Source organism: Microbacterium sp. NPDC077391, assembly GCF_040686955.1.
Taxonomy (GTDB): Bacteria; Actinomycetota; Actinomycetes; order Actinomycetales; family Microbacteriaceae; genus Microbacterium; species Microbacterium commune.
Map to the genome: position 1 here is coordinate 1081693 of NZ_JBFBMI010000001.1, position 55658 is coordinate 1137350.

Sequence of the window (55658 nt, forward strand, 5' to 3'; positions counted from 1 at the left end):
GCGTCCGTGGCCGGCTTCATCTCCCGTTCCACCTACTCCGCGTGCAAGTCGTGGCTGATCGGGTTCAGCCGGTGGGCGAACGACGAGTACGGGCGCGACGGCGTCAGCGTGACGGCGCTGTGCCCCGGATTCACGCACACGAGCTTCCATGAGCGGATGGGACTGACCCCGGGGCAGGAGGGCGTGCCCGCCATCATGTGGCTCGATGCGCCGCGCGTCGTGCGCGCCGGACTGCGGGATGCCGCGCTCGGACGACCCGTGTCGATCCCGTCGCTGCGGTACAAGCTCATCGTCGCGCTCGCGCGCCTGCTGCCCAGCCGGCTGACCTCGGGCGTCGCGCGTCGAGGCCGCGTCTGACGCGCGGTCCCGATGCCAGGCACTGAAACGCTACGCTGAGAGGATGACGCACGCGGATAATCCCTTCGGACAGGTGCTCGTCGCGCTGGTCACCCCGATGACCGCCGACGGAGAGGTCGACTGGCCCGCCACCGAGAAGCACATGGACCGCGTCATCAGCGACGGTGCCGACGGCATCGTCGTCACCGGCACGACCGGTGAGACCTCCACCCTCACCGACGACGAGAAGATCCGTCTCGTCGAGGTGGGCAAGGACGTCTCGGCCGGACGCGCGAAGATCATCACCGGCGGCGGATCCAACGAGACCGCGCACGCCATCGAGCTGTACAAGGCCAGCGAGAAGGCCGGCGCCGACGGCATCATGATCGTCACCCCGTACTACAACAAGCCGACGCAGGCGGGCATCCTGACCCACTTCCGGCTCGTGGCCGACGCCACCGACCTCCCGGTCATCCTCTACGACATCCCCGGTCGCACCGGCGTGCCCATCAAGTACGAGACCATCCTGCGCCTCGCCAAGCACCCCAACATCCTCGCGGTGAAAGACGCCAAGGGCGACTTCAGCGAGGTCAGCCGCGTGCTGAACCAGACCGACCTGATGTACTTCTCCGGCGACGACTCGAACGTGCTCCCGCACCTGTCGATCGGGGCAACCGGCATGATCGGGGTCACCGCCAACATCACCTCCGCGCCGTACCGCACGATCGTCGACGCGGTGAACCGCGGCGACCTCGCCACCGCGACCGCCGAGCACAAGCGGCTCGAGCCGCTGGTGCGGGCCGCGATGACGCACGTGCCGGGCACGGTCTCGGCCAAGTACATCCTGCACGGGCTCGGCCGCATCAACAGCCCGCGCGTGCGTCTGCCCCTCGTCGGACCGGAGGAGTGGGAGGCGGCTCTCATCGAGGACGAGCTCGCCCTCGTCACGGACGTCGCCGGCGCGGACTTCTCGAACTTCCGTCCCGACCGCAACGCGGCCGCGGGCGGCGCACTGCCCAAGGTGCACGGCACCACACGATGAGCGCGGTTTCGCGCTGACGACGACATGACCGGGCCTCGTCTGCCCGCCTGAGGAGACCGAATGTCCTTCCCCCTCGCCGAACCCGAGCCGCTCGCCCCCGGAACGCTGCGGGTCACCCCGCTGGGCGGTCTGGGCGAGGTCGGGCGCAACATGACCACGTTCGAGTACGAGGGCAAGATCCTCATCGTCGACTGCGGTGTGCTCTTCCCCGAGGAGCACCAGCCCGGCGTCGATCTGATCCTGCCCGACTTCGAGCCGATCAAGCACCGGCTCGACGATGTGGTCGGCGTGGTGCTCACGCACGGCCACGAAGACCACATCGGCGCGGTGCCGTACCTGCTGCGCCTGAAGCAGGACATCCCGCTGATCGGGTCGGGGCTCACGCTGGCGCTCGTCGAGGCGAAGCTCAAGGAGCACCGGATCAAGCCCTTCACCCTCACCGTCAAGGAGGGTCAGGAGGAGAAGGTCGGACCGTTCGACCTCGAGTTTATCGCGGTCAACCACTCGATCCCGGATGCCCTGGCTGTCGCCATCCGCACCCCGGCCGGACTGGCCCTCGCCACCGGCGACTTCAAGATGGACCAGCTGCCCCTCGACGGGCGGATCACCGACCTGCGCGCCTTCGCGCGTCTGGGCGAGGAGGGCGTCGACCTGTTCCTCGTCGACTCCACCAACGCCGACGTGCCCGGCTTCACGCCCACCGAGCGGTCGATCGGACCTGTGCTCGAGCAGGTCATCGGCAAGGCACGACGTCGGGTCATCGTCGCCAGCTTCTCCAGCCACGTGCACCGCGTGCAGCAGGTCATCGACGCCGCGCACGCCCACGGGCGTCGCGTGGCGTTCCTCGGCCGCAGCATGGTGCGCAACATGACCATCGCCGAGCAGCTGGGCTATCTCAAGGTGCCCGCGAACGTGCTGATCGACTACAAGAAGGCCCGCGATCTGCCCGACGACAAGATCGTGTACATGTCGACCGGGTCGCAGGGCGAGCCCATGGCGGTGCTGAGCCGCATGGCCAACCTCGACCACGCGATCGAGCCGGGCGACGGCGACACCGTCATCCTCGCCTCGAGCCTCATCCCCGGCAACGAGAACGCGGTGTACCGCGTGATCGACGGGCTCACGAAGCTCGGCGCCGACGTGGTGCACAAGGCCAACGCCAAGGTGCACGTCTCCGGCCATGCCGCCGCCGGCGAGCTGATCTACTGCTACAACATCCTGAAGCCGAAGAACGTGCTCCCGGTGCACGGCGAGTACCGTCACCTCATCGCCAACGCCAAGCTGGCCCAGGCCACCGGTGTGCCTGAGGAGCGCACGATCGTCGGAGGCAACGGCACCATCATCGACCTGCGCGACGGTGAGGCTCGGGTCGCCGGTCAGCTCGACATCGGGTTCGTGTACGTCGACGGGTCGACCGTGGGAGGCATCACCGACGCCGACCTCAAGGACCGCCGCATCCTCGGCGAAGAGGGTTTCGTCTCGATCATCGTCGTCGTGGACTCCTCGACCGGGCGCATCGTGTCCGGCCCCGAGATCCACGCGCGCGGCGTCGCCGAGGACGACCGGGTCTTCGACGACATCACGCCGAAGATCGTCGCCGCGCTCGAAGAGGCCGCCCGCAACGGGGTGCGCGACAACCACGCGCTTTCGCAGATCATCCGCCGTACGATCGGACGCTGGGTGAACCAAAAGCTGCGCCGTCGCCCGATGATCGTGCCGCTCGTGATCGAGGCCTGATACCGCGCAAAGCCGCGTCACTGCGGGCGGTTGTCCGCGGTCGGCCGTACCGTGGAACACATGGCCAGGAGCACCACCAAGTCCGAGCGCGCGTCCGAGAGCGCGAGCTCGTCTCGCCCGAAGCGGCAGACGCCCGCTCGATCGAGCGCGAAAGCCGCTCCGGCCCCGAAGAAGTACATCGACGAGGCCGAGCGGCCGCCACTCGGCGTGCGCATGTGGCTCGGGCTCGCGCACGGCGTCGGTGGACTGTTCCGCGCCTTCGGCCCGGAGAATCTCGAGAAGGACCAGCGACGCGACGGCTTCCCGCTGCTGCTCGTGCTGTTCGCGATCGTCGGCGGTGTCGTCGAGTGGTTCTTCATCGGCAACGTCGTCGCGCAGAACATCAGCGCATTCACCTGGGGTCTGCTGGTCGGCCGGGTGGCGTTCGTGCTTCCCGTGCTGCTGCTGCTCCTCGCGGGGTGGCTGTTCCGGCATCCCTCGTCGGTGCACGACAACGGGCGGATCGGGATCGGGTTCGGACTCTTCGTGCTCTCGCTCGCCGGCATCCTGCACGTCGCCTCGGGCGTCGTCGGCGCGACCGGCACGATCGTCCGGCCGCAGCCGCGCGACGGGATGCCGGAGCTCAGCGCCGCCGGGGGCCTCTTCGGATGGATGCTCGGCGAGCCGCTCGCCTTCCTGACCCCGGTCGTCGCGTACATCGTCCTCGCGATGCTGACGGCGCTCAGCATCCTGATCCTGACCAAGACGCCCCCGAACCGCATCGGCGAGCGACTGGGCGACCTGTACGCGTGGATGTTCGGCGCGGAGCGTCCGCTTCGCCCGACCGCTGAAGAGGCGGCCGCAGCCGACGACGACGCCGCCGAGAAGGACGATGCGCTCCCGTGGTGGCGACGCAACAAGAGCGGGCGAGAGGAGACACCGGACGACGACGTCGACTCCCAGGCCATCACGGCGCTCTTCGATGAGCCGGCGCAGAAGACGGCGTACGACCAGGCGGTCATCGTCGACGACGAGCCGACCGTGCACGCCGGAGCGGATGCGGCGACCGAGGTGCTCTCCGACGTCAGCGCCCTCACCGGGCTGCTCGGCGAGCAGAACACCACCGCACTGCTCGACGACTCGGGCTCCACGGGAGAGCTGCCCGGCCTGGACGGCTTCGGAACGGAGGGCCCGGGGGAGAAGGGGATCCACGCGCCGGCTGCGCCCTACGTGCTCCCCTCGACCGCCGTCCTGAAGTCCGGACCGCCGCCGGTGGTGCGCTCGGATGCCACCGACCGCACGATCGAGCAGATCACCAGCGTTCTCGAGCAGTTCAAGGTCGATGCGAAGGTCACCGGGTTCTCGCGCGGCCCGACGGTCACGCAGTACGAGGTCGAGGTCGGCCACGGCGTCAAGGTCGAGAAGATCCTGCAGCTGAGCAACAACTTCGCCTACGCGGTCGCATCGAACGACGTGCGGATCCTGTCGCCCATCCCGGGCAAGAGCGCGATCGGCATCGAGATCCCCAACGTCGACAAGGAGACCGTCGCGCTCGGCGACGTGCTGCGCTCGACCGCGGCGCAGAAGAGCACGCACCCCCTGACGATCGGCGTCGGCAAGGACGTGGGCGGCAACATCGTCGTGGCGAACCTGGCCAAGATGCCGCATCTCCTCGTCGCAGGATCGACCGGGTCGGGAAAGTCCAGCTTCGTCAACTCGATGATCACCAGCCTGCTCATGCGCGCCAGGCCCGCGGATGTGCGCATGGTGCTGATCGACCCCAAGCGCGTCGAGCTGACCAACTACGCGGGCGTCCCGCACCTGATCACCCCCATCATCACGAACCCGAAGAAGGCCGCCGAGGCGCTGCAGTGGGTCGTGAAGGAGATGGACATGCGCTACGACGACCTGGCGTCGTTCGGCTACCGTCACATCGACGACTTCAACAAGGCCGTCCGCGCGGGCGAGGTGCAAGTGCCGCCGGGCAGCGAGCGCGTGCTCAAGCCGTACCCGTACCTGCTGGTCGTCGTCGACGAGCTCGCCGATCTGATGATGGTCGCCCCTCGAGACGTCGAGGACTCGATCGTGCGCATCACTCAGCTGGCGCGAGCATCGGGCATCCACCTCGTGCTCGCCACGCAGCGCCCCAGCGTCGACGTGGTCACGGGTCTGATCAAGGCGAACGTGCCCTCACGTCTGGCGTTCGCCGTGACGAGCGTCACCGACAGCCGCGTCATCCTCGACGCTCCCGGCGCCGACAAGCTGATCGGTCAGGGTGACGCCCTGTTCTCGCCGATGGGGTCGTCGAAGCCCTTCCGGCTACAGGGCGCGTGGGTGGACGAGGCCGAGATCTCCGCGGTCGTCAAGCACGTCACGCAGCAGGCCAGGCCGGAGTACCGTCCCGACGTGCAGGAGTCGGCGGAGGCACGCAAGAAGGAGGTCGACGAGGACATCGGCGACGATCTCGAGCTGCTGCTCGCCGCGGCCGAGCTGATCGTGTCGTCGCAGTTCGGGTCGACCTCGATGCTGCAGCGCAAGCTGCGCGTCGGCTTCGCCAAGGCCGGTCGACTCATGGATCTGCTCGAGTCGCGCGAGATCGTCGGGCCCTCCGAGGGCTCGAAGGCCCGCGACGTGCTGGTGACCTCCGAGCAGCTGCCCGGCGTGCTCGCGAAGCTGCGCGGAGAGGATGCACCGGCGCCGGCCGCGCCTGCCACCGCGTCTGCGAGCGCATCCGCCGGCGGCGATCCGTACGGGCGGGACCCGGTGGCCGAGCAGTTCGAAGGCCTGCCCGTGGTCGAGAGCGATCACGACGGCGACGAAGACGCCTGGGGACTGACGGGACGCGACTGATGACCATTCCACGGCAGCTTCCCAACGCGATCACGATCGCCCGCATCCCCCTCGCGGTCGTCTTCTTCATCCTCCTGCTGCTGGCCGGCACGTTCGGCGCCGACGACATCGTGCTTCGCTGGGTGGCTGCCGGCCTGTTCGTGCTCGCCATCTCGACCGACTGGATCGACGGCTACCTCGCACGCAGATACGACATCGTGAGCGATTTCGGGAAGCTGTGGGATCCGATCGCGGACAAGCTGCTCACCGGCGCCGGCTTCATCGGACTCGCCATCCTCGGCGAGGTCCCGTGGTGGATCATCATCGTCATCCTCGTGCGGGAATGGGCGATCACCATCCACCGCTTCACTCTCGTGCACGAGCACGTGGTCGCGGCGGCCTGGATGGGCAAGATCAAGACCGTCGTGCAGGGCGTCGCGCTGAGCTGGGCGCTGCTTCCGCTGCACGGTCTCGTCGGTCAGGCCGCCTGGGTGGTCGTCACGCAGGTGCTGATGATCCTGGCGCTCGTGCTCACCGTCGCGAGCGGGATCGACTATCTCGTCGCGCAGGTGCGCGGCCGCCGGAGGAGCGGATGACCCAGGCTGAGCTGCTGGTCGCCGCTCTTCGTCAGCGGGGCTGGACGCTGGGCGTGGCGGAGTCGCTCACCGGAGGTGCGGTCTGCTCTCAGGTCGTATCCGTTCCCGGTGCCTCGGCGACCCTGCTGGGCGGGGTCGTCGCGTACGCGATACCGGTCAAGCACACCCTGCTCGGGGTCGACGCCGCGCTGCTCGCCGAGCACGGGGCCGTCCATCCCGACGTGGCCGCGCAGATGGCCCAAGGCGTGCGGCGCGCCGTGGCCGTCGACGGGCGCTCGGCCGATGTCGGCATCGGGACGACGGGGATCGCCGGTCCCGACTCGCCCGATGGTCAGCCGGTCGGCACGGTGCACATCGGGATCGCCACACCGGACGGCGTCCGCAGCATCCCGTACCGGTTCGAGGGAACGCGGGCTGAGATCCGCGAGCGGGCGACGGTCGCGGCACTGGCGGAAGCGCTGGTGGCGGTGCGGGAATAGCCCCGCGGCGGGCGAGGTTCTCCTCTACGTGACACGTCGCGTACTCACAACTCAAGCACAGCGAGAAACAGTAGATTCAACGACACCCGATCGGGTTAGACTGGCCGTCCCCTCGGAGCAGACTCCAGGTGACGCAAAGGAGAGGAGGTTCCGATGATCCTCGTCAGACAGGAAATCGGCGATGTGCTGCGGGACTTCCGCCTGCAGAAGGGGCGCACCCTGCGCCAGGTCGCGAGCAAGGCCTCCGTGGCCCTCGGCTACCTGAGCGAGGTCGAGCGCGGTCAGAAGGAGGCGTCGAGCGAGATCCTCGCCTCGGTCGCCGAAGCGCTGGATGTGCCCATCTCGACGATCATGCGCGAAGTGGGCGACCGCATCTCCGTTCTCGAGGGCCTCAGCCCCTTCCCGGATGTGGTTCCGGACGACCTCGTCGCCGAGGTCGAGCCCGAGCTGTCGCTGCACTGACGCCCCGGCGCACCCTCCCCATGCGACGCAGCGAGTTCCTCCGCGCGGTCGACGACGAGTTCGGCGGCCGCGCGGACTCGCTCGTGCACGACCTCATCCTCGGCTCGCTCGGGCGGACAGCACGTGAGGCACTGGATGCCGGTGTGCCGCCGCGCGACATCTGGGTCGCGCTGTGCGACGAGGCGGACGTACCACCCACGCGTCGGTACGGTGTGGGACGGCTCGAGCCGCGCGAGCGCTGAAACGAAACTCGGACAGCTCATCCCGGCGTGTCGTCGAAGATGTGTTCGACGGCCGCGTAATGTTCTGCACAAGTGGTCCTGAGGTCATCTTCTCCACATCAGACGCTGTCGCCGACCGAATGTCGGTGGCCGCTCCTACGGTGAAGGATGTGGCACTGAGCCATGCGCCTTGTCGCAGAGTCACTCCATCCGGAACGGCCGCGACAGCCTACAGGCGGCAGAACTTCGAGATACAGAGGAGCACGTCATGCCATCCACCGACGACCGCGAGAAGGCCCTGGACTCCGCACTCGCGCACATCGAGCGTCAGTTCGGCAAGGGATCGATCATGCGACTGGGCAGCGACGAGCGCGCCCCCGTCGAGGTCATCCAGACCGGGTCGATCGCCCTCGACGTCGCCCTCGGCATCGGAGGTCTGCCCCGCGGACGCATCATCGAGATCTACGGACCCGAGTCGTCCGGTAAGACCACGCTGACGCTGCACGCGATCGCCAACGCCCAGCGTGCGGGGGGCATCGCCGCGTTCATCGACGCCGAGCACGCGCTCGACCCCGAGTACGCACGCAAGCTCGGCGTCGACATCGACCAGCTGCTCGTCTCGCAGCCTGACACGGGTGAGCAGGCGCTCGAGATCGCCGACATGCTGATCCGCTCCGGCGCGATCGACCTCGTCGTCATCGACTCCGTCGCCGCCCTCGTCCCCGAGGCGGAGATCAAGGGTGAGATGGGCGACTCGCACGTCGGTCTGCAGGCCCGACTCATGTCGCAGGCGCTGCGAAAGCTGACCGGTGGCCTGAACCAGACCAAGACCACCGCGATCTTCATCAACCAGCTGCGCGAGAAGATCGGCGTGTTCTTCGGCTCGCCCGAGACCACGGCCGGTGGTAAGGCGCTGAAGTTCTACGCCTCTGTCCGCCTCGACATCCGTCGCATCGAGACGCTGAAGGACGGCACCGAGGCGGTCGGAAACCGCACCCGCGTCAAGGTCGTCAAGAACAAGATGGCCCCGCCCTTCAAGCAGGCGGAGTTCGACATCCTCTACGGCATCGGCATCTCGCGAGAGGGCAGCCTCATCGACTTCGGCGTCGAGCACGGCATCGTCAAGAAGTCCGGCTCGTGGTACACCTACGACGGCGACCAGCTCGGTCAGGGCAAGGAGAACGCGCGCAACTTCCTGATCAAGAACGACGACATCGCCATGGCGATCGAGACGCAGATCAAGCAGAAGCTCGGCGTCGGCGTCAAGGCGGAGGCCACCGTCGACGAGCTCGCCGAGCGCCGCCCGGCGTGATGTCCTCGAACGACAGGATCGCTCCTGTCATCCCGCTGTTCGGCGGCACGCGGGGTGCCGGTCCCTCCACGGGCTCCGTGGAGGCCGCACCCCTGCAGCCAGAACCACGGGTCGACGATCCGAGTGATCAGCACGACGTGTCTGCGCCGAGCGAACCGGATGCCGATGAGATCCGTCAGCGCGCGGAGGCGGCGCTGGTGCGCCGACTGCGAGCCAAGCAGCTGTCGGTCTCGGAGGCGCGGTCGGTGCTGCGGGACAACGGCCTCGATCGGAACGCGGTCGAAGACGTCGTCGACGAGTTCCTGCGCAGGAGCTATCTCGACGATCACACGCTCGCGTCGCTGCTGGTGATCTCCGGATCGGAGCGCAAGGGGCAGGGGCGCATCGCCCTGGCTCGTTCGCTGGCGCAGCGCGGCATCGCGCGAGACATCATCGACGACGCACTCGCAGAGCTGCCCGACGACGATGCCGAGCGGGCACTGGACTTCGCCCGCAGCAAGGCATCCGGCATGAGCCGCCTCGACTACGACACGGCGCTGCGCCGACTGCACGGGCAGCTCGCCCGTCGCGGCTACGGCGGCTCGGTCGCGATGGACGCCGCCCGCACGGCCCTGGGCGAGGTCGGCGTGCGGCGCGCCTCGAGCAGGCCGTCCGCAGCGCACCCCTCGGGCGTGCGGTTCGTCGACTCCGAGTGAGCATCCACTCCACGAGCCGCTCGGCCATCTGGCCGGGCGGCTCGTAGAATGGACTCACCATGTCTTCTCTCTCTTCCGAACCGACGATCATCGCGCCCTCCGACGCGGCGATCACCGCCGACGGGCGCCGTCGCTCCTACGAGGTGCGCACCTTCGGCTGCCAGATGAACGTGCACGACTCCGAGCGGCTGTCGGGTTCGCTCGAGAGTGCCGGATACGCGCGGGCGGATGCCGGCGACGAGGCCGACATCGTCATCATCAACACCTGCGCCGTCCGCGACAACGCCGCCGGCAAGCTGTACGGCACCCTCGGCCACCTGAAGTCCCGAAAGGACAAGCACGAGGGGATGCAGATCGCCGTCGGCGGGTGCCTCGCGCAGATGGACCAGCAGGCCGTGCTCGACAAGGCGCCCTGGGTCGATGTCGTCTTCGGCACCCACAACATGGGATCGCTCCCCGGCCTGCTTGAGCGCGCACGTCACAACGGCGAGGCAGAGCTCGAGATCCTCGAGTCGCTGGAGGTCTTCCCCTCGACCCTGCCGACCAAACGGGACTCAGCGCACAGCGGGTGGGTCTCGATCTCGGTCGGCTGCAACAACACCTGCACGTTCTGCATCGTTCCGAGCCTGCGGGGCAAGGAGAAGGATCGCCGTCCTGGCGACATCCTGAGCGAGATCCGTCTGCTCGTCGAAGACGGGGCCATCGAGGTCACGCTGCTCGGTCAGAACGTCAACTCGTACGGTGTCGAGTTCGGCGACCGCCAGGCGTTCAGCAAGCTGCTGCGTGCGGCGGGCGAGATCGAGGGCCTCGAGCGCATCCGCTTCACCAGCCCGCACCCGGCCGCGTTCACCGACGACGTCATCGACGCCATGGCCGAGACACCCAACGTGATGCCCCAGCTGCACATGCCGCTGCAGTCGGGCAGCGACAGCATCCTCAAGGCGATGCGCCGCTCGTACCGCAGCTCGCGCTATCTCGGCATCATCGAGCGCGTGCGCGAGCGTATTCCGCACGCCGCGATCACCACCGACATCATCGTCGGCTTCCCCGGCGAGACCGACGAGGACTTCGAAGACACGATGCGCGTCGTCGAGCAGTCCCGCTTCTCGGGCGCGTTCACCTTCCAGTACTCCATCCGCGAGGGCACGCCGGCCGCGACCATGCAGAACCAGGTGCCCAAGGCCGTCGTGCAGGAGCGCTACAACCGGCTGATCGCGCTGCAGGAGCGCATCTCGCTCGAGGAGAACCAGAAGCAGGTCGGCCGCGAGGTCGAGGTGCTCGTGTCGGTCGGCGAGGGCAAGAAAGACGCCGAGACCCACCGTCTCACCGGTCGTGCGGAAGACAATCGCCTCGTGCACTTCGAGGTGACACCAGGGTCGGAGCTGCCCCGGCCTGGCGATGCCGTCACGGTCAGGATCACGCACGGGGCGCCGTTCCACCTGCTGGCCGACGACCCGACGGGTGCGCCGCTGCGCATCCGCCGCACGCGAGGCGGAGATGCGTGGGATCGCGCACAGGCGGCGTCGTGCGGTGTTCCCGCGGCGGTCGGGGAGGCGGGTGCACCGCGCGCCGTCTCGCTCGGTCTGCCGACCCTGCGCCCCGTCGGATCTTGACCCTCGGGTCTGCTCGCGCTGGCGCCTCGCCCAGGCTCTGGGCGATCGTCGGCGCGACCGGAACGGGAAAGAGCGATCTGGCTCTCGACCTCGCCGAGCACCTGCGTGGTCTGGGCAATCCCGCCGAGATCGTCAACGCCGACGCCATGCAGCTGTACCGCGGCATGGACATCGGCACGGCGAAGCTGTCGACGCACGAGCGGCGAGGCATCCCGCATCATCTGCTCGATGCCCGGGAGGTGACAGACGAGGCCGCGGTCGCCTGGTATCAGCCGCTCGCCCGCGAGACGGTAGCCGCGATCCACGCCCGGGGCGGCGACGCGATCCTCGTCGGCGGGTCGGGTCTGTACGTCTCCAGCGTGATCTTCGATTTCCGCTTCCCGCCGAGGGATGCCGCCGTCCGGGCGCGGCTGGAGGCGGAGCTCGATGAGAACGGCGCCGGAGCGCTCTTCGAACGGCTGCGCGAGGTCGATCCGGGCGCGGCCGCCAGGATCGACCCGAAGAACGGCCGCCGCATCGTGCGAGCGCTCGAGGTGATCGAGCAGGGTGGCGTCACGCATGGCGCGCTCCCCGAGAAGCCGGAACTCTGGCATCCGTCGACGCGCGTCATCGGTCTGCACACCGCTCGCGACGTTCTCGTCGAGAGACTCGACCGGCGCGTCGAGCGGATGTGGCGCGACGGGATGCTCGATGAGGTCGAGCGCCTGCGCGTCAGCGGAATCGAGCGCGGCGTCACCGCGTCGCGAGCGATCGGCTATGCGCAGGCCCTCGCGCAGCTGCGCGGTGCCAGGACGCAGGACGAGGCCATCGCCGAGACGCAGGCGCTGACGCGTCGGTACGCGCGCCGGCAGGTGTCGTGGTTCAAGCGCTATCCCGACATCGAGTGGGTCGAGCACCCGGTCGATGTGGCGGCGCTGACCGGCTGAGATGGCGCCTGACCGCAGCTTCCTGTGCGGTCGCTGCCGTGTCGCCGGTGCGCCGCCTCCCTAGACTGTTCGCATGGTCGCATTCACCAAGGGGCACGGCACCGGCAACGACTTCGTGATCATCGAGGACGTCGACGGCGGACTCGACCTCACACCCGCCCGGGTGCAGGCGCTCTGCGATCGGAACTTCGGCGTCGGCGGCGACGGCGTGCTGCGAGTGGTGCGCTCCCGTGCGCTGCCCGAGGGTGCGGCGGCTCTCGCCGAGGAGCCCGATGCCGAGTGGTTCATGGACTACCGCAACGCCGACGGCTCGATCGCCGAGATGTGCGGCAACGGCATCCGGGTCTTCGCGCACTATCTGCTGCGCGCCGGTCTCGCGACGATCGAGAGCGGGTCGACGCTGCCGATCGGCACGAGAGCGGGTGTGCGGGATGTGATGCGCTCGGAGAACGGCTACCAGGTCGATCTCGGCTTGTGGAAGCTCTCCGGTGGCGAGCCGCTCGCCCGTGCCGCCGGTCTCTCCGTGCCCCGACCGGGGCTCGGCATCGACGTCGGCAACCCTCATGTGGTCGTCGCTCTGGCATCCGACGAGGAACTGGCCGGGCTCGACCTCGATCCCACTCCCGTGCTGGACCCCGCGCCTGTCGACGGCGCGAATGTCGAGTTCGTCGTCCCGGCGGAGCCCCTGGTGCGAGACGGCGTCGGGCACGTGCGCATGCGCGTGCACGAACGCGGCGTGGGCGAGACGCTCAGCTGCGGCACGGGGGTCGCGGCTACCGCCCTGGCGGTGCGCCACTGGGCGGGCTCCCGCGCACCGCACCACTGGCGCGTCGAGGTGCCGGGTGGAGTGCTGGGTGTGCGGATGTTCCCCGCCGAAGACGGGGAGCACGTCGCACTGTCCGGGCCCGCGCAACTGGTCTACCGCGGCGAGATCGACCTCGTCTGAGGCCGGTCGGTCATCCGGGCAGCGTGATCGGGGCTGTCGGCGGCGTGCCGTGCCGACGCACCTTCAGGATCCGATACCCCTTCCCGGTCGCTGCGCGCGTCACGCTGAAGCCGGGGGAGAAGACCGTCGACATCCACCGCTGCAGCGAGTCGGAGCCGAGGTTGCGCTGCACGACCAGCCACGCGTCGCTGCGCTCGTCGAGACGGGGGATCCAGCGCTCCAGCATGTCGTGCAGCTCGCTCTTGCCCACCCGGATCGGCGGGTTGGAGCGGATAGTGGTGAACACGACATCAGCGGGAACATCTTCCGGCTTCACGGCGTTGACGTTGGTGAGGCCGAGAGACTCGGCGTTGCGTCGGGTCAGATCCAGGGCCCGCTCGTTCACGTCGACAGCCCAGATGGTGGCGTTCGGCGATGAGAGGGCCATGGTGAGGCTGATCGGACCCCAACCGCACCCGAGGTCGAGGAAGTTGCCACTCGGCGGCAGAGGAGCCATGTTGGCGAACAGCACCGCGGTGCCCGTGTCGAGGCGGTCAGGGCTGAACACGCCGCCTGCGGTGGTCACCGCACGCTCACGGCCCGCGAGCGGGACGGTGATGGTTCGAAGGTTCTCGGCACTGGCCGGGGCCGCACTGAAGTAATGATCGGACGACGGCATGCAGTGAGCGTACCGGACGTCGCGGGCTAAGGTTAAGGCGCTTCTCAGAGAGGACAGAGTTCACCACCGGATGACGAACCCCAACGACGACAACAGCACACAGGATGCCCTGGATCGCGTGCTCGCGAACGCCGAGCCGCGTACTCAGGCACGCGTGTTCGGCACCGCCCAGGCGCTGCAGGATGCAGCATCCGCCGCCCACACCGACGCGGACGGCGAGCAGTGGGACCTTCAGGACAGGCACGCGCTGCGCCGCGTCGCCGGACTGTCCACCGAACTCGAGGACGTCACCGAGGTCGAATACCGGCAGCTGCGCCTGGAGAACGTCGTGCTCGTCGGCGTGTACCCGCAGGGCGCGCAGGAGGATGCCGAGAACTCGCTGCGCGAGCTCGCGGCCCTCGCCGAGACGGCCGGTGCGGTGGTGCTCGACGGACTGCTGCAGCGCAGGCCGCACCCCGACCCCGCGACCTACCTCGGTCGGGGCAAGGCGCAGGAGCTCAAGGAGATCGTCGCCGCCGTGGGCGCCGACACGGTGATCGCCGACACCGAGCTCGCCTCCAGCCAGCGACGCGCACTCGAGGACGTCGTGAAGGTGAAGGTCATCGACCGCACCACCGTGATCCTCGACATCTTCAGCCAGCACGCGAAGAGCCGCGAGGGCAAGGCGCAGGTCGAGCTGGCGCAGCTCGAGTACCTGCTCCCGCGCCTGCGCGGCTGGGGTGAGTCGATGAGCCGGCAGGCCGGTGGCCAGGTGGGCGCCGGCGGCGCGGGCATGGGATCGCGCGGACCGGGTGAGACGAAGATCGAGCTCGACCGCCGCCGCATCCGCACGCGTATGGCGCAGCTGCGCAAGCAGATCCGCGACTTCGCGCCGGCACGCGACGCCAAGCGCGCCGAGCGCAAGCGCAACACCATCCCGTCGGTCGCGATCGCCGGGTACACGAACGCCGGCAAGTCGAGCCTGCTGAACGCGCTGACCAGCGCGGGCGTGCTCGTCGAGAACGCCCTGTTCGCGACCCTCGATGCCACGGTGCGGCGTGCGGAATCGGCCGACGGCCGCGTGTACACGCTCGCCGACACTGTCGGCTTCGTGCGCAATCTGCCGCACCAGCTGGTCGAGGCTTTCCGTTCGACGCTGGAGGAGGTCGGCCAGGCCGACCTGCTCGTGCACGTCGTCGACGGTTCGCATCCCGACCCGTCGGCGCAGCTGCAGACGGTGCGCGACGTGATCGGCGACGTCGGCGGCCGCGACATCCCCGAGATCGTCGTGTTCAACAAGGCAGACCTGATCGACGACGACGAACGACTCGTGCTGCGCGGTCTCGCGCCCGACGCCCACTTCGTCTCCTCCCGCACGGGCGAGGGCATCGCCGAGCTGCGCGCCGAGATCGAGCGCCGACTCCCGATGCCCGCGATCGAGGTGCGCGCGCTCGTGCCGTACGACCGAGGGGATCTCGTCTCGGCGGTGCACGAGAGCGGGGTGCTCATCTCGGCCGAGCACGAGGAGAACGGCACCGCAGTGCACGCGCACGTGTCCGAGCGTCTGGCTGCCGAGCTGGCCCCCTTCGCCATCAGCTGACGAGTGCGCTGCGGGGGGTGGATCCGCCCGCAGCGCAGCCGGTGTCAGGATGCCGAGAAGCGGCCTTCGACGGTGGCGGAGACGGTGATCTCCTCGCCCTGGAACTCCATCGCAGGTGACGCATCGAAGCCGCCGGCGGCGCGCATCGCGACCGGCATGAAGGTGGGAGTCTCGGCGGAGATCAGGCCTCGATCGGCGATCTCCACCGGGGTGAGCGTGCGCAGTCCGAGCGCTTCGGCATAGGCCTGCGCGCGCGACACGGCCACGCCGACAGCCTGAGTGGCGACCTCGCGCTCCACCTCGCGTTCGGTCTCGGGGGTGAGATGCCAGTCGACGCCGCCGAGTGCGATGCCGTCCTCACCGGCGAGCTCCGTGGCCCAGAGCGAGAGCTCCGAGATGTCGGCGAAGGTGGCGGTGAAGTCGATGCTCGCCCGATACACGGGTGCGAGCTTGCGGCCGTCGGCGTTCCACGGACGCTCGCCGTACACGCTCAGCCGCTGGCTCGTCCACGCGGTCACGCTGCCGGCCTGCTCCCGCGCGACGATGCCCTCGCGCACAGGTTCGGCGAGCGCGAGCACGCGGCGGACGACCTCTTCGCGCTCGGGGCCGTCGAGTGCCACGGTGAGCCTGATCGTGGCGCGCTCGGGTGCGACTCTCAGCTCGTGCTCGCCGCGGACGGTGATGATGACTTCGCTCATGCGAGCGACTGTACGGCACACGGGCGACAGGTCGGTCGCGGAATAGCATCCGGCGTCGATCCGTTGTAGTCTGTGATGCTCGGGAGCACCTGCTCCCGCTGATAATTCCACAGTGTGACAGCGGCTCCTTCGCAAGAAGGTCCACGGGGCTGATCGGTTTCGACGGCGCCTGTGTATCGACGAGAAGCGGGCCGAGGATGCAGGGTTATCTCGTGAACGCTCCCTGCAAAACCATAGTTGCCGAAACCAAGCGCAACGACTTCGCCCTCGCTGCCTAAGCGAGCCCGATAGTCCGTCAGACCGTAGCTGATCCCGCTACGGACCCTGGCGTCATCTAGGGATCTTGCTGCGTGACGGCGTCTGGACGTCACGTGGGACTCTTCCCAGACTGGGCTCGTCGACTTAGGTGTCTGTGACAAAGGTCGGAGCCGAGCAGAACGCTTTCACAGACTGCGCCCGGAGAAGACGTGGATGAGCAGCGTCGGACGGGGGTTCGATTCCCCCCAGCTCCACCAAGCCGCTGTCACTGTGGAACATCGGTCCTGGCGTGTCGTCTGCCGCGTCACGCTCGCGGACGCAGCCCGTCGAGCGCGACCGCCCGGATTTCGGTGCCCAGCAGCTCCGGGTCGACGGGGCCGTCCGGTCGGTACCATTCGACGACCGAGTTGATCATCCCGAAGATCAGGCGGGTGGCCACACCGGCATCCAGATCCGCTCTCACGAGTCCCTCCGCCTGGGCCTCCCGCACGAGACCGGTCACCGTGTGATCGAAGCGTCGGCGGCGCTCCAGGGCGGCCAGCTCGATGTCGCTGTTGCCGCGCAGACGCAGCAGCAGGGTCACCTGCGGCAGCCGTTCGGTCAGCACGCGCACGGCGCCGTCGACGATGGCGGTGAGCCGTGCGTCGGCGGTCGGATGCCCGAGCGCCGCCTGCAGAGCATCCTCCAGGCCGCCGAGGGCCTCGTCGAGGGCGATCTGGAGGATCTGCTCCTTCGAGTCGACGTGGTGGTACAGCGCGGACTTCGTCACCCCGAGCCGAGCGGTCAGATCTGCCACCGAGGTCGCGTCGTAGCCCTGCTCGTTGAACAGCTGAACGCCGACACGGATCACATCGGCGCGGTCGTGTCCTGGGCGCCCGCGGCGGGACGGGCGGCCGGTCGTCGCGGTCACGGTCGGCTCCTCGGCATGCCCCAACTCTAGCCGCGCGCGCTCGACGGATGCGGCCGCGGAGCTGCCCGTCAGACCGGTAAGCTGAGGGGGTAATCCGACGATCGGAAAGGCTTCGACATGGTCGACTTCATCGTGTTCCTCGTGCTGTTCCTGGGCGGCATGTGGCTTCTCGGCGCCTCTTGGGAGATGCCCGCATGGCAGGGCGTGGCCTTCAGCGCCGGCATCATCCTGGTCAGCCTCGCCATGGCCTACGTGATGCGCCAGCGCGGTTCGGCGACGCGTCGCACCGACAGCTGGGGTCAGCGCCAGAAGTGACGTCAGGCGCCGCCCGCGGGCGGCGCCTTCACCCCAGGGCCTGTTCGCTCATCCCTTCCAGTCGATGAGCAGCAGGCCCTGTTTCGTGTCGGCGAACTTCACCCATCCGTCGCCGAACTCGTAGGTCATGCCGAAGCCGTCCTCGTCGGTCGCGATGGCGTACGCGGGGTCCTCGGTGAAGTACACCAGATCGCCGTCGGTCGATCGCAGCCAGCCGTCCCGCTTCAGGTTCGACTGCGCGACGTCGGCGGTGCGCGCGTCGAGTGTTCCCCACCCGTACATCTGGCCGTGGTCGGACGCCGTGCTGAAGTCGGCCCACATGCACAGCAGACCGTCCTCGACGAGCGTCTCGCCGATGCGCAGCTCCTCCTGCTTCGAGGTCCATCCCTGGGAGGTCAGGGCCTCGACGGTTCCCGGGGTGATGATCGTCTTGCAGGTGGGTTCGGCGCCGGGCGTCGGCGTCTTGACGTCGACCGGAGCCGTGGTCGCGGCGGTCGTCGGCTCGGCGCTCGTCGACGGGCTAGAGGAGGGCGGGGGCGTGGGGTCAGGGGCGGCGCAGGATGCCAGCATCAGGACGGCTGCGAGCGCGCTGAAGGTGAGGGGGATGCGGGGGCTCATAAGGGGGATCCGGGGAGGGGGAGGGGGAGAGGCAGTGGCGCGCTCAGGGGAGTCGCGCGTCGCGGAACAGGGACAGGAAACGGTCGTGCAGGATGTCGTTCGTGGCGAGCGTGGACAGCGCCGACAGGGTCTCGGTTCCGTCGAAGGCGGTCATGCGGCCGCCCGCTTCTCGAACGATCGCCACGGCCGCGGCGATGTCGTACTCCTTGACGTCGAACTCGGCGACCATGTCGATGCGGCCCTCGGCGAGCAGCATGTAGCTGTACACGTCACCGTATGCGCGGTCGCGCCAGACGCGATCGGCGACGGCGTGGAGCTCGGGGAGCCGTCCGGCGTCGGCCCACTGGGCGATGCTCTGGAAGCTGATGCTCGCGTCGCCGAGCGAGTCGACGTCTGACACCGACAGGCGGCGGGGGGCGTCGGCAGTGTTCGTCCACGCGCCGAGGCCGTCTGCGGCCCACCAGCGGCGTGACAGCGCGGGCATGCTGACCACCCCGACGCGCGGCACACCGTCGAACGCGAGGGCGATCATCGTGCCCCACAGCGGCACGCCGCGCAGGAAGTTCGCGGTGCCGTCGATCGGGTCGATGATCCACTGACGCCGGGAGTCGCCCTGCGCACCGTACTCCTCGCCGAAGATGCCGTCGCCGGGGCGTTCAGCGGCCAGCAGCTCGCGGACCGCGCGCTCTGTGGCGAAGTCGGCGTCGGTCACGTGCGAGCGGTCTGCCTTGCGCGAGATCTGCAGATCGGCCGCGTCGAAGCGGGGGAGCGACTGGGCGTCGGCGGCGTCGGCCAGCCGCAGCGCGAGCGCGAGATCGGCAGTGAGGTCGGCGTCATCGCGGGTGTCGGTCACCTATCCAGGATAAGCCGCGTCCCTCGCTCGAACCGGCCTGCAGGATATCGGTCCAGACACGAAACGATCCGTTCCGTCCGTCCCGCGCGGCTCCCCTGACAGCCGGGATCCGAGCGCCGAGGGCATCCATGCTCTCTCTCCCGGTGCCGCCTCGCAACCCCATCGGTGGATCTCGCGCCGAGGGCTAACGTGTGGGCATGGCCGACTCTGCACTTGATGCTCGAAAGACGATCTCCATAGACGGTGCGACGGTCGTGCTCTCCGCGACAGAGGACATGGATGAGCTGCAGCACGTCGTTCAGGAGGCCGTCGATCACCACCGCTTCGTGCAGATCACCGCTGCGAACGGCACCGACCTGCGTGTGCTCATGTCTGCGGATCGGCGTGTGACGATCGCGGTGGTGCCGCCGTGGGCGGTGCCGGAAGAGCAGCCGTACGCCGACGTGGACGTCGAGGTGGATGTCGACGTCGGGACGATCGGCTTGTTCGACCTCTGACCGGCGCGGTGCCGTCGGGCTCGGGATCGCTCCACGCGACCGCTGTTCCTCACGGCCCTGACATGCAGAGAGCCCCGATAGATGGCGAGATCTACCGGGGCTGTCCGTGCACCCCCAGGGACTTGAACCCTGAACCCACTGATTAAGAGTCAGTTGCTCTGCCGATTGAGCTAGAGGTGCGTGGCCCGGGAAGATTTCCCCGGCCGAGGAATTACATTACCAGCGGCCGGGGGTCGCGCCAAATCCCCGCGGTTCGCCGGGCGGGTCACGGTGTCATGTGCCACGCGAGGCCAGCTCGGCCGCCTCCTGCACGGTGTCGACGAGGTGCACGTGGTGCTGCATCGGCCGTCCGGCGGCGAGCGCGGCCAGCAGGGGCCAGGCCGGGTACTGCTCGGTCCAGTACTCACGCCCGACCAGGATCATCGGCGCGACCGACGACTCGTCGGCGTAGAAGTTCTCGCAGGCATCCTGGAAGATCTCCTGCACGGTTCCGCCCGAGCCGGGCAGGAACACGATCCCGGCCTGGCACACCTCCAGGAGGATCGCCTCGCGCTGCGCGTTGCGAAAGTACTTCGCGATGGCGCTGGCGAACGGGTTGGGCGGCTCGTGCCCGTAGTGCCAGGTGGGGATGCCGAGGGAGTCGCCGCCGTCGGGGAACTCCCGACGCACGGCGAACGCGGCATCGACCCACACGGCGACGCTGGGGGCGAAGCTCGGCACCGAGGCGAGCATCGACAGCGCGCGCTCCCTGGCATCCGCTCCTCGGCCCGCCAGATACCCACCCAGGTTGACGGCCTCCATCGCACCGGGACCGCCGCCGGTCGCGACGGTCAGCGCCGCGGACAGCCGCTGCCCGAGTTCGACGCCGTCGGCGTACTCACGACTGCCGCGCACCACGCCGTGCCCGCCCATGACGCCGACGAGGCGCCTGCCGGCGACCCACTCGGCGAGCGCGACATCGATGGTGTGATCGTGCAGCGATTTCGCGAGCGCGGCATCCCTGGACGTCGCGCGCTCCGACCAGGCGTAGGTGCGCGCGTCGAGGCTGTCGCCGTAGTCGGCGGCGTCGAAGAGATCGGTGGGCGTGTACAACGTCGTGCGGTAGGTGTCGATCGGGATGCCAGGCGCCTCCGGGAACACCACCGCGCCGCGTGCCCGCACCGACGACTCGTCGGCGAGGTTCAGGCTGCAGCCCAGGAACAGGGCTCCGCTGACCTCGACCGACCTCAGGGCGCTGCTTCGCTCTGTGAGGTCGAGTGCACGCATCCGCCAGCCGGAGAGTGAACGGACGCCGGCCGCGACACGGCGGTCGAAGTCCTCGAGCGTGTCGACGTCGACGACCCGTCCGCGCGTTCTTCTCATGCCACGACCTTAGGGCAGTGCCGAATGGCGACCGCGCGGAACGAGCCTCTTCCGTCTCGGGCGCGCCGGTGGGAACATGGCGGACAGGAGGTGGCTCTCATGATCGATCTCGATGACATCGACACCGATGAGGACGGCGCGCTCACCGCGACCGTCGAACTGCCCGGAGGTCGACGCGTCACGGTCGAGTACGAATTCGACGAGGAGTTCGACCACGACGAGGACGACGACGAGCAGGGCGACGAGGATGAGGATCCGATCGAGCGTGAGGATCTTCCCGACCTCGACACGATGCAGGAGACGGTGAAGCATGCCCTGGCGCGGCTGACGGAGGAGATCCTCGACGGGCGCGAGGGCGAGGTCGTCGAAGCGCTCACCGAAGCCGCCTACGAGGCCGACGATGATGAGGTCGACATGGTCGAGGCGCTGCAGGCGCTCAAGGACGACATCGCGCTCGACGGGGTGGTCGTGTTCGGTGACGGCGGCATCACGCTGCTCTTCATCGCCCCGGAGGAGTACCCGGACCTGATCATCTACTGCCTCCTCGACGAGGACCTCGAGATCGACGACCTGATGGTGGAGTGATCACCCCGCACGCATGACCGCGCGCACCGTCTCGCCGCGCATCACGTCGCGTCCCCGATGAGGACGGCCGCGGCATCCTCGCCCTCGTCGCTGCCGGACGCGTCGATGTGGGCGAGCGCCCGTCGACCGAGGAGCACGGTGAGGGCGGCGAGCAGCACGGCTGCGGCGGCGAAGAGGTAGGGCACCGTGTCGCCGTAGGCGTGCGCGAGGGCTGCGGCCGTGGGTGGCGCCATCGCACCGCCCAGGAAGCGCACGGCGGAGTACGCCGACGAGGCGACTGACCGGGGCAGGTCGGTCGCCTCCATCACGGCCTCGGTCAGAACGGTGTTCATCACGCCCAGCAGCAGACCCCCGGCGACGATGCACACCACCAGAGCGGCGGGGCTGGCGACGACGATGCCTGCGGCGATGAGGTCGACGGCCAGCAGCGCCAGGGCGACGAGCATGATCGATGTACGCGAGGTGCGCCGCATCAGAGCGGGAGCCACCCAGACGCTGGTCACCGCCAGAGCGACGCCCCAGCCGAAGAAGGTCAGGCCGATGCCCATGGCGCCGAACCCGAGAGGGAACGGCGAGAACGCCAGAAGCACGAAGAACCCGATGTTGTAGAACAGGGCGGCGATGGCGAGAACGGCGAGCGCAGGGCGACGCAGTGCGCGGAACGGTGCGGAGAACGGCATCGGTTCCCGGCGCTCGCCGTCTGGGCGCACGAGGGTGAGCACCGCGATGAACCCGATCGCCATCAGCGCCACCACGCCGAAGAACGGGCCTCGCCAGCTGAGTTCGCCGAGCAGCCCGCCCAGCAGCGGGCCGACCGCGATGCCCAGGCCGAGCGCCGCCTCGTAGAGCACGATGGCGGCGCCGCTGCCTCCGGCTGCCGCGCCGACGATCGTCGCGAGCGCGGTGGAGATGAACAGCGCGTTGCCCAGCCCCCACCCGGCACGGAACCCGATCACTCCGTCGACGCTGCCGCTGAGTGCGCACAGCAGAGCGAACACCACGATCAGGCCGAGGCCGACGAGCAGGGTCGCCTTCGCGCCGATCCGGCTGGAGATCCAGCTGGTGATGAGCATCGCGAGGCCGGTGACCAGCAGATAGCTGGTGAAGAGCAGCTCAGTCTCGACCGGTGAGGCCTCGAGCGACTCGGCGATCGCGGGCAGGATCGGGTCGACCAGGCCGATGCCCATGAATGCGACGACGCAGGCGAAGGCGACCGCCCACACCTGTGCCGGCTGGCGCCAGATCGATCCCTGGGGTGTTCCGCTCATCCGCGTGCTCCTGTCATGTCGTCGGGCGTGCTCTGCACGCGCTCGCCGAGGATGGCGGCGGTGCGCTCGATCGCCCGCCAGTCGTCATCGCCCAGGTCGTCGAAGCGCGGCGCGAGAGTCGTGCCCAGTTCGGTGCGCCATTCGTGCAGTGCGCGGATGCCCGCCGCTGTCGCGGTGACGACGGTGGCTCGTGAGTCGCGGGGGTCGGCGCCACGCTCCACGAGCCCGGCGCTCTCGAGCGCACCGATCAGCCGCGTCATCCCCGGCTGGGTGGTTCGCGCGGCGGATGCCAGGGCGCCGAGACGCATTCCGCCTCCCTGGTCGAGGATGCTGAGGGTGCGCCATTGCGCGGAGGGCGCATCGTTCCCGGCGTCGTGCGCCGCGATGCGGGCGAGGGCGTGCGCGGCGAGCACGATGGCGGTGATCGCTTCGGCTTTATGCATACCGCCGAGTATATACCTAGTGGTATCTATGTCGTCAGTGCCGGGCGGTCGCGACCCGTGACGAGAGCTGATGAGCGTGCGAGAGCAGGGTGCGACCGAGCAGGGGAAGGCGATCGGGGGCGAAGCGGAACTCCACGCCGGTGATGCTCAGCGCCCACTCCGGTCGGCCCTGACGGTCGAACACAGCCGCGGCCATGCCCCACGACCCCTCGACGATCAGACCGGGGTTCACCGAATAGCCGCGGGCCCTCGTCTCGCGCAGCCGGCGCCGCAGGGGTTCGTCGCCGTGCGCCGTGCCCCACCGGCTCTCCAGCTCCGGGTGTCGTTGCAGGTAGGCATCCACATCGTGGTCGGGAAGGAAGGCCAGAACGGCCAGTCCGGCGCTCGCGACGCCGAGGGGAAAGCGCACCCCTTCGCTGAGCACGAACGAGCGGATGGGGAACGACCCCTCCTCGCGCACCAGGCATACGGTCTCGTCGGCCCGTCGCGTCGACAGGAACGCGCTCTCCTCCGTCTTGACGGCGAGGGAGCGCACGATGTCGCGCGACAGCTCGGTGATGTCGTACCGTGCCGCGGCGACGGTTCCCATCAGATAGAGCTCGGGCCCTGGCATCCATCGGGCGGTGTCCTCGTCCTGGTCGACGAGGCCCTCGACGCGCAGTGCCGTGAGCAGACGATGTGCGGTCGAGCGACTGAGCCCGGCGTCGCGCGACAGCGTCTGCAGGCTGGCGCCGTCGGCGGATGCCGAGACGAGACGCAGCAGCGCGGCCGCCCTGGCGACCGCCTGCGCGCCGGGCACGGTGCGACGCGATGGAAGCGGTGATTCCACAATGTGGACGCTATCGCGCAATGCGACCACATCGCAAGCGCCGCCTTGCCCACCGGGTCGACCGGACCGATGCTGGAAGCAGCGCACACGAAGGAGTGGCCTTGATCGACAAGCAGTTCCCATCCGCGGCGGAGGCCGTCGCCGACATCCCGGACGGTGCCTCGCTCGCCGTCGGCGGCTTCGGCCTCTCGGGCAACCCCATGGCCCTCATCGAGGCGCTGCACGCCCACGGCACAGGCGACCTCAGCGTGGTCAGCAACAACTGCGGTGTCGACGACTGGGGCCTGGGCATCCTGCTCGCCGCACGTCGGATCCGCAAGATGACCTCCTCGTACGTCGGCGAGAACAAGGAGTTCGAGCGGCAGTTCCTCGAGGGCGACCTCGAGCTCGAGCTCACCCCGCAGGGCACCCTCGCGGAGAAGCTGCGTGCCGGCGGCTCGGGCATCGCCGCCTTCTTCACCCAGACGGGCGTCGGCACCCAGGTCGCCGAGGGCGGCCTCCCGCGCCGGTACAACCCCGACGGGTCGATCGCCGTGGCCTCGCCCGTCAAGGATGTCCGCAGCTTCGACGTCGACGGGGAGCAGCGCGACTTCGTGCTCGAGGAGGCGATCAGGACCGATTTCGCGCTGGTGCACGCGCTCCGGGGAGACCGGCACGGCAACCTCGTGTTCAACAAGGCGGCGCGCAACTTCAACCCCCTCGCCGCGATGGCGGGGCGCATCTGCATCGCCCAGGTCGAGGAGCTCGTCGAACCGGGAGAGCTCGATCCCGACAGCATCCATCTGCCGGGCGTGTACGTGCACCGCGTGGTCGAGGTGGGCGGCGACATCGAGAAGCGCATCGAGCGGCGCACCACCCGCACCCAGGAAGGAGCCTGATCATGGCACTCACCCGCAGCGAGATGGCAGCCCGCGCCGCGCAGGAGCTCGCCGACGGCGAGTACGTCAACCTCGGCATCGGCCTGCCGACCCTGGTGCCCAATCACGTGCCCGACGATGTGACCGTCGTGCTGCAGTCCGAGAACGGCATCCTCGGGGTCGGCCCGTATCCGACGGAGGAGGGCGTCGACCCCGACCTGATCAATGCAGGCAAGGAGACGGTCACCCTGCTGCCCGGGGCGGCGTTCTTCGACTCCGCGACCAGCTTCGGCATGATCCGCGGGGGCAAGATCGACGCCGCCATCCTCGGCGCCATGCAGGTCTCGGCCACCGGCGATCTGGCCAACTGGATGATCCCCGGCAAGATGGTCAAGGGCCCGGGCGGCGCGATGGACCTCGTGCACGGCGCCCGGCGCGTGATCGTCCTCATGGAGCACGTCGCGAAGGACGGCTCGGCGAAGATCGTGGACCAGTGCTCGCTCCCGCTCACCGGCAGGGGAGTGGTCGACCGGATCATCACCGACCTCGCCGTCATCGACGTCACCGAGCGGGGTCTCGTGCTCGTCGAGACGGCCCCCGGCGTGAGCGTGCAGGAGGTCATCGCTGCCACCGAACCCGAGCTGAGCATCGCAGAGACCCTGAAGGAGAACTCATGAGCGACATCGTCATCGTCGCCGCCGCCCGCACCCCGCAGGGGCGGCTGAAAGGGCAGCTGGCGTCGTTCACCGCACCGCAGCTGGGCGCGCTGGCCATCAGGGGTGCGCTCGAGCAGGCGGGGATCGCTCCGGATGCCGTCGACGCGGTGATCATGGGTCAGGTGCTCGCCGCCGGTTCGGGCCAGAACGCCGCGCGCCAGGCCGCGATCGGCGCCGGCATCGGATGGGACGTGCCGGCGAGCTCGGTCAACAAGGTCTGCCTCTCGGGGCTCACGGCGATCATCGACGCGGCGCGCATGATCCGCACCGGCGACGCGACCACCGTGGTCGCCGGGGGCATGGAGTCGATGACCAGGGCCCCGCACCTGCTGATGGGCTCACGAGACGGATGGACGTACGGCAGCGTCGAGGTGCTCGACCACATGGCCCACGACGGCCTCACCGACGCCTACGACCGCGAGAGCATGGGCGCCTCGACCGAGCGGCACAACCCGCGGTTCGAGATGACCCGGGAGATCCAGGATGCCGTCGCCGCCCGGTCCCACCAGCGCGCAGCCGCGGCTCAGGCGGAGGGCGTCTTCGACGCCGAGATCGTCGAGGTGCCGGTGCCGCAGCGCAAGGGCGCCCCGGTGATCGTCAACAACGACGAGGGCATCCGTCCAGACACCACCGTGGAGTCGCTCGCGGGTCTGCGGGCGGCCTTCGCGGAGGGCGGGACGATCACCGCCGGCAACGCATCGCAGATCTCCGACGGCGCCGCTGCGGTCATCGTGACGACGCGCGACAATGCGGATGCCCGTGGGTGGCCGGTGCTCGCCGTCGTCGGAGCGAGCGGTCAGACCGCCGGGCCCGACAACTCGCTGCAGGCGCAGCCGGCGCGCGCGATCGAGCGCGCGCTCGAGAAGCAGGGCATCACGGTCGAGCAGCTCGACCGCGTGGAGATCAACGAGGCGTTCGGGGCCGTCGTCGCGCGATCGCAGCAGGAGCTGGGGCTGTCGAACGACATCGTGAACGTGCACGGCGGCGGCATCGCCATCGGGCATCCGATCGGCGCCAGTGGCACGCGGCTCGTCGTCCACCTCGCGCACGAACTCGTCAGGCGTGGATCGGGGACCGCGGTCGCCGCCCTGTGCGGTGGCGGGGGTCAGGGCGAGGCGCTGATCCTCACCCGCTGATGCCCGACGCGGACCGTCGCACCCACCGCCTGAGCGCCGAGCGCGCGGCACGGACGGGGATCAGCGCTGCTTCGAGAGGCGCTTGACCTCGTCGCGCCGCTTCTCGCGACGCTCTTTCTTGTCGGGCTTGGGCGCGAACGGCGAGTCGGCCGAGACGGGCAGGCCCTTGTCGAGGCGGCGCATGTCCTTGACCGCACCGATCGCGAGCGAGAGCGTGATCGCCCAGCTGACCCAGGCGAGGATGGCCCGCCACGTGAACTTCTGGCCGCGCGAACCGCGCAGCAGGGTCCACCCCGTGGAGATGGCGCTGAAGAGTCCGGTGCGAAGGAGGTAACGCATGCCCCCACGCTATCCGAGGGCACCGGATGCTCGGGTAGGGTTGACAGCAGATCCTGCTGTGTATCTACCGGCCGCCGGCATCCCGGCGGACAACGGCGGCACCTGACCCGCGTCCTCTGACGTGTGAGAGCCACATGACACAGATCACCGCCTCTTCGCCGAGCCTGCTGCGGCTGACCGGCATCCCCTATTTCGTGATCGCGTTCATCGCGCGACTGCCGTTCGCCATGATGGTCGTCGGTGTGCTGACCATGGTGGTCGCTGTCCGCGGTTCGCTGAGTCTCGGCGGACTCACCTCCGCCGCCGTCGGCTTCGGCACCGCTCTGGTCGGCCCGTTCCTCGGCGCCGCGGCCGACCGGTGGGGGCAGCGACCGGTGCTGTTGCTGTGCGGGGTGCTGAACGCCGCGATGCTCGCCGTCTTCGCCCTGATCGTGTACGCGCCCGCCGCCGACGTCGTCGTGCTGGCATCGGCCTTCACCATCGGCGCGACCGCACCGCAGGTCTCGCCGATGTCGCGCTCGCGGCTGGTCACGATCATCGCCGAGCGGATGCCCGAGATGCAGCGAGCCCGCACGACCTCGGCGACCATGTCGTACGAGTCGGCCGCAGACGAGACGGTGTTCGTGTTCGGACCCTTCCTCGTCGGCGTCCTTGCGTCGTTCATCGCGCCGTGGGCCCCCATCGCTATCGCGTCCGCGCTGACTCTGCTCTTCGTGGGCGCGTTCGCGCTGCACCCCACCGGACGCCACGTCTCGGTCGAGCGGGACGCCGAGGGCCGCGCCCCGTCGGCCGTGGGCGAACTGTTCCGGCCCGTTCTGCTCGTCGTGGTGACGGGGATCTTCGGTGTCGGTCTGTTCTTCGGCGCCGCACTCACCGCACTGACCTCGTTCATGGCGGACCGCGGTGCCCCCGAGCAGGCGGGGCTGCTGTACGGCGTGATGGGTGTCGGCTCCGCGGTGCTCGCCCTCGGTGTCGCGTGGCTGCCGCCGCGCTTCACGCTGCACGCTCGGTGGATCGTGTTCGCGACGATCCTCGTGGCGGGCTCGGTGCTCTTCGCGATCGCGGATTCGGTGACCGCGATGACCATCGCTCTCGCGCTGGTGGGCATCGGCGTCGGGCCGACCATCGTGACGCAGTACAGTCTCGGCGCCGCACGCAGCCCGCGGGGGCGCTCGGCGACGGTCATGACCATGCTCGGCTCAGGCGTCGTCGTCGGCCAGGCGGTGGCGTCCGCCGGCACCGGCGCGATCGCCGAGAGCGCCGGCACGCCCGTCGCGCTGGTCCTGCCGCTCATCGCCGCGACGATCGTGCTGATCGCCGGCATCGCGAATCGACTGATCAGTCCTGTGCAGCGCTGAGGGCGACCCGTCAACCCCCGTAACCCGCGCCGCGGTCGTCGATAGCCTGGAGTCACCGAGCAGAGGAGTCTCATGGTCGCCGCAGAGTTCGTCGTCGTCGCCAACCGCCTTCCGGTCGATCGGATCCTCACACCCGACGGCGAGGAGATCTGGCGCACCTCTCCCGGTGGGCTGGTGGCGGCTCTGGAGCCGATGATGCGCAGCGTCGACGGCGCGTGGGTCGGCTGGGCAGGGCAGGCGGATCTTCAGATCGAGCCGTTCGAGGCCGACGGCATCCGGCTGCTTCCGGTGACCCTCTCCGAGCAGGAGATCCAGGACTACTACGAGGGCTTCTCGAACGACACGATCTGGCCGCTCTACCACGACGTCATCGCGCCCCCGCAGTACCACCGCGAGTGGTGGGAGGCCTACGTCGAGGTGAACCGGCGATTCGCCGAGGCGGCGGCCGACGCCGTCGCCGAGGGCGGGACCGTGTGGGTGCACGACTACCAGCTGCAGCTCGTTCCCGAGATGGTGCGCGGCCTGCGCCCCGACGTGACGATCGGCTACTTCCACCACATCCCGTTCCCCTCGCACGGCCTCTACGCCCAGCTTCCCTGGCGCGACCAGGTGCTGCGCGGACTGCTGGGCGCCGACGTGATCGGATTCCAGCGCGCGCAGGACGCGGCGAACTTCCTCGCGGCGGCCAAGCGCCGCCTGGGTCACGAGACCAAAGCTTCCAGCATCACTCTGCCCGACGGGCGGATGCCGCTGGTGAAGGCGTTCCCGATCTCGATCGACACCACCCCGTACCGCGAGCTGGCCCAGCGCCCGGACATCCGCGCGCGAGCGCTCGAGATCCGCGAGGGCCTCGGCAACCCGAAGCACATCCTGCTCGGCGTCGACCGACTCGACTACACGAAGGGCATCCGCCACCGCATCAAGGCGTACGGGGAGCTGCTCGATCAGGGGCGCATCTCGGTCGAGGACGTCGCCTTCATCCAGGTCGCCAGCCCGAGTCGCGAGCGCGTCGACGCGTACATGCACCTGCGCGACGAGGTGGAGCTGGCGATCGGACGCATCAACGGCGACCACGACACGCTCGGGCACACGGCCATCCGCTACCTGCACCAGGGATTCCCGCGCGAGGAGATGGTCGCGATGTACCTCGCGGCAGACGTCATGCTGGTGACCGCGCTGCGCGACGGCATGAATCTCGTGGCGAAGGAGTACGTGGCCACCCGCGCCGACAACCGCGGCGTGCTCGTGCTCAGCGAGTTCACCGGAGCCGCCGACGAGCTGCGGCAGGCGCTGCGGATCAATCCGCACGACATCGAGGGCGTCAAGGACGCGATCGTCGGCGCGATCGAGATGCCCCGTGCCGAGCAGAGCAAGCGGATGCGGGCGCTGCGCAAGCGCGTGCTCGAGAACGATGTCGACGCCTGGTCGCAGTCGTTCCTCCGCGCTCTCGAACAGGCCGGACGAACCCGCCACCGTCGACACGAGGGAGCGCACGGATGACCCGCGACTGGCACCCCGGCTCCGCCGATCCGGCGGTGTCGGCGATCGCCCGCACCGAGACGCTGCTGGTCGCCCTCGACTTCGACGGCACGGCATCCGAGCTCGTCACGGAGCCCATGTCGGCACGCGCGATCCCCGCCGTGAAGAAGGCGATCGCCGACCTCACGGCTCTCCCGCGCACGACGGTCGCCTTCGTCTCGGGACGCAGCCTCGTGCACCTGCGCGAGATCGCCGAGCACGACGACGAATCGTCGATCGTGCTGGCCGGCTCCCACGGCGCGCAGTACTGGTACCCGGGGGAGAGCGGGGCGGATGCCGGTGTCGACGACCCCGACCGCGCCCTGCGCGACGCTCTGCTGGAAGAGCTCGCTCCTCTGCTGAGCGGCTACCCGGGCGTCGAGCTGGAGAGCAAGACGTTCGGGATCGGCATCCACGGACGCCCCGCCAGGCAGGAAGTAGAGCGCGAGGCGTTCCGCGTCGTCGACGAGGTGTTCGCGCGTCGGGCGAGGCACTGGCGCCGCCGCACCGGCGACCGCATCCTCGAGTACTCCTCGCGCGACGAGGGCAAGGACACGGCGATCGCCGTGCTGCGCGAGCGCACGGGCGCCACGGGCATCCTGTTCGCGGGCGACGACGTGACCGACGAGGACGCCCTGCGCGTGCTGACCGGCGACGATCTCGGGGTGCGCGTCGGACCGGGGGAGACCGCCGCCGCGCTGCGTGTGGGATCCCCACAGCAGATCGCGGAACTTCTGGAAGTCATCGCGTCGGAACGGGCCGCCCGTCCGGAATAGACTTCCGTCATGTCCACCCGCGATTCTCAGCCCGGCACGTCGGGCGCCCAGCCAGACATCGACATCAAGCCCCGCAGCCGCGTCGTCACTGACGGCATCGAGGCGACCACCTCCCGCGGCATGCTCCGCGCCGTGGGCATGGGCGACGCGGACTGGGACAAGCCGCAGATCGGCATCGCGTCGAGCTGGAACGAGATCACGCCCTGCAACCTGAGCCTCGACCGGCTCGCACAGGGCGCCAAGGAGGGCGTGCACTCGGGCGGCGGGTACCCGCTGCAGTTCGGCACGATCTCCGTCTCGGACGGCATCTCGATGGGCCACGAGGGCATGCACTTCTCGCTCGTGTCTCGCGAGGTCATCGCCGACTCGGTGGAGACGGTCATCATGGCCGAGCGTCTCGACGGCACCGTGCTGCTCGCCGGCTGCGACAAGTCGATCCCCGGCATGCTGATGGCCAGCGCCCGCCTCGGTCTGTCGAGCGTGTTCCTGTACGCCGGATCGATCGCCCCGGGCTGGGTGAAGCTCTCGGACGGCACCGAGAAGGACATCACGATCATCGACTCGTTCGAGGGCGTCGGCGCCTGTCGGGCGGGTCGGATGTCGGAAGAGGACCTCAAGCGCATCGAATGCGCGTTCGCCCCCGGCGAGGGCGCGTGCGGCGGCATGTACACGGCCAACACCATGGCATCCGTCGCCGAGGCGCTCGGTCTGAGCCTGCCCGGCTCCGCGGCTCCGCCCGCAGCCGACCGCCGCCGCGACTACTTCGCTCACCGCTCCGGCGAGGCCGTCGTCAACCTGCTGCGCCAGGGCATCACGACGAAGGACATCCTCACCAAGGAGTCGTTCGAGAACGCGATCGCGCTGGCGATGGCCCTCGGCGGGTCGACGAACGTCGTGCTGCACCTGCTCGCGATCGCCAACGAGGCGGGCATCGAGCTGTCGCTGCACGACTTCAACCGCATCGGCAGCCGCACCCCGCACGTGGCCGACATGAAGCCGTTCGGCAAGTACGTGATGAACGACGTCGACCGCCACGGCGGCATCCCGGTCATCATGAAGGCGATGCTCGACGAGGGACTCATCCACGGAGACGCCCTCACGGTGACCGGCAAGACCGTCGCCGAGAACCTGCGCGACCTGAACCCCGATCCGGTCGACGGCGACGTCATCCACACCTTCGACAACCCGATCCACGCTTCCGGCGGCATCACGATCCTGCACGGCTCGCTCGCGCCGGAGGGCGCGGTGGTGAAGTCGGCCGGCTTCGACGCCGACGTGTTCGAGGGCCCCGCACGGGTGTTCGAGCGCGAGCGCGGCGCGATGGACGCGCTGGCCGCGGGAGAGATCAACGCCGGCGATGTGATCGTCATCCGCTACGAGGGACCCAAGGGCGGACCCGGCATGCGCGAGATGCTCGCCATCACCGCGGCCATCAAGGGCGCCGGCCTCGGAAAAGATGTACTACTCTTGACAGACGGACGATTCTCAGGCGGCACAACCGGCCTGTGCATCGGCCACATAGCACCCGAAGCGGTGGACGCTGGTCCCATCGCCTTCGTGCGCGATGGTGATCTGATACGGGTCGATATCGCGGCTCGCTCCCTCGAGCTACTCGTCGAGGAGGCAGAGCTGAGCTCCCGCCGGGAAGGCTGGGAGCCTCTTCCCCCGCGCTATACCCGTGGTGTCCTCGCCAAGTACTCCCGTCTCGTGCGCTCCGCCGCACAGGGCGCGGTGACTGGCTGACCTCTTGACGACACAGATCACCAAGGATGCGAAATGACTCCTGAATCCGCGCCCGCCGTGCCGCGGCCGCCTGCCCGCCCATCAGCCACCCCGGAGATGTCCGGTGCTGAGGCCGTCGTCCGCTCGCTCGAGAAGCTCGGCGTGACCGACGTGTTCGGCATTCCCGGTGGCGCGATCATGCCGGTCTACGACCCGCTCATGGACGCCTCCGGCCTCCGCCATGTGCTCGTGCGCCACGAGCAGGGCGCGGGCCACGCCGCGGAGGGCTACGCCGCGGCCACCGGCAAGGTCGGCGTCTGCATCGCGACCTCCGGCCCCGGCGCGACCAACCTCGTGACCGCGATCGCCGACGCGTACATGGACTCGGTTCCGATGGTCGCGATCACCGGTCAGGTGTTCTCGACCCTGATGGGAACCGACGCGTTCCAGGAAGCCGACATCGTCGGCATCACCATGCCCGTGACCAAGCACTCGTTCCTGGTCAAGAGGGCGGAGGACATCCCCGGCGCCATCGCCGCGGCGTTCGAGGTCGCCTCGACCGGTCGCCCCGGCCCGGTGCTCGTCGACATCACGAAGGACGCGCAGCAGCAGACCGCGCCGTTCGTGTGGCCGCCCCGGATCGACCTGCCCGGCTACCGCCCGGTGACGAAGGCGCACGGCAAGCAGATCCAGGCCGCAGCCACCCTGCTGGCCGAGTCGAAGAAGCCCGTGCTGTACGTCGGCGGCGGTGTGATCCGCGCCCACGCCTCGGCGGAGCTGCTGACCCTCGCCGAGTCGACCGGTGCACCGGTGGTCACGACGCTGATGGCCCGCGGCGCCTTCCCCGACTCGCACCCGCAGCACCTCGGGATGCCGGGCATGCACGGCACCGTCCCCGCGGTGCTCGCCCTGCAGGAATCCGACCTCATCGTCTCGCTCGGCGCGCGCTTCGACGACCGCGTCACCGGCAAGGCGGCGCTCTTCGCGCCGAATGCGAAGGTCGTGCACGTCGACATCGACCCCGCCGAGATCTCGAAGATCCGCACGGCCGACGTGCCGATCGTCGGCGACGTGCGCGATGTGCTCGTCGACCTCGACACCGCGTTCCGCGGTGCGATCGGCAGCGGAACACCGGACACCGAGGAATGGTGGTCGTACCTCGACGGGCTCAAGTCGGAGTTCCCGCTCGGGTACGCCCAGCCGGAGGACGGCCTGATGTCGCCGCAGTACGTCATCCAGCGCATCGGCGAGCTCACCGGTCCCGAGGCGATCTACGCATCCGGAGTCGGACAGCACCAGATGTGGGCCGCGCAGTTCATCAAGTACGAGCGCCCGAATTCGTGGCTGAACTCCGGTGGCGCAGGCACGATGGGCTACTCCGTTCCCGCCGCCATGGGCGCCAAGGTCGCCGAGCCCGATCGCGTGGTCTGGGCGATCGACGGCGACGGATGCTTCCAGATGACCAACCAGGAGCTCGCGACCTGCGTCATCAACAACATCCCGATCAAGGTCGCGATCATCAACAACTCCTCGCTGGGCATGGTGCGCCAGTGGCAGACGCTGTTCTACGAGGGACGCCACTCCAACACCGACCTCAACACGGGCCACGGCACCGTGCGCGTGCCGGACTTCGTCAAGCTCGCCGAGGCGTACGGCTGCCTCGCGCTGCGCGTCGAGAAGGAGGAGGACGTGGATGCCGCCATCCGCACGGCGCTGGAGACCGACGACCGTCCGGTCGTGATCGACTTCGTCGTGAGCGCCGACGCGATGGTGTGGCCGATGGTCCCTCAGGGCGTCAGCAACAGTTACATCCAGTACGCGCGTGAACACGCCCCGGCATTCGACGAGGAGATCTGAGCCATGTCCACACACGTGCTGAGCCTCCTGGTGGAGGACACTCCCGGCATCCTGACCCGCGTCGCGGGCCTGTTCGCCCGCCGCGGCTTCAACATCCACTCCCTCGCCGTCGGCGTGACCGAGGTCGCGGGGATATCCCGCATCACGGTCGTCGTCGATGTCGACGCTCTGCCGCTGGAACAGGTCACCAAGCAGCTGAACAAGCTGATCAACGTGATCAAGATCGTCGAGCTCGAGCCGTCGAGCTCGGTGCAGCGCGAGCACATGCTCATCAAGGTGCGCACCGACAACAACACCCGATCGAACGTGCTCGAGATCGTGAATCTGTTCCGCGCGTCGATCGTGGACTACGCCCCGGATGCCGTGGTCGTCGAGGTCACGGGCGACCAGGGCAAGGTGCAGGCGCTGCTGCGAGCCCTCGAGCCGTTCGGCATCAAGGAGCTCGCCCAGTCGGGCCTGCTCGCCATCGGGCGCGGCGGCAAGAGCATCACCGAGCGCGTCCTGCGCGGCTGACAGACTTTACGAACCACAAGCAAGGAGAAACAACACCGTGAGCACCGAGATCTTCTACGACGCAGACGCTGACCTCTCGATCATCCAGGGCAAGAAGGTCGCGATCGTCGGCTATGGCTCGCAGGGCCACGCCCACGCCATGAACCTTCGCGATTCCGGCGTCGAGGTCACCATCGCCCTCAAGGAGGGCTCGAAGTCGATCGCCAAGGCGGAGGAGGCGGGCTTCCCCGTCAAGAACGTCGCCGACGCAGCCGAGTGGGCCGACGTCATCATGATCCTCGCGCCGGACCAGCACCAGCGCACGATCTACAACGAGTCGATCAAGGACAAGCTGACCGCCGGCAAGGCGCTCGCCTTCGCGCACGGCTTCAACATCCGCTTCGGCTACATCGACGCCCCCGAGGGCGTCGACGTCATCCTCATCGCCCCCAAGGCGCCCGGCCACACCGTTCGTCGCGAGTTCGTCGCCGGCCGTGGCATCCCCGACATCATCGCCGTCGAGCGCGACGCATCGGGCACGGCGTGGAACCTCGCGCTGTCGTACGCCAAGGCCATCGGCGGCACCCGCGCCGGTGTCATCAAGACGACCTTCACCGAAGAGACCGAGACCGACCTGTTCGGCGAGCAGGCCGTGCTCTGCGGTGGCATGAGCCACCTCGTGCAGGCCGGCTTCGAGACGCTCGTCGAGGCGGGCTACCAGCCGCAGATCGCGTACTTCGAGGTGCTGCACGAGCTCAAGCTCATCGTCGACCTGATGTGGGAGGGCGGCATCGCCAAGCAGCGCTGGTCGATCTCCGACACCGCAGAGTTCGGCGACTACGTCTCGGGCCCCCGCGTGATCGACGCCGGTGTCAAGGAGCGCATGCAGGGCGTGCTCGCCGACATCCAGTCGGGCGCGTTCGCGAAGCGCTTCATCGAGGACCAGGACAACGGCGGCGAAGAGTTCCTCGCCCTTCGCGAGAAGGAGCAGGGCCACCCCATCGAGGCGACCGGCAAGGAGCTGCGCTCCCTGTTCGCCTGGAAGTCGCAGGACGAGGACTACGTCGAGGGCAGCGCCGCGCGCTGATCCGATTCTCGGAAGGGAGGCATCCGGTTCGCCGGGTGCCTCCCTTCGTCGTCGGCCTGGCAGATTCCTTCTCCAGACATCCGATGTCTGTGCGAGGATGGACGCATGCGACGGGACTGGTTCACTGAGGCGCGGTTCGGGATGTTCGTGCACTTCGGCATCTACAGCGCCGCCGCCCGGCACGAGTGGGTCCAGAACTACGAACGGCTCACCGACGACGACTATCGGCAGTACTTCGAGCACTTCGAGCCCGACCGGTTCGACGCTCGAGCGCTCGCGCGGCGCGCGAAGGCCACCGGGATGTCGTACGTCGTGCTCACCACGAAGCATCACGACGGATTCTGCCTGTTCGACTCAGCCCTCACCGACTTCACCGCGCAGACCGCGTGCGGTCGAGACCTGGTGCGCGAGTACGTCGATGCGCTGCGCACCGAGGGTCTGCGGGTCGGGCTGTACTACTCGCTGATCGACTGGCATCATCCCGACTTCACCGTCGACTGGAATCACCCGCGCCGTGACGACCCGAACGCCGCAGCGCTGAACGAGGGTCGCGATATGGCCCGCTATCGCGAGTACCTGCACGGCCAGGTGCCAGAGGTGCTGACCGGGTACGGGGCGATCGACTACCTGTTCTTCGACTTCACCTATCCCGACGATCGCGACGGCTGGGCCGGCAAGGGCCCGCAGGACTGGGATGCGGCAGGACTGCTGGAGCTGTGCCGCGATCTCCAGCCCGACATGCTCGTGAACGACAGGCTGGGCATCCCCGCCGATTTCGTGACCCCCGAGCAGTACCAGCCGACATCTCCTCTCGTCGTCGACGGGGTGCCACAGGTGTGGGAGGCCTGCCAGACGCTCAACGGCTCGTGGGGCTATCACCGCGACAACACCGATCAGAAGTCACCGACCCTGCTCGTGCAGATGCTCGCGGACTCCGTGTCGATGGACGGCAACATGCTGCTGAACGTCGGTCCCGACGGGCGCGGCGCACTCGCGCCGCGAGACGAGCGCACGCTCGACGAGATCGGCGAATGGATGCGGCTGCACCGCGACGCGATCGTCGGTGCGGGGCACGCCGGGATCACCCCGCCGCGCGAGGGCGTCTACACCCGCCGCGGGAACCGCCTCTACCTGCACCTGTTCAGCTGGCCGCTCGGCTTCGTGCATCTGCCCGAGCTCGCAGGAAAGGTGACGTACGCTCGCCTGCTCGACGACGGCTCGTGGCTGAGAACGTCGACGGCCGATCCCGACCAGCAAGCCTCGCACATGACGCCGGCCGGCGAGGCGGAGGGGACACTGACCGTGCACCTGCCCGTGCGGCGCCCCGACGTGCTGATGCCCGTGATCGAGCTCACCCTGCGCTGAGCGCAGACTCTTCACGCCGCGGGCAGCTCGAGGGCGTCGAGTGCCAGCCGGGCGCTGGACCCGTCATCCGGCGAGATGCCCCTGCCCGCAGAACTCGCGGGTCGCGAGGCGCGGTGGGCCGACGGCTCGATCGCCGAGTCGGCTCCGCGCGGCGATGGGGCTTCGGTGCTGACCATCCCGGACGCTCTGCGCAGCACGCCGGTCGCGGTGGCGACGATCTCATGAGCTCGCCGGTGGCGCTCGAGATCGCGGTACAGGATGCTGTCGGCGCGCGCGTCGCATTCGACGCCGGCGCCGATCGGGTGGAGCTGTGCCAGGCGCTCTCGAGCACTGGAGGGCTGACACCGTCGGCGGCCACGATCGAGGCGGTGCTCCAGGCCGCTCACACCGGCGCGAGGGTGGCCGTGCTGGTTCGACCCCGGCCGGGCGGTTTCGTCTACGACGCCGATGAGATCGCGCTCGTGGCAGCCGACATCCGAGAGGCGGTCCGACGCGGGGCCGGTGGCGTCGTCGTCGGCGCGCTCACCCCCGCGGGCCGGGTGGACGAGAGCGCGATGCGACGCTGGGTCGACGCGGCAGGTGGCGTCGACGTCGTGTTCCACCGCGCCATCGACGTCATCTCCGAACCCGCCTCGATCATGGACGCTCTCGCTGGTCTCGGCGTGCGCCGAGTGCTCACGAGCGGCGGTGCGGCGCGAAGCATCGACGGCGTCGGGGTGATCGAAGACATCGCCCGTGGCTCGAGGGGACGTGTCGAGGTCATGACCGGCGGGGGAGTGCGACGGCAGGACATCCCGCGTCTGGTGCGTGCGGGCGCTGATGCCGTGCACCTGTCGGCACGGGCATCGTCGTCGGACTCGGCAGCTGCGGGGCCGGGCGGGGGCCTGACGGGCTTCGACGTCACCGACGCGGCGATCGTCGCATCGGCTCGCGCCGCGCTCGACCGCGCCATGGTGGACGTGCCGGGGTGACCCCGACTCAGGCAGCGTCCTCCACGACGATCGGCGCGGTGTCGCCGTCGGCCCACTCGGGCGCCGGCAGAGTCACCGTCTCGCCGGCCTGGATCTGGCGCAGCGCATCGGCGATCTCGTCTGAGTTCGCGGGCACGGGCAGGCCGCACTTCTCCAGCTCGGACGCGAACTTCAGCGTCAGGCGCTGCTTGCCAGCCTCGACGGCCTGAGCGGTCGTGCCGTACCTGATCTCGCTGCCGGTCTGGATGTCGGGAACCTGATCGCACACGTGGAAGACCTTGCCGCCGTCGACCCAGCTGACCACGTCCGCCCCGAGCAGCTGGATCACCGTCGACTGGTCGGCGGTGTACTTCTCCACCGACGGAGGGTTGGCGTCGACCCCGACGACCGCGGCGATGACGGCCATCACGATCCCGACGGCGCCGGCGATGCCCTTCTGCCGTCCGTCCATGTCCTTGTTCAGGAAGATCATCACGATCAGCGGCAGGAACGCCACCACGGCGATGATGGCTCCGAGCTGATTCTGCACGAAGAAGCGCACGGTGTCGGATCGCTCTGCCGGATCCAGACGATTCGCCTTCTTCCAGAGGATCGAGCCCCCGATCGCGAGCGCGGCGATGACCACGAGCATCACGAGCAGAGTGACGAAGGCCCACTGCGGGAACGTCGTCTCGACGCCGTCCGCCACCAGCAGTCCGCTGTCGGGGTCGCGCCTGAGCTCGCCGTCGCCTGTCGTCTCCCGCTGCCTCAGCAGCCAGAAGATCGCGACGGCCTCCGCCGTGATCGCGACCGCCCAGAGCCCCGCGGCGATCAGACGCAGCATCGTCGCTCTCTGCGTGGCCTCGGCCGTCGGGCGCCAGGGGCGCTCGCCCGCATCATGCCCGTCGCGGTCGGTGGGGACCGGTCTGCTGTCGTCTGTCACGTTCGTCCTCCCGGAGGCTGTGAGCTGAGCATAGTGGGAGGGGGATCGGCGTGGGTACGCTGGAGGGATGAACCCGGACCCTGAGGATGACGCTCTCAGCTGGGAGGGCGACGACGCGCTCGAGGCGCGCCGCCCCGACCCGCGCCGTGCACCGAGCGCAGATGTCGCTCACGGTGGACCGGCGGATCGTGAACCAGCAGATGCGCGAGCCGCAGAGGTCGATGACGAGCCGCAGGGGATAGGCACCGCGACGCTCGTGCTGCTCGGCATCTTCGGGGGTGTCTACCTGCTGTACACGATCGGCTGGGCGATCGGGGGAGTGGGGATGCAGGCGAAGGCCATGTTCATGCTGCCCGCCCCCCTCTATCTCGCCAGCATGTGGATCGCCGTGCTGGCTCCCGCGCTGTGGTTCACGGCCACTCTGATGCTGACCCGTGGGGGCAGGGACTGGGTGCGAATCAGCGCGCTGGTGGTCGGTGCGGCTCTTCTCGTGCCGTGGCCCTTCGTCGTCGCCGGGGGAGGGGGAGCGCTGTGAATGAGGACACTCCGACCGCTTCGCGCACCGACTCCCGTCTCGGCAGCGCGGTACGCGGGTTCGCCACCGGCATCCTCGGGCTGGCCCACGCGTTCATCATCTGGAACGCCACCTTCTACCTGATCGAGATGGCTCAGGCGGGCATCAGCGGGTACGGCTGGACCGTGCTCTCGCTGCCGGTGATCGTGCCGATGATCGTGTTCGCGGTCGCGCTGCTGCTCGCTCGCCGACGCACCCTCGGGGTGTTCATCGTCACGCTGCTCGCCGGCCTCGGAGTGAGCGCGGTGTTCTGGCTCGACACGCTGAGCTTCGCACTGCGCAACGGGGCGTCGCTGCTCGGCTGATCGGCCTGTCGACTCGGACCGTCACACGGTGGGGTGCGGTGTCGGCGCTGAGGTAAAGTGTGTCGCGATTGCGTCCCGACGGCGTGCGGCGCATCGGCTGACCATCGCTCGTCCTGCCCCGAAGGATACCTGTGCCGAACAACACCGCCACCAAGCCCGTCGTCCTGCTCGCAGAGGTGCTCTCGCCCGCGACGATCGAGGCGCTGGGACCTGACTTCGACGTGCGCGAGGTCGATGGAACCGATCGTGAGGCGCTGTTCGCGGCTCTCGCCGACGCGGATGCCGTGCTGGTGCGCTCTGCCACCCGCATCGACGCCGAGGCGCTGTCGCACGCGCCCAAGCTGAAGGTCGTCGCCCGAGCCGGCGTCGGGCTCGACAACGTCGACATCAAGGCCGCCACCGCGGCGGGCGTCATGGTCGTCAACGCCCCGACCTCGAACATCGTCTCGGCGGCGGAGCTCACCGTCGGACACATCCTGAGCCTCGCCCGTCGCATCCCCGCCGCGCACGCCTCGCTCTCGAGCGGTGCGTGGAAGCGCAGCTCGTTCACCGGAGCCGAGCTGTTCGAGAAGACGGTCGGCATCATCGGTCTCGGCCGGATCGGCGCGCTCGTCGCCGCGCGCCTGAACGCGTTCGACATGCGCGTCATCGCCTACGACCCGTACGTCACCAGTGCCCGCGCGCAGCAGCTCGGCGTGCAGCTCGTCACGCTCGATGAGCTCGTCGCCGAGTCGGACTTCATCACCATCCACATGCCCAAGACCCCCGAGACGACCGGCATGATCGCGGCCGAGCAGTTCGCCGCGATGAAGCCGACGGCTTTCGTGGTCAACGTGGCGCGCGGCGGGCTGATCGACGAGGCGGACCTGCACGAGGCTCTCGTCGCCGGCGAGATCGCCGGCGCCGGGCTCGACGTGTTCACCTCCGAGCCCCCCGCCGAGGACAGCACCGCCCGCGCGCTGCTCGGCCTGCCCAACGTCGTCGTCACCCCGCACCTCGGCGCGAGCACCGATGAGGCGCAGGAGAAGGCCGGCGTGTCCGTCGCCCGCTCGGTGCGGCTCGCGCTCGGCGGCGACCTCGTGCCCGACGCGGTCAACGTCGCCGGCGGCGTCATCGACCCGTACGTGCGTCCCGGCATCCCGCTCGTCGAGAAGCTCGGTCAGATCTTCTCCGCGCTCGCCCAGGCCCCGCTCACCAGCCTCGACGTCGAGGTGCACGGCGAGCTCAACAACTACGACGTCAGCGTGCTGCGCCTCGCCGCACTCAAGGGCGTCTTCACCAACATCGTCAGCGAGACGGTGTCGTACGTGAATGCACCGCTGCTCGCCGAGCAGCGCGGCGTCACCGTGCGCCTGCTGCAGGACGAGATCAGCGAGGAGTACCGCAACGTCATCACGCTGCGCGGCGCCCTCTCCGACGGTTCGCAGCTGGCCGTGTCGGGTACCCTCACCGGCCCGAAGCAGATCGAGAAGCTCGTGTCGATCAACGAGCACGCGATCGAGCTGCCGATCGAGAAGCACCACGTCGTGATGCTCTACACCGACCGTCCTGGCATCGTCGCGGTCTACGGCCAGAAGTTCGGCGACGCCGGCATCAACATCGCCGGCATGCAGATCGCGCGCGAGGCCGCGGGCGCCCAGGCGCTCAGCGTTCTGACGCTCGACTCGCCGGTCTCGGAGGAGCTGCTCGAGGACGTCAGCGCGGCGATCGATGCCGACCTGTTCCGTCAGATCGAGATCGCCGACGTCTGATCCCGCGGATATGCCGACGCGGGCTCCGTTTCATTCCGGGGCCCGCGTCGTCGCTTCCACCACCAGGGCGATCAGCCGATCGAGAGCGGCGCCGGTCGGTACGAACTCGCTCACCGCGGTCTGGTCGTCGCTCGGCTCGGCCAGTGAGTTGTTGAAGTAGAGACCGTCACTCAGCAGCATGACCATGTCGAGTGCGGTCTCGTCGCGCACATGCGGGCGGATGCCGTCGGCCCACCGCATCCGCACGTCGCGCAGGGCAGCGGATGCCAGGGCGGAGCCGCCCTGCGCGAGCCGGGTGGTCGCGATCAGGGCGCGATCGAGCGCGTCGTCCTCCATGACCGAGGTGCGCACGTAGTACGCGATGGCGCCGTCCTCGGCATCCGACATCCGCTCGAGATCGTCGTCGGTGAGTGCTGCAAGACGGGCGACGAGGCCGGCGGTGAGATCGTCCTTCGACCCGAAGTGATAGAGCAGCCCGCCCTTCGACACCCCGGCCTCCCGCGCGACGGCCTCCAGAGTGGCGGCACGCTCTCCGTCGGCGATGAGGATGCTCTGGTACGCGTCGAGCACGCGTTCGCGAGCGAGCGGGGGACGGGACATCACGTTCTCCAGACGATCGGGGGCATGTGTTACTGTACCATCCGGACGGTTTACAAAGCTCGCCGATCCAGACGCAGAAGAGGTGCACGAATGTCCGTCACGGCCCCGGTCCGGCTGACCCACGAGGATGGCGCGCGCGTCGGCGCGAGAGGGTGGGCCGCGCTGGCCGTCCTCATGCTGCCCGTGCTGCTGGTGTCGGTCGACAACACCGTGCTCAGCTTCGCACTGCCCGAGATATCGCTCGCGCTGCGTCCCTCCGGCGCCGAGCAGCTCTGGGTGATCGACGTCTACTCGCTCGTGCTCGCCGGCCTGCTCGTGACCATGGGGGTGATGGGAGACCGGTTCGGACGGCGGCGGATGCTGTTCATCGGCGCCACCGGTTTCGCCGTCGTCTCCGTGCTGGCAGCCTTCGCGCCGACCGCAGGGCTGCTCATCGCCGCGCGCGCCGCGCTCGGGTTCTTCGGCGCGATGCTCATGCCGTCAACCCTGTCGCTGCTGCGCTCGATCTTCCCCAACCGCGATCAGCGACGCCTCGCGATCGCGATCTGGGCATCCGGGTTCTCGGCCGGATCGGCGCTGGGACCCGTCGTCGGGGGATTCCTGCTCGAGCACTTCGCGTGGGGCTCGGTGTTCCTCATCGCGGTGCCCATGCTCGTCCCGCTGCTCATCGGCGGGTACTGGCTGCTGCCGGAGAGCCGTGATCCCAACCCGGGGCGGATCGACCCCATCGGCATCCTGCTGTCGATGGCAGCCATGCTCCCCGTCGTCTACGCCATCAAATCCTTCGCCGTCGACGGACCTACACTCGGCGCCGCGGCTCTCGTGCTCGTCGGCCTCGCGATGGGGTGGCTGTTCGTGCGCCGTCAGCTGCGCGCCGATATGCCCATGCTCGACATGAGCCTGTTCCGACGCGGCGGCTTCAGTGGTGCGATCCTCGTGAACCTGCTCAGCGTGATCGCCCTGGTCGGGTTCCTCTACTTCGTGCCGCAGCAGCTGCAGCTCGTGCTCGGGCTCTCGCCGATGACCGCCGGGCTCGCGCTGGTGCCAGGCATGGCAGCCATGATCGTCGCCGGGCTCAGCGTGGTGCCGATCTCTCGCCGTGTGCCTCCGCACATCGTCGTGCCCGCGGGTCTGGTGCTGTCGGTCGGCGGATATCTGATCGTCGCGTTCACCGCGCAGTCGAACAGCGTCGCCTGGCTGATCGCCGCCTTCGTCGTGCTGGGCATCGGGATCGGCGCCGCGGAGACCATCTCCAACGAGCTGATCCTCGCGCATGCTCCGGCGGAGAAGGCGGGGGCCGCCAGTGCGGTCTCCGAGACCGCCTACGAGCTCGGCGCCGTGCTCGGCACGGCCGTGCTGGGTGGGATCATCACGGCGTTCTACCGCGGTGCGCTGACGATCCCGAACGGCGTACCCGACGAAGCGGCCGCGCAGGCCCGGGAGACGCTCGCAGGAGCCTATGCGGCGGCGGAGAACCTGCCGGTGGCGCAGGCGGATGCCCTGTGGCGGGCCGCAGCGCACGCCTTCGACTCCGGCATCGTGACGACCTCCCTCATCGGCGCTCTGCTCGTGGCATCCGCCGTCGCCGTCGCCGCCACCACGCTGCGGCCGCCGCGCTGACATCCGGCGTGAGGGGCGCGTGGGCGCCGCTACGCTGGAGACAGTGTCCGCGGCGACCCGTGCCGCAGACGAGCAGCGTCCCAAGGAGATTCATGTCGCGCGTCGTGAAGCTGGCCGTCATCCCCGGTGACGGCATCGGACGAGAGGTCATCGCCGAGGCTGAGCGGGTGCTCGACGCAGTCACCGCCGGCAGCGAGGTGACCTTCGAGAAGACGCCGTTCTCGCTCGGCGCCGACCGCTACCTCGCCACCGGCGACACGCTCACCGACGAGGATCTCGACGCGATCCGCGCGCACGACGCGATCCTGCTCGGTGCCGTCGGCGGCACGCCCGGCGATGAGCGGCTGAAGGATGCCAACATCGAGCGCGGCCTGCTGCTGAAGCTGCGCTTCGAGCTCGACCACTACGTGAACCTGCGCCCCTCGAAGCTGTTCCCTGGCGCATCCGGTCCACTGGCCGACCCGGGTGAGATCGACTTCGTCGTCGTGCGCGAGGGCACCGAGGGGCCCTACGTCGGCAACGGCGGCGCGATCCGCAAGGGCACGCCGCACGAGGTCGCCAACGAGACGAGCGTCAACACCGCATTCGGGGTGGAGCGCGTCGTCCGCTACGCGTTCGATCTCGCCGAGCGGCGACGCCAGAAGCTCACCCTGGTGCACAAGACCAACGTGCTCGTGCACGCCGGCGCGATCTGGAAGCGGATCGTCGATCAGGTGGCATCCGAGCACCCCGACGTCTCCGTCGACTACCTGCACGTCGACGCCGCCACCATCTTCCTCGTGACCGACCCGGCGCGCTTCGATGTGATCGTCACCGACAACCTCTTCGGCGACATCCTCACCGACCTCGCCGGTGCCGTCACCGGCGGCATCGGCCTCGCAGCCTCCGGCAACATCAACCCCGACGGCGCGTTCCCCTCGATGTTCGAGCCCGTGCACGGCTCGGCACCCGACATCGCCGGACAGCAGAAGGCCGATCCGACCGCAGCGATCCTGTCGGTCGCCCTGCTGCTCGACCACCTCGGCCTGCGCGACGAGGCCGCGCGTGTCCACCGGGCGGTCGAAGCCGACATCGCGAGCCGCGACGGCGCTCGCACCACCGTCGAGACGGGCGACGCGATCATCGCTCGTCTGCAGGCGTAATCTGAGAGCACGCGCGCATCGCCGCCGCATCCGACAGAGGACAGACATGACCGACACCGCCACCACGCCCAGCTCCGGCACCGCTGAGCTCACGTTCGCCGTGACGAAGAACCTCGCCGCCAAGAGCCCCGCTCAGCGCGACGAGATCCTGCAGAATCCGGGCTTCGGCACGAACTTCACCGACCACATGGTCGACATCTGCTGGTCTGAGAAGGGTGGCTGGCATCGCCCGCGCGTCCAGCCGTATGGTCCGATCTCGCTCGACCCGGCCGCCGCCGTGCTGCACTACGGGCAGGAGATCTTCGAGGGCATCAAGGCGTACCGGCACGCGGATGGCGCTGTGTACACGTTCCGTCCTGACCGCAACGCCGAACGCCTGCGCCGCAGCGCGCGCCGCCTGGCTCTGCCGGAGCTGCCGACGGAGTACTTCATCCAGTCGATCCGCGAGCTCATCGCCCTCGACGGCGCCTGGGTGCCGTCCGGAGCCGACCAGAGCCTGTACCTGCGCCCGTTCATGTTCGCCAAGGAGGCGTTCCTCGGCGTGCGCCCCGCGAAGAAGGTCGCCTATTACCTGATCGCGTCGCCCGCCGGGGCCTACTTCACCGGCGGCGTGAAGCCGGTGCGCATCTGGCTGTCGAAGACCTACGCACGTGCGGGCAAGGGCGGCACGGGCGCGGCCAAGACCGGTGGCAACTACGCCTCCAGCCTGCTGCCGCAGGCCGAGGCCTCGGCTCAGGGCTGCGACCAGGTCGTCTTCCTCGATCAGGACGGCAACGTCGAGGAGCTCGGCGGCATGAACGTCGTCTTCGTCTACAAGGACGGCCGGGTCGTCACGCCGCAGTCCGACAGCATCCTCGAGGGCATCACGCGCGACTCGCTGCTGCAGCTCGCCGAGGACCGCGGGCTGACGGTCGAGCGCCGTGCCGTCTCGCTCGATGAATGGCGTCAGGGCGTGGCATCCGGAGACATCGTCGAGGTGTTCGCGTGCGGCACGGCCGCCGTGGTCACACCCATCGGCGCTCTCGTGTCGGACGACTTCGAAGACCAGCAGCCCCTCGGCGAGCTGGCGCTGTCGCTGCGCGAGGAGCTGACCGACATCCAGTACGGCCGCCGTGAGGACAAGCACGGCTGGCTGGTGCGGGTCGGCTGACGTCCTCTCTCTTCCTTTTCTTCGCCGAGACCCCCACTTCGCGCCGACACCCCTACGTGGTGACGTGCGCAGGTGGGGGTGTCGGCATGAACAGGGGGTGTCGGCGAAGAGGTTCTTTCTGCACAGGGCGCCTCTGGCGCATTGCGGTGTGGAATAAGTCCATGCGGCACTCGGGGGTGCGCATCATGGAGCGATGCGTCGACGAATCGACATCGCTGAGGCAGATCGGATGCTGCTCACCCGCGAGCGCCTGCTGCAGGCTGGAGTCACCGTGCGGCAGCTGCGCGATGCCGTTGACGCGCGGAGCCTGCGCAGGGTTCACCGCGGATCCTACGTGCGGACGAAGGATTGGACCTCGCTCTGGTGGGAGGGACAGCACCTCCTGAAGGTGCTGGCGGTGAAGGCAGCGAGCACCGGAAGAGGACCGCTGTTCAGCCACGCCTCGGCAGCGGTGCTCTGGGGGCTGCCGATGTACCGGATGCGTGATCAACCAGTGCAGATCGTCATCGACGGGACGAGGCACAGTCGGGTGATCGCCGGAGTCGTGCGGCGCGACATGCGCCTCGATGACGAGGACATCGCCGAGGTAGAAGGCTTCCGCGTCACGTCGCTGATCCGCACGGCATTCGACGTCGCCCGCACAGCGGCGTTCGATACCGCGGTGAGCTGCGCCGACGCGGCCCTGCGCAGGCGCACCGTAAGCGGGCAGGTGGTGGATGCGGAAGCGGATGCCCTGTGGCGCACCCAAGCCCGACGACTCGCCCGCCCTGGCTTGCGGGGCGTGCGTCAAGGCCGAGAGGTCATCGAGTTCGCCGACGGGAGGGCGCAGCTGCCCGGCGAGAGCGTCAGCCGCGTGCGGCTGCACCAGCTGGGCTTCTCGAACTACGATCTGCAGGTTCCCATCACCGGGGCGCAGGGCGATCGGTATTGGGCGGACTTCGCCTTCCTGGGGACACGGCGGTTCGGCGAGTTCGATGGCAAGGACAAGTACCTCGATCCCGACCTTCGCACCGAGACTTCACCAGATGAAGCGGTGCTGGCCGAGAAGCAGCGAGAAGATGACATCCGAGGCGTCACCGGCTGGAGCTTCGCGCGTTGGGGATTCGAGCACATCCGCACACCCGACGCGCTCGGAGCGCGTCTCGCCGCGTTCGGCATCCGGCCGCCCGGCTGACGTGTGCGCTGTTCCTCGCTCGTGATCTCTCTCCGCGCGCTCTCCACGCCATGCCCCGGCACCCCCACTTCGCGCCCACGCCCCCACATGCGGACGTTCGTGCATGGGGGTGTCAGCGCGAACTAGGGGTGTCGGCGGGGGAAAGGACGGGGGAAGGGACGAGAGGAAGGCAGAGGGGCGGGGATAGGCTGACGGGGTGAAGATCGCGCGTTTCAGTCACAACGACGGCATCCGGTACGGCATCCTCGACGAGAGCGAGATCGTCGTGCTCGACGGCGACCCCATGTTCGCCGGCTACCAGCCGACGGGGGAGCGCGTGCCTGTGGCCGACGTCGCCCTGCTCGCCCCGGTGATCCCGCGCTCGAAGGTCGTCTGCGTCGGCCGCAACTACCACGACCACGCCGCGGAGTTCGGCAACGTCGCCCCCGAGGAGCCGCTGCTCTTCCTCAAGCCCAACACCGCCGTCGTCGGCCCCGGCGACAGCATCGTGCGCCCGGCGATCTCGGAGCGCACCGAGTTCGAGGGTGAGCTCGTCGCGGTGATCGGTCGCATCGCCAAGAACGTCAGCGCCGAGAACGCTCTCGACTACGTCTTCGGCTACACGATCGGCAACGACGTGACCGCGCGCGACCTGCAGCGCAAGGACGGCCAGTGGACGCGCGGCAAGGGCTTCGACACGTTCTGCCCGCTCGGCCCGATCATCGAGACCGAATTCGAGGCCGCCACCGCACGGATGGAGACTCGGGTAAACGGCGAGGTCCGCCAGCAGGCGCCGCTGACCGACATGATCCACTCGGTCGCCGACATCATCGCGTACGCCTCCGCCGCGTTCACCCTGCTCCCGGGGGACGTGATCATGACCGGCACCCCTGCGGGCGTGGGCGAAATCGTCGCCGGAGACAGCGTCGAGATCGAGATCAGTGGGATCGGCGTGCTGCGCAACCCCGTGCGCGACGCCTCGCCTGCCGCGTGAGCGCGGTGGGCACCGAGCCGATCGAAGACCTTCGCGCCGTCCAGCGCCGCACCGTCGGCGTGCTCGCCGCCGGGCAGGTGCTGGGCGGCATCGCGTTCGGCGCGACCGTCTCGCTCGGGGCCCTGCTCGCTGCCGACCTCTCGGGCGATGATGCGCTCTCGGGCCTCGCGACCGCGTCGGTCACCCTGGGCGCCGCCGCTTTCGCGATCCCGCTGGCCCGCTTCGCCGCGCGCCGCGGCCGCCGGATGTCGCTGACCGCGGGCAACCTGCTCGCCCTCATCGGCATCGGCATCGTCATCACCGCAGCCGCGCTGCGCTTCTTCCCGTTGCTCCTGGTCGGGATCATCATGATCGGCATGGGCAACGCCGGCAACCTGCAGTCGCGTTTCGCCGCCACCGATCTCGCCGCCCCCGAGCATCGGGGCCGCGATCTGTCGATCGTGGTCTGGTCGACCACGGTCGGCGGGGTCACCGGTCCGCTGCTGCTGCCGCTCGGCGAAGAGGTCGGCGCGCTGATCGGGATGCCCCCGCTCACCGGCTCGTACCTCTTCTCGCTCGTTGCGCAGGCGGCCGCGCTGGTGCTGTACGTGATCGCGCTCCGCCCGGATCCGCTGCTGACCGCCATGCGCCTGGCGGGATCGGCATCCAGAGGCGCGGTGCTCGGCGCCGACATCGACCGTCCCGTCGTGGCGCGATACGCGATCTTCGCCGTCTCCGGTTCGCACGCCGTGATGGCGTCGGTGATGGCCATGACGCCGATCCACCTCAAGCACATGGCCGACGGCGGCGGCCACGGGTCGACGCAGGAGGTAACACTGCTGGTCGGGGTGACGATCGCGCTGCACGTCGCCGGCATGTATGGTCTCTCGCCGCTGTTCGGGATCTTCGCCGATCGCTGGGGCCGCATCCGGGTCGTGCTGCTCGGGCAGGTCGTTCTCACCGCATCCCTGCTCACGGCGATCTTCGCCGGTGAGCATCCGGCGGGCGTGATGGTCGCGCTGATCCTGCTCGGACTGGGCTGGAGCGCGGCGACCGTCGCCGGCGCGGCACTGCTGACCGAATCGTCGACGGTGCTCATGCGCCCGCGGCGGCAGGGTGTCAGCGACTCGCTGATGAGCCTCACCGCGGCCGTCGGCGCTGCAGGCGCGGGGATCGTGCTCACCGAGGTCGGCTACGGCGGCCTCGCCACCGTCGCGCTCGTTCTCGTGATCGCCATCACCGCACTCTCGCCGTTCGGCCGCATCCGCGACACGGCCTGAGCCGGGGCCGAGCATCCGCCACAGATAGACTCGAGGGGATATGGCTACCGTGCATCCCCTCACCACCACCGCCACCGGATCCGATGTCCGCGTGCGCTTCTGCCCCTCGCCGACCGGCCTGCCGCACGTCGGCATGGTGCGCACGGCACTCTACAACTGGGCGTACGCCCGCCACAACGGCGGCAAGCTGATCTTCCGCATCGAAGACACCGATGCCGCGCGTGACAGCGAGGAGAGCTTCCGCCAGCTGGTCGACGCGCTCACCTGGATGAAGATCGACTGGGACGAGGGCGTCGAGGTCGGCGGCCCGCACGCGCCCTACCGCCAGTCCGAGCGGCACGACATCTACCGCGGCGTGATCGAAAAGCTGCTGGCGACCGGCGCGCTGTACGAGAGCTATTCGACGGCGGAGGAGATCGACGCCCGCAACGAGGCGAACGGTCGCGCGAAGCAGCTCGGCTATGACAACTTCGACCGCGACCTCACCGACGAGCAGAAGGCCGCCTTCCGCGCCGAGGGGCGTCAGCCGGCGCTGCGGCTGCGCGTGCCCGACGAAGACCTCACCTACGTCGACCTCATCCGCGGCGAGGTCACCTTCCCCGCCGGCTCCTTCCCCGACTTCGTCGTCGTGCGCCCCAACGGCGTGCCGCTGTACACCTTCGTGAACCCCGTCGACGATGCGCTGATGGGCATCACCCACGTGCTGCGCGGCGAGGACCTCATGCCGTCGACCGCCCGCCAGCTCGCGCTGTACGACGCGCTGATCGAGGCCGGCGTCACCACCTTCGTGCCGCGCTTCGCGCACATGCCGCTCGTGCTCGGCGAGACCGGCAACAAGAAGCTCTCCAAGCGCGACCCGCAGGCCGATCTCTTCCTGCACCGCGAACGCGGCTTCATCCACGAGGGGCTGCTGAACTACCTGGCGCTGCTCGGCTGGTCGATCGCCGCCGACCGCGACGTGTTCTCGCTCGACGAGTTCATCGCCGCGTTCGACATCGCCGACGTCAACCCGAACCCGGCGCGTTTCGACCAGAAGAAGGCCGAGTCGATCAACGGCGACCACATCCGCATGCTCGACGAGAAGGACTTCGCCGAGCGGATGCTGCCGTACCTCGCCGCCGCTGACGTCTTCGGCGGCGAGCCGACGCACGAGCAGATCGTGCTGGCCTTCCGTGCCGCGCCGCTCGTGCAGGAGCGCATGCAGCTGCTGGGCGAGTCGGCCGGCATGCTCGGCTTCCTCTTCACCGACAACGTCTCGTACGAGGCCGACGCTCTCAAGGGTCTGCCGGCGAACGCCGCGGAGGTGCTCGCCGCTTGCATCGTCGCTCTCGAGCCGGTCGAGGACTTCACCCCGGATGCCATTCAGGCGGCGCTCTCGGCGAAGCTCGTCGACGAACTCGGCCTCAAGCCCCGCGTCGCCTACGGTCCGCCCCGGGTGGCCCTGACGGGACGACGCGTGTCCCCGCCGCTGTTCGAGTCGATGGAGCTGCTGGGCAAGGACGAGTCGCTGCGGCGGCTGCGTCTTCTCGCCGACTTCCTGGCGTGAGAGCGCAGGCCGCGCCGGATGCCGTGATGCCGGCCGCCGAGACGGACGTGATCCTCGGTGATCTCGGTGTCCTGCTGCTCGAGTGCGGCACGTCGGTGACCGACGTGCGCGGATCGCTCGAGCAGGTGAGCCGTCGCGCGGCGCCCGAGACGACTCTGGAGTTCGCGATCCTGCCGGAGATGGTGATGGTCAGCCGCCCTGGTGCGGCGTCGGCGACCACGACGGTGATCGGCAAGGGCGAGGCGCTCACGTTCCGTCAGTCCGCTCGCGCCAGCAGACTGGTGCGCGACCTCGAGTCGGGGACGGTGCCACTGGCATCCGCACCCGCGCGCATGGCCGCGATCCGCGCTACCCCGCGGCGGATGCCGGGTCTGCAGAGCGTCATCGGATGCGGTCTGCTCTCGATATCGCTGGCCGTGCTGTTCCGCTGTCCGTGGTGGGCGGCCGTGCTCGCCTTCGTCGTGGGCCTGCTGGTGGGTGCGCTGACCATGCTGATGATGCGGGTGCGCGCTGCGGCCGCAGTGGCGCCGTTCGTCTCGTCGTTCCTGTCGACGCTGCTCGTCGGGGTCGTCGCGAACGCTCTCGATCTCGGGCCCGTGCCTCTGTTCGCGGTGTGCGCACCGGTCGCCATCCTCGTTCCCGGTGCTCTGATCACCAACGCCCTGCTCGAGTTGACCTCGACCGACATCGTGACCGGCGCATCCCGACTGATGTACGGACTCATCATGCTGGCGTTCATGGCCGCCGGCCTGTATGCCGGCGCCGCGCTGACGGGGCTTCGCATCGACTCGGCATCGGCTGCGCTGGTCGGCGATGCCGTGCAGCTGTCGAACGAGAGTGCGGGGTGGGGTGCGCTGCCCCCGTTGTGGACCGCGTGGGGCGCCGTCGTCGTCCTGGCCGTCGGCATCGGCCTGGCGTTCGGGTCGGGCTTCCGCCTGACTCTCGTCTGCATCATGGCGATGACCGGCACGTACGCCGTGCTGGCTGTGTTCAGTCCGCTGGTCGGCAGCGTGGTCGCGATCGGGATCGCGGCAGCCGTGCTGTTCGTCGCCGCCCGCGTGCTCGAGCGCGTGATGCTCGCGGTTCCGGCCACCGTGTCGTTCCAGCCGGCGTTTCTGCTGCTCGTGCCCGGCACCGTGGGTCTGGTGTCGCTGGCGAGCTTCGACGCGCAGGCGCTGGCCTCAGCTCCGATGATGTTCCTCAGCCTGTGCATCGGCACGAAGGTCGGCGCTCTGCTGGCGGATCTCGCGCGCATCACACGATCGACGGTGTTCCTGCGGTGGACGAAACCGGCCCGGATGGGGGAGCTGTGATCGAGGCGGACGCGCCACGCCCGGGTATCCGGCGTCGATTCGCCATCTGCGGGCGGCTCGGGTAAGCTTGACTCTCGGTGCGAGGCTCCGGTTTCGCCCTTGGGGTATGGTGTAATTGGCAACACGGCTGATTCTGGTTCAGTTGTTCTTGGTTCGAGTCCAGGTACCCCAGCCACACGAACGTTACTCGAACCATGGTCAAATGAACTGGCCATGGTTCGTTTGTTCTCCGACCTCCCTGCTCTTGAGCGGGGAGGTTTTGTGGTTCTTGGCGTCTGTTCGGCACTGGCGGCATCTTGTCGGCTGTGGACCTCCCGGATGCCGCGGTTCGCATCGTTGCGTTCGCCGGTGATCTGGATCTTGTTGTCCTCTACACGGACGATCAGTTTGCTGAAGTACGCAGTCAGAAGGTCGCGGCGGACGGTGTCTGAGGCCCGCTGATAGAGGTTGCCCGGCTCGCCAAGCAGGTCGATGTACGCCAGCGCGGTGTCCGCTCCATACTGGAGGCGATCAAGCGTGACGTCGAGCTTCTCTCTGATGGCTTCCGTCTGAAGGGTCGTCCTCTCGATCCGCTCGCGAATCTTGGCGATGGGCAGCGTGCCAGTCGCGGCGAGTTCGATCAATCGTTCTTCCTGCGCCTCGAGCTTCCGGAGCTGCTTCGTCAACTGAGCTTTCGTGTCGCGGTCCGAAGCGAGCAGATTGTTGATGGCGTCGGTGACGCTTGCCCTCATCCCGTTGATGGTGTCAGGCGCGAGCCGTTCAGCGGCCACTACGGGCATGACTTCGCCCTCGATCTGCTCGACCCTTAGCCACGGCGTCGGGCACTGCTTGCGCTGGCGTCCGGCGCAGACTAGGTACTCGTACGTGCCGCCATTCCCTGCGTTCTGGCTGTAGACCATGCGACTCTGTCGACCGGCGTCAAGGCACGCGCCGCAGTAGAGCTTGCCCTTGAGGTAATGAAAGTGGATGATGTCGCGATCGCCCTTGCGGTTGCGGTGGTCGAGCACTTCCTGCACCTTCAAGAATGTCTCCTTCGAGACAAGGGCTTCGTGCCGTCCGACGTAGAGCTTGCCCTTGTAGCGGATGACGCCCGTGTAGTACGGGTTGCGAAGTATGAGCGCCAGCCGACTACGGCTGACCGCTTGGGCTGGCCGCGACGGCGATGGGCGTGTAGTGAGGCCGCGCTCGTCGAGCATGTCGTTGAGTTGACTGATCGAGTACCGCCCGGTGGCATACTGCTCGAACGCCCAGGTGACGAGCGGCGCTCGCTCGTAGTCGACATCGATGGTGTTCACCAGTCGGCCACTGAACTCTTTGCGCACGTTCAGGTAGCCGAGCTTCGCGCGGCCGACGGTGCCGCCTTGCTCCACCTTGTGGGCCATCTTCACCTTGACGTCCTCGCCGTTCATGCGGACTTGGACTTCATTCATAATGTCGGTGATGGCTTCCATGGCATCGGCCATGTACCCCTCGCCGAACTCCTCCTTGGCCGAGATGAGCCGGACGCCTTTCTCGAGGAGTTGGCGTTTCGTGATCGCGGCGTCGGTGAAGTTTCGGAAGACGCGGGAGCGCATGTAGATGACGACCAACCTCACCTCGGGGTGGTCATCGACGTAGCGCAACAGCTTCTTGAACTCCGCGCGTTTGGAGATCGTCTGTGCCGACTGCCCTGGCTCAAGGAACTCTTTCGCGACAGTCGCTCCGAGCTCACGCACCTTTCGCAGTGCCTCGACGCGCTGCGTTGCAATGCTGTTTCCGTCTTCGTCGATGTCTGCAGCAGTGTGCAACTGCCTCGGCGTCGAGACGCGCAGGTAGATGACGGCTTGCGCAACGGCGAGTTTGCCATCCTCGCCGGCGATGGTCGTCGGCGAAGCCAGTAGATGTTCGAGTCCGTCGAGGGAGTTGGCGGGTGCCGACGAATCGACTGGACCCGCAATTTCTAGGGTCATGGGTGGGTTACCTCCGTTTTGGTCCTCCGGATTAACCCTCTCTTCGGCCGAGAAGTCCAGTCCTTCTTGCCCTTCCACAGGAGGTTCAGGGAGGCGCACGGGGGTGGCGTCGGCGATGTAGTTTTCACCTCGTTCAGCGGCGTTCGGCATGACGTTCCTCCTCTCGTGTGGCTAGGTTCAATGCAGGCGGGTCAGCGTGACTTCGTCGACTATCCGGTCTCGGTTTCGGTCACTGCTCGCCCCGCGTCGTACCGCTCTTGGGCGAGACGCAACAGCGCTCGCCCCAAGTGGTGGACATCGATCTGGTCACGTCGCTCGGGCGTGAGGTGGATCCTGCGGTTCGTTTGGAGACCACCACCTTTCCGCGGGGGAGAGCGGCGGCTACTTGTTGAAGACATAGGTGCGTCCCTTCCACTCGATGAGGTCGTAGCCTTCGCGGACGTGATCTTCGATGAGGCCGTAGTCGATCGCGACGGCGTTGTCGGGGAGCGATCGTGATTCGGTAGCCTCGTAGATCGTGAGCTCGAGTCTGTCAACCTCGGCCAGGTCGCGCACCGCGTCCTCGAGGAACGGATAGGCATTGACGTAGCTCTCGTGGAAGCTCTCCATGATGTTGTCGGTCCCGACGCTTACGTCTGGGAGCATGAGGAACGCCTGCAGGGCTTCGTCTTCCGACAGGCGGAGGTCTGTGAGCAGTTCAATCAGGCCGTCTTCTTCGCCGCTGTCCCAGGTGGCCGGCACGTTCACCGTGAAGTACTCGCCGCCGACGCGAATGCTGGCCTGAACGAGCAGTTGATCCAGCTTCGGCGGTTGGTGTTCGTTCATGAATTGGCGGCCGCTGCCGGTGTTCTCGCGCTGCACGAGGTATGTGCCGAGCCAGTCGATCCACTCCTTGACTTCGGCGGGGGTGTCCGGGTCGCCGTAGAGGTCGAGGTACTCATCGCGAAGCGTCAGGTACTGCCCTTCGCCATTTCGTCCGAACTCGGCAAGGGCCGATTCCCGACCGTAGGCGCGTCCGATGACGTGGGCGATGCAACGGGCCGTCTCGTTGCTGATCTCGTGGCGTTCAGCCTGAGCGGTAGCGATGCCGTCGACGATGTACTGGGCGAACCGTCGAGTGGTGACTTCTAGGCGTCGAAA

The 55658-nt window shown here is 68.7% G+C and carries 54 protein-coding genes, 2 tRNA genes, 1 other RNA gene and 1 pseudogene (2 of these 58 only partly in view); 42 read left to right on the plus strand and 16 right to left on the minus strand.

What is annotated here, in order from left to right; translation table 11 throughout:
• The 13 genes from AB0O65_RS04945 to dapF all read left to right on the plus strand — a co-directional run.
• Positions 1-357, plus strand: the end of a protein-coding gene (locus AB0O65_RS04945) for an SDR family NAD(P)-dependent oxidoreductase (RefSeq protein WP_191711742.1). The gene continues 405 nt to the left of window position 1, outside the view; only the last 357 of its 762 coding nucleotides appear in the window; its start codon lies beyond the left edge, outside the window; the stop codon is at positions 355-357.
• 43 nt (positions 358-400) lie between these two features.
• Positions 401-1378, plus strand: a complete 978-nt coding sequence (dapA, locus tag AB0O65_RS04950; protein WP_071642370.1) for a 4-hydroxy-tetrahydrodipicolinate synthase — start codon at positions 401-403, stop codon at positions 1376-1378.
• 60 nt (positions 1379-1438) lie between these two features.
• Complete coding sequence (locus AB0O65_RS04955) at positions 1439-3115, plus strand: ribonuclease J (RefSeq protein WP_071642372.1); 1677 nt, start codon at positions 1439-1441, stop codon at positions 3113-3115.
• Positions 3116-3175: 60 nt separating this feature from the next.
• On the plus strand, positions 3176-5944 hold the full coding sequence (locus AB0O65_RS04960; RefSeq protein ID WP_363383414.1) for a DNA translocase FtsK: 2769 nt from the start codon (positions 3176-3178) through the stop codon (positions 5942-5944).
• On the plus strand, positions 5944-6519 hold the full coding sequence (gene pgsA / locus AB0O65_RS04965) for a CDP-diacylglycerol--glycerol-3-phosphate 3-phosphatidyltransferase (RefSeq protein WP_071642376.1): 576 nt from the start codon (positions 5944-5946) through the stop codon (positions 6517-6519). Before AB0O65_RS04960 ends, pgsA begins: the two co-directional genes overlap by 1 nt.
• Positions 6516-6998, plus strand: coding sequence for a CinA family protein (locus AB0O65_RS04970; RefSeq protein WP_363383416.1), 483 nt, complete (start codon positions 6516-6518; stop codon positions 6996-6998). The genes pgsA and AB0O65_RS04970 overlap by 4 nt, the downstream gene beginning before the upstream one ends.
• A gap of 153 nt (positions 6999-7151) precedes the next feature.
• On the plus strand, positions 7152-7460 hold the full coding sequence (locus tag AB0O65_RS04975; protein ID WP_071642381.1) for a helix-turn-helix transcriptional regulator: 309 nt from the start codon (positions 7152-7154) through the stop codon (positions 7458-7460).
• Positions 7461-7480: 20 nt separating this feature from the next.
• Positions 7481-7702 (plus strand): DUF3046 domain-containing protein, encoded by a 222-nt coding sequence (locus AB0O65_RS04980; protein ID WP_071642383.1) that lies wholly within the window; start codon positions 7481-7483, stop codon positions 7700-7702.
• Between the two features lie 247 nt (positions 7703-7949).
• Complete coding sequence (gene recA, locus AB0O65_RS04985) at positions 7950-8993, plus strand: recombinase RecA (RefSeq protein WP_071642386.1); 1044 nt, start codon at positions 7950-7952, stop codon at positions 8991-8993.
• A 137-nt stretch (positions 8994-9130) separates the two neighbouring features.
• On the plus strand, positions 9131-9688 hold the full coding sequence (locus tag AB0O65_RS04990) for a regulatory protein RecX (RefSeq protein WP_256221039.1): 558 nt from the start codon (positions 9131-9133) through the stop codon (positions 9686-9688).
• A 59-nt stretch (positions 9689-9747) separates the two neighbouring features.
• Positions 9748-11301, plus strand: coding sequence for a tRNA (N6-isopentenyl adenosine(37)-C2)-methylthiotransferase MiaB (miaB, locus tag AB0O65_RS04995; protein ID WP_071642390.1), 1554 nt, complete (start codon positions 9748-9750; stop codon positions 11299-11301).
• Positions 11298-12227, plus strand: a complete 930-nt coding sequence (gene miaA, locus AB0O65_RS05000; protein ID WP_363383419.1) for a tRNA (adenosine(37)-N6)-dimethylallyltransferase MiaA — start codon at positions 11298-11300, stop codon at positions 12225-12227. Before miaB ends, miaA begins: the two co-directional genes overlap by 4 nt.
• Positions 12228-12300: 73 nt before the next feature.
• Positions 12301-13173, plus strand: coding sequence for a diaminopimelate epimerase (dapF, locus tag AB0O65_RS05005; protein ID WP_071642394.1), 873 nt, complete (start codon positions 12301-12303; stop codon positions 13171-13173).
• A 10-nt stretch (positions 13174-13183) separates the two neighbouring features.
• Here dapF and AB0O65_RS05010 read toward each other — a convergent pair whose 3' ends face one another.
• Positions 13184-13831, minus strand: coding sequence for a methyltransferase (locus AB0O65_RS05010; RefSeq protein WP_071642396.1), 648 nt, complete (start codon positions 13829-13831; stop codon positions 13184-13186).
• A gap of 70 nt (positions 13832-13901) precedes the next feature.
• On the opposite strand from AB0O65_RS05010, the gene hflX reads away from it, so the two are divergent.
• Positions 13902-15410 carry a GTPase HflX gene (gene hflX / locus AB0O65_RS05015; RefSeq protein WP_071642398.1) on the plus strand — a complete coding sequence of 503 codons (1509 nt, stop codon included), beginning with the start codon at positions 13902-13904 and terminating at the stop codon, positions 15408-15410.
• A 44-nt stretch (positions 15411-15454) separates the two neighbouring features.
• On the opposite strand, the gene AB0O65_RS05020 is transcribed toward hflX, so the two are convergent.
• On the minus strand, positions 15455-16108 hold the full coding sequence (locus AB0O65_RS05020; protein WP_071642400.1) for an SIMPL domain-containing protein: 654 nt from the start codon (positions 16106-16108) through the stop codon (positions 15455-15457).
• A 145-nt stretch (positions 16109-16253) separates the two neighbouring features.
• Between AB0O65_RS05020 and ssrA the strand changes: the two genes are divergently transcribed.
• Positions 16254-16623: a transfer-messenger RNA gene (gene ssrA / locus AB0O65_RS05025) on the plus strand.
• Positions 16624-16670: 47 nt separating this feature from the next.
• Here the strand turns inward: ssrA and AB0O65_RS05030 are convergent.
• The gene (locus AB0O65_RS05030; protein ID WP_071642402.1) at positions 16671-17276 is read right to left on the minus strand and encodes a TetR/AcrR family transcriptional regulator; all 606 of its coding nucleotides are present in this window, start codon (positions 17274-17276) and stop codon (positions 16671-16673) included.
• Positions 17277-17393: 117 nt separating this feature from the next.
• Between AB0O65_RS05030 and AB0O65_RS05035 the strand changes: the two genes are divergently transcribed.
• A complete protein-coding gene (locus AB0O65_RS05035) occupies positions 17394-17591 on the plus strand; it encodes a hypothetical protein (protein ID WP_071642404.1) in 198 nt (65 codons plus the stop codon).
• Positions 17592-17639: 48 nt separating this feature from the next.
• Here AB0O65_RS05035 and AB0O65_RS05040 read toward each other — a convergent pair whose 3' ends face one another.
• Complete coding sequence (locus AB0O65_RS05040; protein ID WP_363383423.1) at positions 17640-18209, minus strand: hypothetical protein; 570 nt, start codon at positions 18207-18209, stop codon at positions 17640-17642.
• A gap of 43 nt (positions 18210-18252) precedes the next feature.
• Positions 18253-19062, minus strand: a complete 810-nt coding sequence (locus AB0O65_RS05045) for an inositol monophosphatase family protein (protein ID WP_071641046.1) — start codon at positions 19060-19062, stop codon at positions 18253-18255.
• A gap of 197 nt (positions 19063-19259) precedes the next feature.
• On the opposite strand from AB0O65_RS05045, the gene AB0O65_RS05050 reads away from it, so the two are divergent.
• The gene (locus tag AB0O65_RS05050) at positions 19260-19559 is read left to right on the plus strand and encodes a hypothetical protein (RefSeq protein WP_071641044.1); all 300 of its coding nucleotides are present in this window, start codon (positions 19260-19262) and stop codon (positions 19557-19559) included.
• A 107-nt stretch (positions 19560-19666) separates the two neighbouring features.
• Here AB0O65_RS05050 and AB0O65_RS05055 read toward each other — a convergent pair.
• A tRNA-Lys gene (locus tag AB0O65_RS05055) sits at positions 19667-19739 on the minus strand.
• Between the two features lie 93 nt (positions 19740-19832).
• Positions 19833-20921 (minus strand): Rossmann fold nucleotide-binding protein, encoded by a 1089-nt coding sequence (locus tag AB0O65_RS05060; protein WP_363383425.1) that lies wholly within the window; start codon positions 20919-20921, stop codon positions 19833-19835.
• Between the two features lie 99 nt (positions 20922-21020).
• On the opposite strand from AB0O65_RS05060, the gene AB0O65_RS05065 reads away from it, so the two are divergent.
• Positions 21021-21506, plus strand: coding sequence for a hypothetical protein (locus AB0O65_RS05065; RefSeq protein ID WP_363383427.1), 486 nt, complete (start codon positions 21021-21023; stop codon positions 21504-21506).
• Positions 21507-21547: 41 nt separating this feature from the next.
• Here the strand turns inward: AB0O65_RS05065 and AB0O65_RS05070 are convergent, their stop codons facing one another.
• Genes AB0O65_RS05070 through AB0O65_RS05080 form a run of 3 tightly spaced genes read right to left on the minus strand, consistent with a single transcriptional unit; the run spans position 21548 to position 24049 of the window.
• Positions 21548-22774, minus strand: a complete 1227-nt coding sequence (locus AB0O65_RS05070) for an MFS transporter (RefSeq protein ID WP_363383429.1) — start codon at positions 22772-22774, stop codon at positions 21548-21550.
• A complete protein-coding gene (locus AB0O65_RS05075) occupies positions 22771-23217 on the minus strand; it encodes a MarR family transcriptional regulator (RefSeq protein WP_363383431.1) in 447 nt (148 codons plus the stop codon). The genes AB0O65_RS05070 and AB0O65_RS05075 overlap by 4 nt, the downstream gene beginning before the upstream one ends.
• A gap of 34 nt (positions 23218-23251) precedes the next feature.
• Positions 23252-24049, minus strand: a complete 798-nt coding sequence (locus AB0O65_RS05080; protein ID WP_363383541.1) for an IclR family transcriptional regulator — start codon at positions 24047-24049, stop codon at positions 23252-23254.
• A gap of 98 nt (positions 24050-24147) precedes the next feature.
• On the opposite strand from AB0O65_RS05080, the gene AB0O65_RS05085 reads away from it, so the two are divergent.
• The 3 genes from AB0O65_RS05085 to AB0O65_RS05095 are packed head-to-tail and all read left to right on the plus strand — an operon-like array spanning position 24148 to position 26755.
• Positions 24148-24924: a CoA transferase subunit A gene (locus AB0O65_RS05085; protein ID WP_071640916.1), complete on the plus strand. Its 777-nt coding sequence runs from the start codon at positions 24148-24150 to the stop codon at positions 24922-24924.
• Between the two features lie 2 nt (positions 24925-24926).
• The gene (locus AB0O65_RS05090; protein ID WP_363383433.1) at positions 24927-25580 is read left to right on the plus strand and encodes a CoA transferase subunit B; all 654 of its coding nucleotides are present in this window, start codon (positions 24927-24929) and stop codon (positions 25578-25580) included.
• On the plus strand, positions 25577-26755 hold the full coding sequence (locus AB0O65_RS05095; protein ID WP_363383435.1) for an acetyl-CoA C-acetyltransferase: 1179 nt from the start codon (positions 25577-25579) through the stop codon (positions 26753-26755). The genes AB0O65_RS05090 and AB0O65_RS05095 overlap by 4 nt, the downstream gene beginning before the upstream one ends.
• 60 nt (positions 26756-26815) lie before the next feature.
• On the opposite strand, the gene AB0O65_RS05100 is transcribed toward AB0O65_RS05095, so the two are convergent.
• Entirely contained in the window at positions 26816-27094 is a 279-nt protein-coding gene (locus tag AB0O65_RS05100; protein ID WP_071640912.1) for a hypothetical protein, read from the minus strand.
• Between the two features lie 134 nt (positions 27095-27228).
• On the opposite strand from AB0O65_RS05100, the gene AB0O65_RS05105 reads away from it, so the two are divergent.
• The 8 genes from AB0O65_RS05105 to AB0O65_RS05140 all read left to right on the plus strand — a co-directional run bounded on the left by AB0O65_RS05105 (position 27229) and on the right by AB0O65_RS05140 (position 37269).
• Positions 27229-28452 carry an MFS transporter gene (locus tag AB0O65_RS05105; protein WP_313480778.1) on the plus strand — a complete coding sequence of 408 codons (1224 nt, stop codon included), beginning with the start codon at positions 27229-27231 and terminating at the stop codon, positions 28450-28452.
• 72 nt (positions 28453-28524) lie between these two features.
• Positions 28525-29952 carry a trehalose-6-phosphate synthase gene (locus AB0O65_RS05110; RefSeq protein WP_071640908.1) on the plus strand — a complete coding sequence of 476 codons (1428 nt, stop codon included), beginning with the start codon at positions 28525-28527 and terminating at the stop codon, positions 29950-29952.
• Positions 29949-30746, plus strand: coding sequence for a trehalose-phosphatase (gene otsB, locus AB0O65_RS05115; protein ID WP_071640906.1), 798 nt, complete (start codon positions 29949-29951; stop codon positions 30744-30746). Before AB0O65_RS05110 ends, otsB begins: the two co-directional genes overlap by 4 nt.
• A gap of 9 nt (positions 30747-30755) precedes the next feature.
• Positions 30756-32489 (plus strand): dihydroxy-acid dehydratase, encoded by a 1734-nt coding sequence (gene ilvD, locus AB0O65_RS05120; protein WP_071640904.1) that lies wholly within the window; start codon positions 30756-30758, stop codon positions 32487-32489.
• Between the two features lie 33 nt (positions 32490-32522).
• Entirely contained in the window at positions 32523-34325 is a 1803-nt protein-coding gene (locus tag AB0O65_RS05125; RefSeq protein ID WP_313480781.1) for an acetolactate synthase large subunit, read from the plus strand.
• 3 nt (positions 34326-34328) lie between these two features.
• Entirely contained in the window at positions 34329-34838 is a 510-nt protein-coding gene (gene ilvN / locus AB0O65_RS05130; protein ID WP_071640900.1) for an acetolactate synthase small subunit, read from the plus strand.
• A 37-nt stretch (positions 34839-34875) separates the two neighbouring features.
• On the plus strand, positions 34876-35904 hold the full coding sequence (gene ilvC / locus AB0O65_RS05135) for a ketol-acid reductoisomerase (RefSeq protein ID WP_071640898.1): 1029 nt from the start codon (positions 34876-34878) through the stop codon (positions 35902-35904).
• Positions 35905-36009: 105 nt separating this feature from the next.
• Positions 36010-37269, plus strand: a complete 1260-nt coding sequence (locus AB0O65_RS05140; RefSeq protein WP_363383440.1) for an alpha-L-fucosidase — start codon at positions 36010-36012, stop codon at positions 37267-37269.
• Between the two features lie 11 nt (positions 37270-37280).
• On the opposite strand, the gene AB0O65_RS05145 is transcribed toward AB0O65_RS05140, so the two are convergent.
• Positions 37281-37445, minus strand: a complete 165-nt coding sequence (locus tag AB0O65_RS05145) for a hypothetical protein (RefSeq protein ID WP_363383442.1) — start codon at positions 37443-37445, stop codon at positions 37281-37283.
• A 45-nt stretch (positions 37446-37490) separates the two neighbouring features.
• Here AB0O65_RS05145 and AB0O65_RS05150 point away from each other — a divergent pair, with 45 nt between their 5' ends.
• Entirely contained in the window at positions 37491-38240 is a 750-nt protein-coding gene (locus AB0O65_RS05150; RefSeq protein ID WP_363383444.1) for a copper homeostasis protein CutC, read from the plus strand.
• A gap of 7 nt (positions 38241-38247) precedes the next feature.
• Here AB0O65_RS05150 and AB0O65_RS05155 read toward each other — a convergent pair whose 3' ends face one another.
• Positions 38248-39162 (minus strand): hypothetical protein, encoded by a 915-nt coding sequence (locus AB0O65_RS05155; RefSeq protein WP_363383446.1) that lies wholly within the window; start codon positions 39160-39162, stop codon positions 38248-38250.
• A 67-nt stretch (positions 39163-39229) separates the two neighbouring features.
• Between AB0O65_RS05155 and AB0O65_RS05160 the strand changes: the two genes are divergently transcribed.
• From AB0O65_RS05160 to serA, 3 genes are all read left to right on the plus strand, one after another.
• A complete protein-coding gene (locus AB0O65_RS05160) occupies positions 39230-39697 on the plus strand; it encodes a hypothetical protein (RefSeq protein WP_071640880.1) in 468 nt (155 codons plus the stop codon).
• Positions 39694-40041 carry a hypothetical protein gene (locus tag AB0O65_RS05165; RefSeq protein ID WP_071640878.1) on the plus strand — a complete coding sequence of 116 codons (348 nt, stop codon included), beginning with the start codon at positions 39694-39696 and terminating at the stop codon, positions 40039-40041. The genes AB0O65_RS05160 and AB0O65_RS05165 overlap by 4 nt, the downstream gene beginning before the upstream one ends.
• A gap of 131 nt (positions 40042-40172) precedes the next feature.
• On the plus strand, positions 40173-41792 hold the full coding sequence (gene serA / locus AB0O65_RS05170; protein ID WP_071640876.1) for a phosphoglycerate dehydrogenase: 1620 nt from the start codon (positions 40173-40175) through the stop codon (positions 41790-41792).
• Between the two features lie 30 nt (positions 41793-41822).
• Here serA and AB0O65_RS05175 read toward each other — a convergent pair whose 3' ends face one another.
• The gene (locus tag AB0O65_RS05175) at positions 41823-42392 is read right to left on the minus strand and encodes a helix-turn-helix domain-containing protein (protein WP_363383449.1); all 570 of its coding nucleotides are present in this window, start codon (positions 42390-42392) and stop codon (positions 41823-41825) included.
• Positions 42393-42482: 90 nt separating this feature from the next.
• On the opposite strand from AB0O65_RS05175, the gene AB0O65_RS05180 reads away from it, so the two are divergent.
• The 9 genes from AB0O65_RS05180 (at position 42483) to AB0O65_RS05220 (ending at position 52744) form a co-directional block, all read left to right on the plus strand.
• On the plus strand, positions 42483-44012 hold the full coding sequence (locus AB0O65_RS05180; RefSeq protein WP_363383451.1) for an MFS transporter: 1530 nt from the start codon (positions 42483-42485) through the stop codon (positions 44010-44012).
• Between the two features lie 92 nt (positions 44013-44104).
• Positions 44105-45154 carry a 3-isopropylmalate dehydrogenase gene (locus tag AB0O65_RS05185; RefSeq protein WP_363383453.1) on the plus strand — a complete coding sequence of 350 codons (1050 nt, stop codon included), beginning with the start codon at positions 44105-44107 and terminating at the stop codon, positions 45152-45154.
• Between the two features lie 46 nt (positions 45155-45200).
• On the plus strand, positions 45201-46304 hold the full coding sequence (locus AB0O65_RS05190) for a branched-chain amino acid aminotransferase (RefSeq protein WP_363383454.1): 1104 nt from the start codon (positions 45201-45203) through the stop codon (positions 46302-46304).
• 193 nt (positions 46305-46497) lie between these two features.
• Positions 46498-47478: a hypothetical protein gene (locus tag AB0O65_RS05195; protein WP_313480800.1), complete on the plus strand. Its 981-nt coding sequence runs from the start codon at positions 46498-46500 to the stop codon at positions 47476-47478.
• Positions 47479-47674: 196 nt separating this feature from the next.
• Positions 47675-48451 (plus strand): fumarylacetoacetate hydrolase family protein, encoded by a 777-nt coding sequence (locus tag AB0O65_RS05200; RefSeq protein WP_363383457.1) that lies wholly within the window; start codon positions 47675-47677, stop codon positions 48449-48451.
• Positions 48448-49710: an MFS transporter gene (locus AB0O65_RS05205; RefSeq protein ID WP_363383459.1), complete on the plus strand. Its 1263-nt coding sequence runs from the start codon at positions 48448-48450 to the stop codon at positions 49708-49710. The genes AB0O65_RS05200 and AB0O65_RS05205 overlap by 4 nt, the downstream gene beginning before the upstream one ends.
• A gap of 40 nt (positions 49711-49750) precedes the next feature.
• Positions 49751-51256: a glutamate--tRNA ligase gene (gltX, locus tag AB0O65_RS05210; RefSeq protein WP_363383461.1), complete on the plus strand. Its 1506-nt coding sequence runs from the start codon at positions 49751-49753 to the stop codon at positions 51254-51256.
• Complete coding sequence (locus AB0O65_RS05215; RefSeq protein WP_218161803.1) at positions 51253-52569, plus strand: threonine/serine exporter family protein; 1317 nt, start codon at positions 51253-51255, stop codon at positions 52567-52569. The genes gltX and AB0O65_RS05215 overlap by 4 nt, the downstream gene beginning before the upstream one ends.
• A 100-nt stretch (positions 52570-52669) precedes the next feature.
• A tRNA-Gln gene (locus tag AB0O65_RS05220) sits at positions 52670-52744 on the plus strand.
• An 880-nt stretch (positions 52745-53624) separates the two neighbouring features.
• On the opposite strand, the pseudogene AB0O65_RS05225 reads toward AB0O65_RS05220, so the two are convergent.
• Together AB0O65_RS05225 and AB0O65_RS05230 are read right to left on the minus strand one after the other, a co-directional pair.
• Positions 53625-54668 (minus strand): annotated as a pseudogene (locus AB0O65_RS05225) (recombinase family protein); the annotation flags it as partial.
• Between the two features lie 231 nt (positions 54669-54899).
• Positions 54900-55658, minus strand: the 3' portion of a protein-coding gene (locus AB0O65_RS05230; protein ID WP_363383463.1) for a hypothetical protein. It continues 66 nt past the right edge of the window; 759 of the gene's 825 nt are visible here — the last part of the coding sequence; the start codon falls outside the window, past its right edge; it ends in the stop codon at positions 54900-54902.

What these genes read in the sequence shown, in the direction of transcription:
- AB0O65_RS05175 (WP_363383449.1), bottom strand. Translation starts at nt 42,392, where the DNA reads ATGTCCCGTCCCCCGCTCGCTCGCGAACGCGTGCTCGACGCGTACCAG.
- AB0O65_RS04970 (WP_363383416.1), top strand. Translation starts at nt 6,516, where the DNA reads ATGACCCAGGCTGAGCTGCTGGTCGCCGCTCTTCGTCAGCGGGGCTGG.
- AB0O65_RS05140 (WP_363383440.1), top strand. Translation starts at nt 36,010, where the DNA reads ATGCGACGGGACTGGTTCACTGAGGCGCGGTTCGGGATGTTCGTGCAC.
- gltX (WP_363383461.1), top strand. Translation starts at nt 49,751, where the DNA reads ATGGCTACCGTGCATCCCCTCACCACCACCGCCACCGGATCCGATGTC.
- AB0O65_RS05125 (WP_313480781.1), top strand. Translation starts at nt 32,523, where the DNA reads ATGACTCCTGAATCCGCGCCCGCCGTGCCGCGGCCGCCTGCCCGCCCA.
- AB0O65_RS05075 (WP_363383431.1), bottom strand. Translation starts at nt 23,217, where the DNA reads ATGCATAAAGCCGAAGCGATCACCGCCATCGTGCTCGCCGCGCACGCC.
- dapF (WP_071642394.1), top strand. Translation starts at nt 12,301, where the DNA reads ATGGTCGCATTCACCAAGGGGCACGGCACCGGCAACGACTTCGTGATC.
- otsB (WP_071640906.1), top strand. Translation starts at nt 29,949, where the DNA reads ATGACCCGCGACTGGCACCCCGGCTCCGCCGATCCGGCGGTGTCGGCG.
- AB0O65_RS05180 (WP_363383451.1), top strand. Translation starts at nt 42,483, where the DNA reads ATGTCCGTCACGGCCCCGGTCCGGCTGACCCACGAGGATGGCGCGCGC.
- AB0O65_RS04975 (WP_071642381.1), top strand. Translation starts at nt 7,152, where the DNA reads ATGATCCTCGTCAGACAGGAAATCGGCGATGTGCTGCGGGACTTCCGC.
- pgsA (WP_071642376.1), top strand. Translation starts at nt 5,944, where the DNA reads ATGACCATTCCACGGCAGCTTCCCAACGCGATCACGATCGCCCGCATC.
- AB0O65_RS04960 (WP_363383414.1), top strand. Translation starts at nt 3,176, where the DNA reads ATGGCCAGGAGCACCACCAAGTCCGAGCGCGCGTCCGAGAGCGCGAGC.
- AB0O65_RS05010 (WP_071642396.1), bottom strand. Translation starts at nt 13,831, where the DNA reads ATGCCGTCGTCCGATCATTACTTCAGTGCGGCCCCGGCCAGTGCCGAG.
- dapA (WP_071642370.1), top strand. Translation starts at nt 401, where the DNA reads ATGACGCACGCGGATAATCCCTTCGGACAGGTGCTCGTCGCGCTGGTC.
- AB0O65_RS05105 (WP_313480778.1), top strand. Translation starts at nt 27,229, where the DNA reads ATGACACAGATCACCGCCTCTTCGCCGAGCCTGCTGCGGCTGACCGGC.
- AB0O65_RS05110 (WP_071640908.1), top strand. Translation starts at nt 28,525, where the DNA reads ATGGTCGCCGCAGAGTTCGTCGTCGTCGCCAACCGCCTTCCGGTCGAT.
- AB0O65_RS05035 (WP_071642404.1), top strand. Translation starts at nt 17,394, where the DNA reads ATGGTCGACTTCATCGTGTTCCTCGTGCTGTTCCTGGGCGGCATGTGG.
- AB0O65_RS04955 (WP_071642372.1), top strand. Translation starts at nt 1,439, where the DNA reads ATGTCCTTCCCCCTCGCCGAACCCGAGCCGCTCGCCCCCGGAACGCTG.
- hflX (WP_071642398.1), top strand. Translation starts at nt 13,902, where the DNA reads ATGACGAACCCCAACGACGACAACAGCACACAGGATGCCCTGGATCGC.
- ilvD (WP_071640904.1), top strand. Translation starts at nt 30,756, where the DNA reads ATGTCCACCCGCGATTCTCAGCCCGGCACGTCGGGCGCCCAGCCAGAC.
- AB0O65_RS05050 (WP_071641044.1), top strand. Translation starts at nt 19,260, where the DNA reads ATGGCCGACTCTGCACTTGATGCTCGAAAGACGATCTCCATAGACGGT.
- AB0O65_RS05070 (WP_363383429.1), bottom strand. Translation starts at nt 22,774, where the DNA reads ATGAGCGGAACACCCCAGGGATCGATCTGGCGCCAGCCGGCACAGGTG.
- AB0O65_RS05160 (WP_071640880.1), top strand. Translation starts at nt 39,230, where the DNA reads ATGAACCCGGACCCTGAGGATGACGCTCTCAGCTGGGAGGGCGACGAC.
- AB0O65_RS05020 (WP_071642400.1), bottom strand. Translation starts at nt 16,108, where the DNA reads ATGAGCGAAGTCATCATCACCGTCCGCGGCGAGCACGAGCTGAGAGTC.
- AB0O65_RS05195 (WP_313480800.1), top strand. Translation starts at nt 46,498, where the DNA reads ATGCGTCGACGAATCGACATCGCTGAGGCAGATCGGATGCTGCTCACC.
- AB0O65_RS05090 (WP_363383433.1), top strand. Translation starts at nt 24,927, where the DNA reads ATGGCACTCACCCGCAGCGAGATGGCAGCCCGCGCCGCGCAGGAGCTC.
- AB0O65_RS05060 (WP_363383425.1), bottom strand. Translation starts at nt 20,921, where the DNA reads ATGAGAAGAACGCGCGGACGGGTCGTCGACGTCGACACGCTCGAGGAC.
- AB0O65_RS05150 (WP_363383444.1), top strand. Translation starts at nt 37,491, where the DNA reads ATGAGCTCGCCGGTGGCGCTCGAGATCGCGGTACAGGATGCTGTCGGC.
- AB0O65_RS05185 (WP_363383453.1), top strand. Translation starts at nt 44,105, where the DNA reads ATGTCGCGCGTCGTGAAGCTGGCCGTCATCCCCGGTGACGGCATCGGA.
- AB0O65_RS05190 (WP_363383454.1), top strand. Translation starts at nt 45,201, where the DNA reads ATGACCGACACCGCCACCACGCCCAGCTCCGGCACCGCTGAGCTCACG.
- AB0O65_RS05145 (WP_363383442.1), bottom strand. Translation starts at nt 37,445, where the DNA reads ATGGTCAGCACCGAAGCCCCATCGCCGCGCGGAGCCGACTCGGCGATC.
- recA (WP_071642386.1), top strand. Translation starts at nt 7,950, where the DNA reads ATGCCATCCACCGACGACCGCGAGAAGGCCCTGGACTCCGCACTCGCG.
- AB0O65_RS05040 (WP_363383423.1), bottom strand. Translation starts at nt 18,209, where the DNA reads ATGAGCCCCCGCATCCCCCTCACCTTCAGCGCGCTCGCAGCCGTCCTG.
- AB0O65_RS05100 (WP_071640912.1), bottom strand. Translation starts at nt 27,094, where the DNA reads ATGCGTTACCTCCTTCGCACCGGACTCTTCAGCGCCATCTCCACGGGG.
- AB0O65_RS05095 (WP_363383435.1), top strand. Translation starts at nt 25,577, where the DNA reads ATGAGCGACATCGTCATCGTCGCCGCCGCCCGCACCCCGCAGGGGCGG.
- miaB (WP_071642390.1), top strand. Translation starts at nt 9,748, where the DNA reads ATGTCTTCTCTCTCTTCCGAACCGACGATCATCGCGCCCTCCGACGCG.
- ilvN (WP_071640900.1), top strand. Translation starts at nt 34,329, where the DNA reads ATGTCCACACACGTGCTGAGCCTCCTGGTGGAGGACACTCCCGGCATC.
- AB0O65_RS04980 (WP_071642383.1), top strand. Translation starts at nt 7,481, where the DNA reads ATGCGACGCAGCGAGTTCCTCCGCGCGGTCGACGACGAGTTCGGCGGC.
- AB0O65_RS05065 (WP_363383427.1), top strand. Translation starts at nt 21,021, where the DNA reads ATGATCGATCTCGATGACATCGACACCGATGAGGACGGCGCGCTCACC.